Annotated in this window: 43 protein-coding genes (1 of these 43 cut by a window edge); 26 read left to right on the top strand and 17 right to left on the bottom strand. The window is 71.5% G+C overall.

Annotated features, from left to right (window positions below; all coding sequences use genetic code 11):
• Positions 1 to 150, top strand: the final stretch of a protein-coding gene (locus ACZ7H1_RS26330) for a polysaccharide deacetylase family protein (protein WP_470790233.1). It extends 765 nt beyond the left edge of the window; 150 of the gene's 915 nt are visible here — the last part of the coding sequence; its start codon lies beyond the left edge, outside the window; its stop codon occupies positions 148 to 150.
• 24 nt (positions 151 to 174) lie between these two features.
• On the opposite strand, the gene ACZ7H1_RS26325 is transcribed toward ACZ7H1_RS26330, so the two are convergent.
• Entirely contained in the window at positions 175 to 357 is a 183-nt protein-coding gene (locus ACZ7H1_RS26325) for a hypothetical protein (RefSeq protein WP_470790232.1), read from the bottom strand.
• 46 nt (positions 358 to 403) lie between these two features.
• On the bottom strand, positions 404 to 1,078 hold the full coding sequence (locus ACZ7H1_RS26320) for an AIM24 family protein (RefSeq protein ID WP_470790231.1): 675 nt from the start codon (positions 1,076 to 1,078) through the stop codon (positions 404 to 406).
• Positions 1,079 to 1,157: 79 nt separating this feature from the next.
• Here ACZ7H1_RS26320 and ACZ7H1_RS26315 point away from each other — a divergent pair, with 79 nt between their 5' ends.
• From ACZ7H1_RS26315 to ACZ7H1_RS26300, 4 genes are all read left to right on the top strand, one after another.
• Positions 1,158 to 1,865: an aminoacyl-tRNA hydrolase gene (locus ACZ7H1_RS26315; protein WP_470790230.1), complete on the top strand. Its 708-nt coding sequence runs from the start codon at positions 1,158 to 1,160 to the stop codon at positions 1,863 to 1,865.
• Between the two features lie 114 nt (positions 1,866 to 1,979).
• On the top strand, positions 1,980 to 3,326 hold the full coding sequence (locus ACZ7H1_RS26310) for an MbnB/TglH/ChrH family RiPP precursor modification enzyme (RefSeq protein WP_470790229.1): 1,347 nt from the start codon (positions 1,980 to 1,982) through the stop codon (positions 3,324 to 3,326).
• The gene (locus ACZ7H1_RS26305; protein ID WP_470790228.1) at positions 3,323 to 4,306 is read left to right on the top strand and encodes a TIGR04222 domain-containing membrane protein; all 984 of its coding nucleotides are present in this window, start codon (positions 3,323 to 3,325) and stop codon (positions 4,304 to 4,306) included. The genes ACZ7H1_RS26310 and ACZ7H1_RS26305 overlap by 4 nt, the downstream gene beginning before the upstream one ends.
• A gap of 183 nt (positions 4,307 to 4,489) precedes the next feature.
• A complete protein-coding gene (locus tag ACZ7H1_RS26300; protein WP_470790227.1) occupies positions 4,490 to 6,151 on the top strand; it encodes an alpha/beta hydrolase in 1,662 nt (553 codons plus the stop codon).
• 109 nt (positions 6,152 to 6,260) lie between these two features.
• On the opposite strand, the gene hemQ is transcribed toward ACZ7H1_RS26300, so the two are convergent.
• Positions 6,261 to 6,983: a hydrogen peroxide-dependent heme synthase gene (gene hemQ, locus ACZ7H1_RS26295; protein WP_470790226.1), complete on the bottom strand. Its 723-nt coding sequence runs from the start codon at positions 6,981 to 6,983 to the stop codon at positions 6,261 to 6,263.
• 4 nt (positions 6,984 to 6,987) lie between these two features.
• Positions 6,988 to 8,490: a protoporphyrinogen oxidase gene (gene hemG / locus ACZ7H1_RS26290; protein ID WP_470790225.1), complete on the bottom strand. Its 1,503-nt coding sequence runs from the start codon at positions 8,488 to 8,490 to the stop codon at positions 6,988 to 6,990.
• Between the two features lie 138 nt (positions 8,491 to 8,628).
• On the opposite strand from hemG, the gene ACZ7H1_RS26285 reads away from it, so the two are divergent.
• On the top strand, positions 8,629 to 9,735 hold the full coding sequence (locus ACZ7H1_RS26285) for a DUF4349 domain-containing protein (RefSeq protein ID WP_470790224.1): 1,107 nt from the start codon (positions 8,629 to 8,631) through the stop codon (positions 9,733 to 9,735).
• Between the two features lie 66 nt (positions 9,736 to 9,801).
• A complete protein-coding gene (locus ACZ7H1_RS26280) occupies positions 9,802 to 11,214 on the top strand; it encodes an FAD-dependent oxidoreductase (RefSeq protein ID WP_470790223.1) in 1,413 nt (470 codons plus the stop codon).
• Positions 11,215 to 11,427: 213 nt separating this feature from the next.
• On the opposite strand, the gene hemE is transcribed toward ACZ7H1_RS26280, so the two are convergent.
• Positions 11,428 to 12,492 (bottom strand): uroporphyrinogen decarboxylase, encoded by a 1,065-nt coding sequence (hemE, locus tag ACZ7H1_RS26275; RefSeq protein WP_470790222.1) that lies wholly within the window; start codon positions 12,490 to 12,492, stop codon positions 11,428 to 11,430.
• A gap of 91 nt (positions 12,493 to 12,583) precedes the next feature.
• Here hemE and ACZ7H1_RS26270 point away from each other — a divergent pair, with 91 nt between their 5' ends.
• The 13 genes from ACZ7H1_RS26270 (at position 12,584) to ACZ7H1_RS26210 (ending at position 29,381) form a co-directional block, all read left to right on the top strand.
• Positions 12,584 to 13,234, top strand: a complete 651-nt coding sequence (locus ACZ7H1_RS26270) for a DUF3000 domain-containing protein (RefSeq protein WP_470790221.1) — start codon at positions 12,584 to 12,586, stop codon at positions 13,232 to 13,234.
• A gap of 335 nt (positions 13,235 to 13,569) precedes the next feature.
• The gene (locus ACZ7H1_RS26265) at positions 13,570 to 14,232 is read left to right on the top strand and encodes a response regulator transcription factor (RefSeq protein WP_328968043.1); all 663 of its coding nucleotides are present in this window, start codon (positions 13,570 to 13,572) and stop codon (positions 14,230 to 14,232) included.
• A gap of 163 nt (positions 14,233 to 14,395) precedes the next feature.
• Positions 14,396 to 15,682 carry an HRDC domain-containing protein gene (locus tag ACZ7H1_RS26260; protein WP_470790220.1) on the top strand — a complete coding sequence of 429 codons (1,287 nt, stop codon included), beginning with the start codon at positions 14,396 to 14,398 and terminating at the stop codon, positions 15,680 to 15,682.
• A gap of 145 nt (positions 15,683 to 15,827) precedes the next feature.
• Positions 15,828 to 16,547, top strand: coding sequence for an ArsR/SmtB family transcription factor (locus tag ACZ7H1_RS26255; protein WP_470790219.1), 720 nt, complete (start codon positions 15,828 to 15,830; stop codon positions 16,545 to 16,547).
• A 112-nt stretch (positions 16,548 to 16,659) separates the two neighbouring features.
• Entirely contained in the window at positions 16,660 to 17,607 is a 948-nt protein-coding gene (locus tag ACZ7H1_RS26250; RefSeq protein WP_470790218.1) for a DMT family transporter, read from the top strand.
• Between the two features lie 135 nt (positions 17,608 to 17,742).
• Positions 17,743 to 18,969 (top strand): thiolase family protein, encoded by a 1,227-nt coding sequence (locus tag ACZ7H1_RS26245; RefSeq protein WP_470790217.1) that lies wholly within the window; start codon positions 17,743 to 17,745, stop codon positions 18,967 to 18,969.
• Positions 18,966 to 21,095: a 3-hydroxyacyl-CoA dehydrogenase NAD-binding domain-containing protein gene (locus tag ACZ7H1_RS26240; protein ID WP_470790216.1), complete on the top strand. Its 2,130-nt coding sequence runs from the start codon at positions 18,966 to 18,968 to the stop codon at positions 21,093 to 21,095. The genes ACZ7H1_RS26245 and ACZ7H1_RS26240 overlap by 4 nt, the downstream gene beginning before the upstream one ends.
• Positions 21,096 to 21,390: 295 nt before the next feature.
• Positions 21,391 to 22,254, top strand: a complete 864-nt coding sequence (locus ACZ7H1_RS26235) for a phage baseplate protein (RefSeq protein ID WP_470790215.1) — start codon at positions 21,391 to 21,393, stop codon at positions 22,252 to 22,254.
• A gap of 225 nt (positions 22,255 to 22,479) precedes the next feature.
• Complete coding sequence (locus ACZ7H1_RS26230) at positions 22,480 to 24,474, top strand: hypothetical protein (protein ID WP_470790214.1); 1,995 nt, start codon at positions 22,480 to 22,482, stop codon at positions 24,472 to 24,474.
• 73 nt (positions 24,475 to 24,547) lie between these two features.
• Complete coding sequence (locus tag ACZ7H1_RS26225; protein ID WP_470790213.1) at positions 24,548 to 26,050, top strand: SDR family NAD(P)-dependent oxidoreductase; 1,503 nt, start codon at positions 24,548 to 24,550, stop codon at positions 26,048 to 26,050.
• 79 nt (positions 26,051 to 26,129) lie between these two features.
• Positions 26,130 to 26,945, top strand: a complete 816-nt coding sequence (locus ACZ7H1_RS26220; RefSeq protein ID WP_470790212.1) for a rhamnogalacturonan acetylesterase — start codon at positions 26,130 to 26,132, stop codon at positions 26,943 to 26,945.
• Positions 26,942 to 27,751 carry an Ig-like domain-containing protein gene (locus ACZ7H1_RS26215; RefSeq protein WP_470790211.1) on the top strand — a complete coding sequence of 270 codons (810 nt, stop codon included), beginning with the start codon at positions 26,942 to 26,944 and terminating at the stop codon, positions 27,749 to 27,751. The genes ACZ7H1_RS26220 and ACZ7H1_RS26215 overlap by 4 nt, the downstream gene beginning before the upstream one ends.
• Positions 27,752 to 27,761: 10 nt before the next feature.
• Complete coding sequence (locus tag ACZ7H1_RS26210) at positions 27,762 to 29,381, top strand: glycosyltransferase family 2 protein (RefSeq protein ID WP_470790210.1); 1,620 nt, start codon at positions 27,762 to 27,764, stop codon at positions 29,379 to 29,381.
• Between the two features lie 138 nt (positions 29,382 to 29,519).
• Here the strand turns inward: ACZ7H1_RS26210 and ACZ7H1_RS26205 are convergent, their stop codons facing one another.
• The gene (locus ACZ7H1_RS26205; protein ID WP_470790209.1) at positions 29,520 to 30,668 is read right to left on the bottom strand and encodes a hypothetical protein; all 1,149 of its coding nucleotides are present in this window, start codon (positions 30,666 to 30,668) and stop codon (positions 29,520 to 29,522) included.
• 164 nt (positions 30,669 to 30,832) lie between these two features.
• Here ACZ7H1_RS26205 and ACZ7H1_RS26200 point away from each other — a divergent pair, with 164 nt between their 5' ends.
• Entirely contained in the window at positions 30,833 to 31,891 is a 1,059-nt protein-coding gene (locus ACZ7H1_RS26200) for an LCP family protein (protein ID WP_470790208.1), read from the top strand.
• Positions 31,892 to 31,996: 105 nt separating this feature from the next.
• Here ACZ7H1_RS26200 and ACZ7H1_RS26195 read toward each other — a convergent pair whose 3' ends face one another.
• From ACZ7H1_RS26195 to ACZ7H1_RS26170, 6 genes are all read right to left on the bottom strand, one after another.
• Positions 31,997 to 33,562, bottom strand: coding sequence for an amino acid permease (locus ACZ7H1_RS26195; protein WP_470790207.1), 1,566 nt, complete (start codon positions 33,560 to 33,562; stop codon positions 31,997 to 31,999).
• Between the two features lie 174 nt (positions 33,563 to 33,736).
• Positions 33,737 to 35,656 carry a 1-deoxy-D-xylulose-5-phosphate synthase gene (dxs, locus tag ACZ7H1_RS26190; RefSeq protein WP_470790206.1) on the bottom strand — a complete coding sequence of 640 codons (1,920 nt, stop codon included), beginning with the start codon at positions 35,654 to 35,656 and terminating at the stop codon, positions 33,737 to 33,739.
• A gap of 216 nt (positions 35,657 to 35,872) precedes the next feature.
• Positions 35,873 to 37,108, bottom strand: a complete 1,236-nt coding sequence (locus ACZ7H1_RS26185; protein ID WP_470790239.1) for a sugar ABC transporter permease — start codon at positions 37,106 to 37,108, stop codon at positions 35,873 to 35,875.
• 62 nt (positions 37,109 to 37,170) lie between these two features.
• Complete coding sequence (locus ACZ7H1_RS26180; protein ID WP_470790205.1) at positions 37,171 to 37,959, bottom strand: ATP-binding cassette domain-containing protein; 789 nt, start codon at positions 37,957 to 37,959, stop codon at positions 37,171 to 37,173.
• Between the two features lie 189 nt (positions 37,960 to 38,148).
• On the bottom strand, positions 38,149 to 39,267 hold the full coding sequence (locus ACZ7H1_RS26175) for a substrate-binding domain-containing protein (protein WP_470790204.1): 1,119 nt from the start codon (positions 39,265 to 39,267) through the stop codon (positions 38,149 to 38,151).
• A 117-nt stretch (positions 39,268 to 39,384) separates the two neighbouring features.
• Entirely contained in the window at positions 39,385 to 40,605 is a 1,221-nt protein-coding gene (locus ACZ7H1_RS26170) for an ROK family transcriptional regulator (RefSeq protein WP_470790203.1), read from the bottom strand.
• A gap of 574 nt (positions 40,606 to 41,179) precedes the next feature.
• Here ACZ7H1_RS26170 and mgtA point away from each other — a divergent pair.
• On the top strand, positions 41,180 to 43,900 hold the full coding sequence (gene mgtA / locus ACZ7H1_RS26165) for a magnesium-translocating P-type ATPase (protein WP_470790202.1): 2,721 nt from the start codon (positions 41,180 to 41,182) through the stop codon (positions 43,898 to 43,900).
• Between the two features lie 94 nt (positions 43,901 to 43,994).
• Here the strand turns inward: mgtA and ACZ7H1_RS26160 are convergent, their stop codons facing one another.
• The 5 genes from ACZ7H1_RS26160 to ACZ7H1_RS26140 all read right to left on the bottom strand — a co-directional run bounded on the left by ACZ7H1_RS26160 (position 43,995) and on the right by ACZ7H1_RS26140 (position 51,697).
• Positions 43,995 to 44,930, bottom strand: a complete 936-nt coding sequence (locus ACZ7H1_RS26160; RefSeq protein ID WP_470790201.1) for a carbohydrate ABC transporter permease — start codon at positions 44,928 to 44,930, stop codon at positions 43,995 to 43,997.
• A 13-nt stretch (positions 44,931 to 44,943) separates the two neighbouring features.
• Positions 44,944 to 45,888: a carbohydrate ABC transporter permease gene (locus tag ACZ7H1_RS26155; protein ID WP_470790200.1), complete on the bottom strand. Its 945-nt coding sequence runs from the start codon at positions 45,886 to 45,888 to the stop codon at positions 44,944 to 44,946.
• A 54-nt stretch (positions 45,889 to 45,942) separates the two neighbouring features.
• Positions 45,943 to 47,391, bottom strand: a complete 1,449-nt coding sequence (ngcE, locus tag ACZ7H1_RS26150) for an N-acetylglucosamine/diacetylchitobiose ABC transporter substrate-binding protein (RefSeq protein WP_470790238.1) — start codon at positions 47,389 to 47,391, stop codon at positions 45,943 to 45,945.
• Positions 47,392 to 47,701: 310 nt separating this feature from the next.
• The gene (gene acnA / locus ACZ7H1_RS26145; RefSeq protein WP_470790199.1) at positions 47,702 to 50,419 is read right to left on the bottom strand and encodes an aconitate hydratase AcnA; all 2,718 of its coding nucleotides are present in this window, start codon (positions 50,417 to 50,419) and stop codon (positions 47,702 to 47,704) included.
• 249 nt (positions 50,420 to 50,668) lie between these two features.
• Positions 50,669 to 51,697, bottom strand: a complete 1,029-nt coding sequence (locus ACZ7H1_RS26140) for a LacI family DNA-binding transcriptional regulator (protein WP_470790198.1) — start codon at positions 51,695 to 51,697, stop codon at positions 50,669 to 50,671.
• A 107-nt stretch (positions 51,698 to 51,804) separates the two neighbouring features.
• Between ACZ7H1_RS26140 and ACZ7H1_RS26135 the strand changes: the two genes are divergently transcribed.
• The 4 genes from ACZ7H1_RS26135 (at position 51,805) to ACZ7H1_RS26120 (ending at position 57,567) form a co-directional block, all read left to right on the top strand.
• A complete protein-coding gene (locus tag ACZ7H1_RS26135; protein ID WP_470790197.1) occupies positions 51,805 to 53,715 on the top strand; it encodes an amidohydrolase in 1,911 nt (636 codons plus the stop codon).
• 170 nt (positions 53,716 to 53,885) lie between these two features.
• A complete protein-coding gene (locus ACZ7H1_RS26130; protein ID WP_470790196.1) occupies positions 53,886 to 55,415 on the top strand; it encodes a helix-turn-helix domain-containing protein in 1,530 nt (509 codons plus the stop codon).
• Positions 55,416 to 55,628: 213 nt separating this feature from the next.
• Positions 55,629 to 56,087 carry a lamin tail domain-containing protein gene (locus ACZ7H1_RS26125; protein ID WP_470790195.1) on the top strand — a complete coding sequence of 153 codons (459 nt, stop codon included), beginning with the start codon at positions 55,629 to 55,631 and terminating at the stop codon, positions 56,085 to 56,087.
• A gap of 112 nt (positions 56,088 to 56,199) precedes the next feature.
• Positions 56,200 to 57,567 carry a cytochrome P450 gene (locus tag ACZ7H1_RS26120; RefSeq protein WP_470790194.1) on the top strand — a complete coding sequence of 456 codons (1,368 nt, stop codon included), beginning with the start codon at positions 56,200 to 56,202 and terminating at the stop codon, positions 57,565 to 57,567.
• Positions 57,568 to 57,671 lie beyond the last annotated feature (104 nt).

Genomic DNA, 57,671 nt, shown 5'->3' with positions numbered 1-57,671 from the left:
ATCGACGGGGTCCGGCCCGGCTCGGTCGTCGTCATGCACTGCACCCGCAGCGCCGCGCCGGTCACCGAGCAGGCGATCCGGCGGATCGTGCCGGAGCTGCGCAAGCGCGGCTACCGCTTCGTGAAGGTGTCCGAGCTCATCGGGAAGTGACGCCCGCGCGCCCCGCGGCCGGGCTCAGCCCGAGCACGCGGTGCGCTGGGCGTCCTGCCACTCGCACACCGGGCACAGCACCACGCCCGGGGTCGCCGTCCCGTATTCGGTGGGCTTCCCGCACTCCAGGCAGTCGGCGTACGGCGGTCCGTCCGCGGGCGCGGCGGGGGCGGCCGGGGCGGGACAGTACGACTGGTCTTCGTCCATGCGTACGAGCGTACTCAGGCCGCGGCGGCGGCCCGCACCGGTCGGTTCAGCTGGTCGCCGCCTTCTCGGTCAGCTCGCTCGGGCGGACGATGACGAAGCCCTCGCCCTGGAGCATCAGCTGTACGGCTTCCCCGGAGCCGCCGCGGAGCATCGAGCCCACCGACTGGGAGCGGTGCAGGCCGGTGGTGAGCTGGGCGCTCCAGCCGACGACCGCGTCGGTGTCGACGTACACGGGGAGCTGCGGGGTGACGGGGATGATGATCGGGTTGCCGTCACAGATCACGCCGAGCTTGCCGTGGCCCGTGAAGACGCTGTTGAAGAGCCCGCCGCCGGTCATGCCGGCGCCCTTGACCGTCTTTATCTCGTAGGAGAGCGTCGGGTCGAAGCACAGGACGTTGCGGCCGTTGATGGTGAGCGCGTCGCCGTGCTCGATGTCGATGATGAAGCAGTTGGCGGCCTCGTGGGCGAACCACGCCTCGCCCTGCCCGCGGACCGCCATCAGCGGCAGGCCCTCGCCGGTGACGGCGCGCTTGAGCATCCCGCCGATGCCCTGGCCCTTGCGTTCGAACTGCAGGCTGCCGCGGTACGCGATCATCGAGCCCTGGCGGGCCAGCATTTCACCGTTGACGGTGTATTTGACGGACTTGGCGTTCTGCAGGGTCATCCCCGGTGCGGTGGCCTGCTGGGCCAGGTTCTCGGAGGCAAAGAGGTCGCTCTTCATCCTGTGATCCTCGCCCGGGACGGGCGCCGCGGGCATCCTCCTGAAGTCTGAAGCTCGCTGCGCTGGCAGACTTGGCCGGATGAGCAGTCAGGACATGAGAGCCGGCTTCCGGGACGAGGCACCGCAGTTCGTCCTGCCGCTGGTGGTACGGATCGAGAAGACGGAACCGCCGGCGCGCACGGACGCCCTGGAGACCGCGGCGCGGGCGGTGCTGGTGCTGCTCGCCGACGAGCGGGCGCACGGCGAGGGCGAGTGGGCCGAGGCGGTGCGCAACTGGCAGGATGCGCGGATCCGCAAGGTGGTGCGGCGGGCGCGCGGCGCCGAGTGGCGCAAGGCGGGAACACTGCCGGGTGTCACCGTGCACGGTGACATGTCACAGGTGCGGGTGTTCCCTCCGGTCCCGCTGGACGGCTGGCCGAAGGAGCTGGCGAAGCTCCAGGTGTCCGGTACGGACCTCGACGACCCGGAGCCGGCCGGTCCGCCCGGGGACGGGGTCCCGGTCCTGTGGCTCAATCCGGACCTGGAGATGTCCGCGGGCAAGGCGATGGCCCAGGCCGGGCACGGCGCCCAGCTCGCGTGGTGGGAGCTGACCGGCGCCGAGCGCTCCCGCTGGCGGGAGTCCGGTTTCCGGCTGGCCGTGCGCACCGCCCCGCGCGAGCGGTGGGCGGAGCTTTCGGGCAGCGGCCTGCCGGTGGTGCGGGACGCCGGCTTCACGGAGATCGCACCCGGTTCCTGCACGGTGGTGGCCGACCACCCGGCGCTGCGCCGACGGCTGCGGGCGGCGTGATCCGCGCCGCCGCGGCGGAACCTCAAATGTTCCTCTGAACGTCCCCCTTCCTGGATTCACCGGGTGCCGGCGGGGTCATCACACCGGCACACGGAATCGGGGGAGGTACGACACATGAAGCCCATGGACCGCCTGGGGGTGGGGATCGGCTGGCGGCCGGAGATCGCGGAGGCGGTCGAGCGGCTGCCCGGCCTCGACTGGGTCGAGGCCGTGGCCGAGAACCTCTGCCCCGGCCATCTGCCCGAGTCCCTGCTGCGCCTGCGCGCGCGGGGCACGGTCGTCGTCCCGCACGGCGTCTCGCTCGGCCTCGGCGGCGCGGACCGGCCCGACCCGGCGCGCCTGGCGGACCTCGCCGAGCGCGCGGTGGCGCTGGACGCGCCGCTGGTCACGGAGCACATCGCGTTCGTCCGGGCGGGAGGGGAACTGACCGCCTCCTCCCGTCTGGAGGCCGGTCACCTGCTGCCGGTCCCGCGGACGCGGGACGCGCTGGACGTGCTGTGCGACAACGTCCGCATCGCCCAGGACGCCCTTCCGGTGCCGCTGGCGCTGGAGAACATCGCGGCGCTGGTCTGCTGGCCCGGCGAGGAGCTGACGGAGGGGCAGTTCCTCGCGGAGCTGGTGGAGCGCACCGGCGTACGGCTGCTCGTCGACGTGGCGAACCTGCACACGAACCGCGTGAACCGCGGGGAGGACCCGCTCGCCGTGCTGGACGCGCTGCCGCCGGACGCCCTGGCGTACGTCCACGTCGCCGGCGGCGTCGAGCGCAACGGCGTGTGGCACGACACCCACTCCCACCCGGTGCCGCGCGAGGTGCTGGACCTGCTGTCCGCGCTCGGGGAGCGGATGGATCCGCCGGGGGTGCTGCTGGAGCGCGACGACGCGTTCCCGCCGGAAGCGGAGCTGGCCGCCGAACTGACCGCGATCCGCGCCGCACTGCCCGCGGCCGCGCCCGCCGCCAGGCCCGCCGCCCCGCTCACCGCCGCCGCCCCCACGGCCCCGCTCACCGCCGACACCGGCACCGAGCCCGCCGCCGGCACCGGCACCGAGGCCGCGCGGGCCCGGCTCGGAGTGGCCCAGGCGGCCCTGCTCTCGGCGCTCGTCGCCGGGACCCCGGTCCCCGAGGGCTTCGACCCCCGGCGGGTAGGGGTCCAGGCCCGCGCGCTCGCCGCCAAGCGCGCCGAGGTGGTCGCCAAGGTCGCCCCCGAGCTGCCCGTCCTCCTGGGCGACGGCTACCGGGACGCCTTCCTCGGCTACGCCCGCACCCGCCCCCTCACCGGCGGCTACCGCCGCGACGCGCTCGACTTCGCCGAGCACCTGCTCGTCGGCGGCCTGCCGCAGGATCCCGCAGCCCGCCGTGACCTCACCCACTGGTGGCAGGACCGGACCGGCCCCAGACCGCCCGGACGCGTCCGCCGCATGCACCGCCGGGCCCGTACGCTCGTCGGGAGGTGGACGCGATGACCGTCCTCGCCGTGGTCCTGTGGGCGGCCATCGCCGCCTCGACCCTCGTCCTCGCGATCGGCATCACCCGGTCCCGGGCCGTCGCCGGCCCGCTCCCGCCGCTCCACGACCTGAGCGAGGCCGCCTTCCTCGCGGGCGGCCCGCGGCTGGTCGTCGACACCGCCATCGTCGGCCTCTGCTACGACGGCCGGATGATGATCGGAGGACCCGGCATCGTCCAGGTCCGCCCCGGCACCCACAACGCCGACCCCGCCGAGCGGGTCGTGCTCGGCGTGCACGCCGAGGGTCCGAACGGCTCCCTGGAGCTGCTGCGGAGCACCGCGATGGCACACCCGGTGATCCAGGAGACCGGCGACGTGCTGGCGGCCCGCGGGCTGCTGGCCGCACCCGGCAGCGGTGGCGCATGGAAGCGCCGCGCCACCGTGCAGCTGGTGGGATGCCTGCTGCTGCTCCCGCTGTCCTTCGCCGTGACGGTCGTACGGGCCGCCTCGGCGGGCCCGCTCCCGTCCTCGGCCCTGCTGTTCTTCTTCATGGTGGCGCCGGCCGGGTTCGCCGGGGCGTTGGCGGCCGCGCTGCTGCGCGCCGCGGCCGTACGGCGGATCACCCCGGCGGGCCGGCAGGCCCTGAACGCGTACCGCATCGCGCACATGAGCTCACCCGACCCGCGGGTGCAGGTCGCGCTGTTCGGCACCCGCCAGGTGCCGGACCCACTGCTGCGGGTGCATCGCGCGGGCCCTCCGTTGCCGGCCGCCGCGGCGGGCCCGGGCAGCCCGCCGCACCACTCCGACACGGCCGCGGCGGCCATGGTGGTGTGGTGCGCCACCAGCGACTCCGGACACAGCTGCGGCAGCGCGAGCTGCGGCGGGCCGTCGGGGTCGTCGGGCTGCGGCGGATCCTCGGGGTCGAGCTGCGGCAGCAGCTCGTCGGGATCCGGCTGCGGCAGCAGTTCCTCCGGGTCCGGCTGCGGCAGCAGCTCCTGATGCCGCAGCCGGACCCGGCGCACCCCGGCACCCGCCGCCGCGGTCCGTCCGGGGCAGGTCCGTACGGGCGACGGTCCGCGCGCAAAGGGGTCACCGGCCCCCGACACCCGCGGCCGTTCCTTTACATCACCTGACATTCACTCAAACATCCCTGTTCTCAGATGATCTGACGAGAGGCCGGGGATGCGGAAGCGCGAACGTCGCGGGGCCGGCGCCACGGCCCTGCCGGTGCCGGTGTCCCTGGCCCTGGTCCTCTCGCTGGCCCTCGCGCTCGGCGCCCCCGCCCGGGCGGCGGACGCCGCCGGCCCCGCCGGGCAGACCGCCGCGGAGCGGGCCGGCACCGAAGCGGCCGCCCGCCGGGCGGCCGCCGCCGGCCTCGTCTTCGGCTCCTGCCCCGCCTCCGAGGAGCTGCCCGCCCGGGTCCGCTGCGCGCTGCTGCGGGTGCCCCTCGACTACGCCGCCCCCGGCGGGCGGCAGATCACGCTGGCCGTCAGCCGGGTCCCGGCCACCGGACCGCGCTCCGGGCGGCAGGGCTCCCTCGTCTACAACCCGGGCGGCCCCGGGGGCTCCGGCATGTACTTCCCGGCCCTGGGCGGACTCCCGGCGTGGCGGCGCGTCGCGGCGGCCTACGACCTGGTCGGTTACGCCCCGCGCGGGGTCGGGCGGTCCGCGCCGCTGTCCTGCCAGGAGCCGGCCCGGTTCGCGAAGGCGCCCACCCAGGTCCAGACCCACCCGACCGCGGCGCACAAGAAGACGCGGATCACGGAGGCGCAGGCGTACGCCCGCGGCTGCGCCCGGCGCGCGGGCGCGGCCCTGCGCCACTACACGACGCTGAACAACGCCCGCGACCTCGACGTGCTGCGGGCCGCGCTGGGCGACCGGAAGCTGAACTTCGCGGGGGCGTCGTACGGCACGTACTTCGGTGCGGTGTACGCGACCCTCTTCCCCGGGCGGGTGCGGCGGATGGTCTTCGACTCGGCGGTCAACCCCGACCCGCGGCGGGTCTGGTACGGCAACAACCTCGACCAGTCGCTCGCCTTCGAGCGGCGCTGGCTGGACTTCCGTACCTGGGCGGCCCGGCACCACGCCTCCTACGGGCTGGGCACCACCGCGCGTGCCGTCCAGGGGAGTTACGAGAAGGTGCGGGCGGCCGTGGCGCGCAGGCCGGCCGGCGGGCTGGTCGGCACGGGCGAACTCCAGTCGGCTTACCTCACGACGGCGTACGACGACGACTCCTGGGCCCCGCGGGCCGCGGCGCTCGGCGCCTTCCTCCGCGGGAATCCGTTTCCGCTCGTCGCACAGGCCGCGCCGGACCCGGACACGGCGGCCGCGGACGAGAACGCGATGGCCGTCTACACGGCGGTGCTGTGCAACGACGCGCCCTGGCCGGCCGACTGGCGGACCTGGGACCGGGACAACACCGCCCTGGCGCGCCGGGCGCCGTTCGAGACCTGGGGCAACGTCTGGACGAACCTGCCGTGCGCCTCCTGGCCCGCCGGGCCCCGGCAGCGGCCGGTGGACGTCCGCACCCGGGCGGGGGCGCTCCCGCACACCCTGATCGTGGCGGCGGAACGCGACGCGGCGACCCCGTACGCCGGGGCGCTCGAACTGCAGCGGAGACTGCACGGCTCCGCGCTCGTCACCGAGGTGCGTGCGGGCGCCCACGGGGTCGCGGGCGGTCGGAACGCCTGTGTGGACCGGCACGTGGAGCGGTACCTGCTCACCGGTCACATTGCAGGGTGGCGTGTCACATGTGCGCCGCATCCGGAGCCCGCACCGGTGTCGCTGGACCACCGGGCGGCAGCACTCTCGCAGGGCAAGGGCGTGCTGCCGCCGGGCGTCTGAACTTCCGGGCGGGGTCCGGCTGCGTCGTTTCGGGGGCAGGGCCTCCCGATCCGCCGGAGGCCACCCCGTGTCACGAGTGGTCCTCCGGCCCGTCCCCCCAGGGGAGGTCTCAGGCGAGTCCTGCCACCAGGTCGGCGACGGACTTGCGGCGGCCGGTGAAGAAGGGGACCTCTTCCCGGACGTGCATGCGGGCCTCGGAGGCGCGCAGGTGGCGCATGAGGTCCACGATGCGGTGGAGCTCGTCCGCCTCGAAGGCGAGCAGCCACTCGTAGTCGCCGAGCGAGAAGGAGGCGACGGTGTTGGCGCGGACGTCCGGGAAGCCGCGGGCCATCTTGCCGTGGTCCGCGAGCATCCGGCGGCGGTCCTCGTCGGGGAGCAGGTACCAGTCGTACGAGCGCACGAACGGGTACACGCTGACGTAGTCGCGGGCCACCTCGTCGGCCAGGAAGGCCGGGATGTGGGACTTGTTGAACTCGGCGGGGCGGTGCAGGGCCATGTTGGACCACACCGGCTCCAGCGCGCGGCCCAGCTTGGTGCGGCGGAAGAGGTTGTAGGCGTCCTGCAGCTCGTCGGAGGTCTCCGCGTGCCACCAGATCATCACGTCGGCGTCGGCGCGCAGACCGGAGAGGTCGTACGTGCCGCGGACGGTGACGTCCTTGTCCGCGAGCCGGTCGAACAGCTCCTGCACCTCGTCGGCGTAGCCGGCGCGGACCGTGCCGTCGTCGGGGAGCACGTCGCGGAGCTTGAAGACAGACCACAGGGTGTAGCGGATGACCTCGTTGAGGTCCTTGGCCTTCTTCCCTGCGTTGGGGATCTTCTCAGGTGCAGTCATGTTCCTATTGTCCCGTGTCCGAATCCGTGCTCTTCGCCAGGGTGCCCAAGATCCCGTCCGCCGCGGTCCACGCGCTCCCGATCACGGCCGGGACACCCACGCCGTCGTAGAGTGCACCGCACACTTCGAGTCCCGGCAGAGCGGCCACGGCGGCCCGGATGCGGGCGACCCGGGCCAGGTGGCCGACCGGGTACTGGGGCAGTCCGCCGTCCCATCGGGTGACGGCGGAGGCGACCGGCCGGGCGGCCAGGCCCACGGCCTCGCCGAGGTCCTTGAGGGAGACCTCGACCAGCCCGGCGTCCTCCCGCTTCAGGTCGCCCTCGTCGCCGTGCCGCCCCACCGACGTGCGCAGCAGGAACAGCTCCGGGTCGTCCTGGCCGACCCAGCCCCACTTGTTGCTGGAGAAGGTGGACGCCTTGATGGTGCGCCCGTCCACGGGCGGTACGAGGAAGCCGCTGCCGGCGCCGGGAGCGGTGAGCGCGCCGGGCAGGCCGGAGCGCCGGAAGGCCATGGTGACCAGCGCCATCGAGGCGTACTCCACGGTCCGCAGCTCCGCGGCGGCGGCCGGGGCGGCCCCTGCCAGCAGCCGGGCGGCGGGCCCGGCGGGGGTGGCGAGCACCACGGCGTCGGCGTCCAGGACCTCGCCCGACCCGGTCACCGCCCGCCAGCCGTCCGCGGTCCGCAGCAGCTCGCGCACCTCGGTGCCGGTGCGCAGGTCGGCCCCGGCGGCGCGGCACGCCCCGGCCACGGCGAGCGGCAGCCGGCCGATGCCGCCGGCGATGCCCTGGAAGACGGGCCCGGCGGCCTGCGGGGCGGCGGCGGCCGCGCGCTGGATTTCGCGCACCCCCTCGCCGAGGGTGCGGTGGGTGCGGGCGGCCTCGAAGAGCCCGGGCACGGCGGCGCGCATCGAGATGCGGTAGGCGTCGCCGGCGTACACCCCGCCGAGCAGCGGTTCGACGAGCCGGTCGACGACCTCGCGGCCGAGGCGGGCGGCGACGTACTCGCCCACGGCGATGTCCTCGCCGACCTCGGTGGCGGGGAGTTCGGCGTCGCGGGCGGTGCGGCGCAGGCCTTCGTCCGTCAGGACACCGGAGGCGGCGAGCGGGCCGAGGTCGCCGGGGACGCCCATGACGTGTCCGGTGGGCATGGGGCGCAGCGCGCCGCGCGTCCACAGCGTGGCGGTGGCGGTGGCGGGCGGCTGGAGCGCGTCACCGAGGCCGACGGCGCGGGCGAGCGCGACGGCTTCGGGGCGGCGGGCGAGCAGGGACTCGGCGCCGAGGTCGACCGGGGCACCGGCGAGTTCACCGGCGTACAGCTTTCCGCCGAGGCGGCCCGAGGCCTCCAGCAGGGTCACCCGGGCGCCGGAGCCGAGCAGCCGGTGGGCGGCGGCGAGACCGGCGACGCCGCCGCCGATCACGAGCACGCGCCGGCCGCGGCCGCCCTGGCCGGCACCGCCGCTGCGGCCGTCCATGCCCGCCCGCTCCGCACTCGTGTCCGCTTCTCGCATGGGTTCATCGTCTCATTTCCCGTAACGAGGCCTGAACGTGACCGGTTCGGGACCGCAGGACGGCAACCCCGGGCGGGGGACGGCACGTCCAACCAGCACCAGCACGCATCGAGCACGAACACACCTCGGGGGCAGCCCATGCGAACAACGCGCACCACCCGGCCCACCGGCGAGCGCACCCTTCGGCAGAGCACCGCACGACGGCGTACGGCAACCGCCCTCGCGGGCCTGTCGCTCGCGGCGGCGCTCGCGCTCACCGGCTGCAGCGCCGGCTCGAACGACTTGTCGGGCAAGGCCGACGCGGGGGCGGCGGCGCCGGAGGCGGCCGACCAGGCCGACCGGGCCGGCGCCCCTGGGGCGAAGGGCTCGGCGGCCGTGGCGCCCGGCACGGCGGCCGCCAGGCCGCCGGCCGTACGCGCCCACATCATCCGGACGGCCTCGCTCGGGATCGAGGCGAAGAGCGCGCAGAGCGCGCTCGCGGCGGCGCGGCGGACGGCGGTGGACGCGGGCGGGTACGTGGGCAACGAGTCCACGCACCGGGACGGGGCCGGCGGCATGGTCTCGGAGCTGACCCTGCGGGTGCCGACCGAGCGCTTCGACGGCGTGCTGGGCTCGCTGGAGGGCAGCGGGAAGCTGCTGAACCGCAAGGTCGACGCGCAGGACGTCACCAAGCAGGTGGTGGACGTCGAGAGCCGGATCAAATCGCAGCAGGCCAGCGTGGTGCGGGTGCGGGAGATGATGGAGCGGGCCTCGGCGCTGAGCGATGTGGTCATGCTGGAAGGGGAACTGAGCAGGCGTCAGTCGGAGCTGGAGGCGCTGCTCGCGCAGCAGGAGTCGCTCAAGGACCGGACCGCGCTGGCGACGATCACCCTGTCGATCTCCGAGCCCGCACCGGTGGAGGTGGAGGAGAAGGAGGCCGAACCCGGCTTCACGGACGCGCTGTCGGGCGGCTGGTCGGTGCTCGTGGCCGTGGCGCGGTGGATCACGCTGGTGTTCGGCGCGCTGCTGCCGTTCCTCGTGACGGCCGGGCTGCTGCTGGTCCTGTGGGTTCCGGCCCGGCGGGTGTACCGCAGGCTGCGGCTGGCGAAGCAGGAGCCCGCGGTACGGGTGACCGGGCCGGACGCTGCCGCCGCTCCCGCTCCGCCGCAGGCGCCGGTGCCCGTCCAGGCGGGACCCCACGGCGCGTCCGGGGCTGCGCCCGACGCGGACGGCGAGGGCGCCCCCCGGGCCGTCCCCGGGGACTGAACCGCCGGACCGTCGTAGCTTGGGTCCCCCAGGAGTACGGCGGGCGGCGGAGGGACGGGACGGCGGATGGCAGCGGAACGACTGGTGGTCGTCGGGGGCGATGCGGCGGGCATGTCCGCCGCATCGCAGGCGCGGCGGCTCAAGGGGGCCGGTGAACTGGAGATCGTGGCATTTGAACGGTCACATTTCACCTCGTACTCCGCGTGCGGGATCCCGTACTGGATCGGCGGGGCGGTGCCCGCCCGGGACGACCTGATCGCCCGTACCCCCGAGGAGCACCGGGCCCGCGGGATCGACCTGCGGACCCGGACCGAGGTGGTGGAGCTGGACGTGCCGGGCGGTCGCGTCCGCGCCCGCGATCTGGACTCCGGTGCCGAGTCCTGGACGGGCTTCGACAAGCTGGTGCTGGCCACCGGCGCGCGCCCGGTGCGCCCCCGGCTCCCCGGGATCGGCGCGCGCGGCGTCCACGGGGTGCAGACCCTGGACGACGGGCAGGCCCTGCTGGAGACGCTGGAGACGGTGGAGAAACCGGAGGGCCGGGAGCGGCACGAGGGCCCGCGGCGCGCGGTCGTGGTCGGCGCCGGGTACATCGGCGTCGAGATGGCCGAGGCGCTCGTGGGCCGGGGCTACGAGGTCACCGTCCTGCACCGCGGCGAGCAGCCCATGGCGACCCTCGACCCGGACATGGGCGGCCTGGTGCACACCGCGATGAACGCGATGGGCATCCGGACCGTGGCCGGCGCCGAGGCGACGGGGATCCTGACCGACGACGCGGGCCGCGCGCGGGCCGTGACCACCGCGGACGGGCGGGAGTACCCGGCGGACGTGGTGGTCCTCGGCATCGGCGTCGAGCCGCGCACCGCGCTGGCCCGGGCCGCCGGGCTGCCGCTCGGCGACACGGGCGGCCTGCTGACCGACCTGTCGATGCGGGTACGGGGCCACGGGAACGTCTGGGCGGGCGGCGACTGCGTCGAGGTGCTGGACCTGGTCTCCGGACGCACGCGGCACATCCCGCTGGGCACCCACGCCAACAAGCACGGCCAGGTGATCGGTTCGGGGGTGGGCGGCGGCTACGCCACCTTCCCCGGGGTGGTGGGCACGGCCGTCAGCAAGGTCTGCGACCTGGAGATCGCGCGCACCGGGCTGCGGGAGAAGGACGCCCTGGCGGTCGGGCTGCGCTTCGTGACGGCCACGATCCGCTCGACGAACACCGCGGGCTACTACCCCGGCGCGGCGGAGATGACGGTCAAGATACTGGCCGAGCGGCGCACCGGGCGGCTGCTGGGCGTGCAGATCGTCGGCGGCCCGGGGTCGGCCAAGCGCGTGGACATCGCGGCGGTGGCGCTGACGGCGGGGATGACGGTGGAGCAGGTGGTGGCGCTGGACCTGGGCTACGCCCCGCCGTTCTCGCCGGTCTGGGACCCGGTCCTGGTCGCCGCCCGCAAGGCCGTGTCGGCGGTGCGGGCCGCGGGGGTCTGACCTCTGCGGGACCGTCCCCTGCCCGCCCTTCCCCCGTTCCCCGGGCTCCGACCGGACCGGGACCGGCGCTCCGCGCCGGTGCGCTCAAACGCCGCGCGGGCCGGAATTCGCTGCGCGAATCCGGCCTCGCCGGCGTTTGAGGCGCGGGGTCCGGGGCGGAGCCCCGGTTTCGGGAAGGGGCGGGGTGGGGGCGCCCCGCGGGGTCCCGGACCGCTAGCGCTGCGTCTTGGTGTGGACGTAGTCCACGAGGCGGGTCAGGGCCTCGGGGTCGGTGGTCGGCAGGACGCCGTGGCCGAGGTTGAAGACGTGGCCCTCCAGCCCGGCCGCGGCCGCGAGGACCTCGTCCGTCTTGGCCTCGACGGCCTCCCGGGTGGAGAAGAGCACGGCCGGGTCCAGGTTGCCCTGGAGCGCCTTGCCCGGGCCGACCCGGCGGGCGGCCTCGTCCAGCGGGATGCGCCAGTCGACGCCGACGACGTCCGCGCCCGCCTCGCCCATCAGGCCGAGCAGTTCGCCGGTGCCGACGCCGAAGTGGATGCGCGGGACGCCGTACGACGCGACGGACTCGAAGACCTTCGCGGACGCCGGCATCACCGAGCGGCGGTAGTCGGCCGGGGCGAGCGCGCCGACCCAGGAGTCGAAGAGCTGCACCGCGGAGACGCCAGCCTCGATCTGCACCTTGAGGAAGGCGGAGGTGATCTCGGCGAGGCGGTCCAGCAGGTCGGCCCACAGCTGCGGGTCGCCGTACATGAGCGCCTTGGTGTGCTCGTGGTTGCGCGACGGTCCGCCCTCGACGAGGTAGCTCGCGAGGGTGAAAGGCGCACCGGCGAAGCCGATCAACGGCGTGCCGCCGAGTTCACCCGTGAGCATGCCGATCGCCTCGGTGACGTACGAGACGTCCTCGGGGGTGAGGTCGCGCAGCTGTGCGAGGTCCTCGCGGCGGCGGATCGGCTGGGCGACGACCGGGCCGATGCCCGGCTTGATGTCCAGGTCGATGCCGATGGCCTTGAGCGGGACCACGATGTCGCTGAAGAAGATCGCCGCGTCGACGTTGTGGCGGCGCACGGGCTGCAGCGTGATCTCGGTGACCAGGTCGGGCCGCATGCAGGACTCCAGCATCGCGGTGCCCTCGCGGACCTTGCGGTACTCGGGGAGTGAGCGCCCCGCCTGGCGCATGAACCACACCGGCGTGTGCGGGACCGGCTCGCGCCGGCACGCCTTGAGGAAGGCGGAATCGTACGTCTGGCTCGGCTGGCCCTTGGGGCTGTCGTTGGCACTCACGACCCAAATCTTCGCACGTATGAAGAAGTGGCCGCCCCGGGCCGGGTGTCCCTGCGCTGAACGGGGCCTTCTTCCGCCTAGTCTTCCCCGCATGGCTGCGGCTCAGGGACGATTTTCAGATGGCGCTGACGGTACGGACAGCGTGAAGGAGAGCTCCGTCCCGCTCCCGTTCCGGCGGGCGGTCGACGGCTTGAGGAAAGCGCGCCTGCGCCCGGGGATCGAGATCGACCCCACCAGGCCGCCGCAGCGGCTCGCGCCGCACGCGTACGCGCTGGAGGCGGCGGTCGTGGAGGGCGAGGACGACCTCGCCGACGGCCGGCTCATCCTCCTGCACGACCCGGCCGGGCACGACGCCTGGCACGGCACTTTCCGGCTGGTGACGCTCGTACGGGCGGAACTGGAGCCGGAGATGGCCGCGGACCCCCTCCTGCCGGAGGTCTGCTGGTCGTGGCTGACGGGGGCGCTGGACGCACGCGGGCTGGCGTACGGCGAGGCGAGCGGGACCGTGACGCGGGCGAGCTCGCACTACTTCGGCGGGCTGTCGGAGCGCAGGCCGGCGACGCAGATCGAGATCCGCGCCTCCTGGACGCCGCGCGAGGGCACGGGCGGGGTCCCGGACACGGCGGCCCACCTGTCGGCGTGGTGCGAATTGCTGTGCCAGGTGGCGGGGCTGCCGCCGGCCGGGCCCGCGGACACGGCCGTGGTCTCCCTGCCACAGCGGCGCGGCCCGCACCACCCGTAGGGAAGGCTTCACGCAGACCGAGGCGGCCTCGCGCGGCCTCACGCGGACCCGGGCGGACGCCCACCGGATCACCCAGACCACCCGACATGTCGGAAATGGTCGGTGGCGGACCAATGAAGCCCGTAACGGAGCGTCAAAACGACACGACCGTTACGGGCTTCCGATCACCACCTGATCGATCGCGTGTCCGAATTGCCCGAATTGTTACTCACCAAATCGTGATCATTCCCTAAAGCCGGGTGGGTGACGTGCCGAAGGAGTCAGTGACCATCCGCACGGTTCGCACCGGCTTCTTCCCCGAGCCGGCCGTCCCGCCACTCCCCCAGGAGGCCTAGGTGTCCGTTCTTCTCGAGCAGCCCGCAAGCCTGGTCGCCTACCGCCCGAACAAGCCGACGGCCATGGTCGTCGTGGCCGACCCGCGCGTCCGTTCCACCGTGACCCGCCATCTGTGGGCCCTCGGAGTCCGTGACGTGATCGAGGCGTCGTCCATCGCGGAGGCCCGTCCCCGCGTCGGCAACCCGCGCGACATCTGCGTGGCCGACGTCCACCTGCCCGACGGTTCCGGTCTCACCCTGCTCTCCGAGACCAGGGCGGCGGGCTGGCCGAACGGCCTGGCCCTCTCCGCCGCCGACGACATCGGCGCGGTCCGCAACGCCCTCGCGGGCGGGGTCAAGGGCTACGTCGTCACCGGCACCCGCACCAACATCGGGCTGCCGAGCCGGCCCGGCGCCGCCCCCATCGGGTCGGCCGCCGCCCGTATGCACCGCCGCCCCCCGGGTGCCCCGAGCCACCCGGGCGGCTACCGGGAGCTCTCCGGCCGCGAGGTCGAGGTCCTGCGCCTCGTGGCCGAGGGCCAGTCCAACAAGGCCATCGGAGTCTCGATGGGCCTGTCCGCCCTCACCGTCAAGTCCCACCTCGCCCGGATCGCCCGCAAGCTGGGCACCGGGGACCGCGCCGGCATGGTGGCGGTCGCCCTGCGCACGGGGATCATCCACTGAACCGGGGACCTGCCTGAGCCGGGGCCCGGCCCCCGGCAGGGCAGGCCGGTCCGGCCCTCTCGAACGGCCGGAATACACACGGCGACAGCCGTACATACCGATCACGCCCGTCGACGGAACGTTCCGGCGACGGGCGCGTCGTTTGCACGGATACCCTTGACAGGTGACCGACGCCCAAGAGACCGCAGCAGAACTGCGCACCACCACCGGGGGCGGCCCCCCGGACGACGCCGTTGTTCAGTCCGACGGGCTGCCGATTCCGTTGCTCGAGCCCCGCGAGGGGATCCCCCCGGTGGTCGCCGACGAGGAAGCCCTCGCCCAGGTGATCGCGGCCTTCGCCGCGGGCACCGGACCCGTCGCCGTCGACGCCGAACGCGCCTCCGGCTACCGCTACGGCCAGCGCGCCTACCTGGTGCAGCTGCGCCGCGAAGGCGCCGGATCCGCTCTCGTCGACCCGGTCGGCTGCCCCGATCTGTCCGGACTGGGCGAGGCCCTGTCCGGCACCGAGTGGATTCTGCACGCCGCGACCCAGGACCTGCCGTGCCTGCGCGAAATAGGCATGGTTCCCACCTCCCTGTTCGACACCGAACTGGCGGGACGGCTGGCCGGCTTCCCGCGCGTCGGACTGGGCGCGATGGTCGAGAGCGTGCTCGGCTACGCCCTGGAGAAGGGCCACTCCGCCGTCGACTGGTCCACCCGTCCGCTGCCCGAGCCCTGGCTGCGCTACGCCGCGCTGGACGTCGAGCTGCTGGTGGACCTGCGCGACGCGCTGGAGAAGGAGCTGGACCGGCAGGGGAAGCTGGAGTGGGCCCGGCAGGAGTTCGACGCCATCGCCGCCGCCCCGCCCGCCCCGCCCCGCAAGGATCCGTGGCGCCGTACCTCCGGGATGCACAAGGTGCGCCGGCGCCGGCAGATGGCGGTCGTACGGGAACTGTGGACCGCGCGCGACCGCATCGCCCAGCGGCGTGACGTGTCACCCGGCAAGGTGCTCGGTGACGCGGCCATCGTGGAAGCCGCCCTGGCGCTCCCCCTGAACGTGCACGCCCTGTCCGCGCTCCCCGGCTACGGGCAGCGGGTGGGACGGCGCCAGCTGGACCAGTGGATGACCGCGATCGACCGGGCCAGGGCGCTGCCGGAGAACGAGCTGCCGCAGCCCGGCCAGACCCCGGCCGGGCCGCCGCCGCCGCGCTCCTGGGCGGACAAGGACCCGCTCGCCGCGGCCCGGCTGTCGGCGGCCCGCGCCGCCGTGTCCGCGCTCGCGGAGGACCTGCACCTGCCGCAGGAGAACCTGATCACGCCGGACACCGTCCGCCGGCTGTGCTGGGAGCCGCCCGCGCGGGTGGACCCGGACACCGTCACCGAGGCCCTGGTCTCGTACGGCGCCCGCCCGTGGCAGGTCGAGCAGGTCACCCCCGTGCTGGTGACGGCGCTGACGACCGCGTCCGCCTGACGCGACGCACACCCCGTGCCCCCGGCCCCGCGGCCGGGGGCACGCGCGTTCTCCCGTACGCCCGCACCCCCGGCCCCATCCGGGGCGGGGCAGCGCGGGGACGGTGCGGCGGGCGCCGAAGCATCCGTGGCACAGGATGGGTCTCATGAACGCTGCCGCCGCCACACGCCCCGGGCACCGGCTCGCCGCCTTCGCCGGGCTGCTCGCCGACGAGACCCGCGCCGCCTTCTGCCTGGCCCTGCTGGACGGCCGCGCCTGGACCGCCGGGGAGCTCGCCCGGTACGCCTCGGTCGCCGCCTCCACCGCCAGCGAGCACCTGAGCAAGCTCGTCGAGGGCGGGATCCTGACCGAGGAGCGCCAGGGCAGGCACCGGTACGTGCGGCTCGCCGGGCCGCGGGTCGCCCAGCTCGTGGAGGACCTCGCGGGGCACGCCGAGCCGCCGCAGCAGGCGCCCGGCAGCCTGCGCGAGGCGAGCGTGCGCAGCGCGCTGGCCCGCGGCCGCACCTGCTACGACCACCTCGCCGGGCGGCTCGGCATCGCGGTGACCGACGCGCTGACGGAGCGGGCGCTGCTGCGCCAGGACACCGGTTTCGCGCTGACGGACGCGGGGCTCGCGTGGTTCGGGGAGCAGGGCATCGCGCTGCCGCGCGGCGGGCGGCGGCCGCTGGCCCGCGGCTGTCTGGACTGGACCGAGCGGCGCCCGCACCTCGCGGGGGCGGCCGGGGCGGCGCTGTGCCGGCACGCGCTGGAGCGCGGATGGTGCGTGCGGATCGGGTCGGAGCGGGCGGTGAGGGTGACCCCCGAGGGCGAGCGCGCGCTGCACGGGCTGCTGGGCATCGATGCCGAACGCGCGATCCTCCGGTGAGAACAGGCGTGATCCGGTGAGATCCGGTGAGATCCGGTGAGATCCGGTGAGGGATATTGGGTGGGGGATATTTCGGTGGGGGCCGAACGGTCCCGGCCCTAACGTCGGACGCATGACCGCCCCCACTCCCGCTCCCGGCGGCGCCCCCGTCGCCCGGGGCTCCCGTGCTCCCCGCGGCTCCCGCGCCGCCGTGGCCGCCGCAGCCGTCACCGTCGTGCTGTGGGCCTCCGCATTCGTGTCGATCCGCAGCGCGGGCGCGGCGTACTCGCCCGGCGCCCTGGCCCTCGGCCGGCTCCTCACCGCCTCCCTCGCCCTCGGGGCGGTCTGCCTGGCGCGCCGCACCGGGCTCCCGCCGCGCGCCGCGTGGCCGGGGATCGCCGCCTCGGGGCTGCTGTGGTTCGGCGCCTACATGGTCCTGCTCAACTGGGGCGAGCGGGAGGTCGACGCCGGTACGGCCGCCATGGTCGTCAACGTCGGGCCGCTGCTCATCGCCCTGCTCGGGGCCCGGCTGCTCGGCGAGGGGCTGCCGCGCCCGCTGCTCGCCGGCATGGCGGTGTCGTTCGCCGGGGCGGTGGTCGTCGGGCTGTCCACCGCCCCCGCCTCCTCCGGGCCGGGGGGCGGCGTGCAGGCCTCGCCGCTGGGCGTGGTGCTCTGCCTGCTGGCCGCCGTTGCGTACGCCGGCGGGGTGGTCTGCCAGAAGCCGGCGCTGCGCCACGCCGGCGCGCTCCAGGTGACCGCGTACGGCTGCGCCGTCGGGACCGTCGCCTGCCTGCCCTTCGCCGGGCAGCTCGTGGAGGAGGCCGCGCGGGCTCCGCTGCCGGCGACGCTGAACATGGTCTACCTCGGCCTCTTCCCGACCGCGCTCGCCTTCACGACCTGGGCGTTCGCGCTGGCGCGCACCACGGCGGGCCGGATGGGCGCCACGACGTACGTGGTGCCGGCGCTGGTCGTGCTGATGTCCTGGGCGGTGCTGGACGAGGTGCCGGCCCTGCTGACGCTGGTCGGCGGGGCGGTGTGCCTGGCCGGAGTGGCCGTCTCGCGCCGGGGCTCCGGAGTGTGACCTTCACCGCTCCTCGGGGAGGGGGTGTGCACATTGGTTACCCGCAAGTAGCATGGTCGAGGTGAGCGCGCGCTCAGCAGGATGAGGCGCGACGCCGCGCAGCAGTGCCACCCCGCACCCTGGAGGAGAGCCATCGTGCCTCGTACCGTCAGGGACGTCGTCTTCGTCGACGGCGTCCGCACCCCGTTCGGCAAGGCGGGCCCGAAGGGCATCTACCACGAGACCCGTGCCGACGACCTCGTCGTGAAGGCGATCCGGGAGCTGCTGCGCCGCAACCCGGACCTCGACCCGAAGAAGATCGACGAGGTCGCGATCGCCGCCACCACGCAGATCGGCGACCAGGGTCTGACGCTCGGCCGCACGGCCGGGATCCTGGCCGGGCTGCCCCAGTCCGTGCCCGGCTACTCCATCGACCGCATGTGCGCCGGCGCGCTGACCGCCGTGACCGCGGTCGCGGGAGGCGTGGCCTTCGGTGCGTACGACGTCGCCCTCGCCGGCGGTGTCGAGCACATGGGCCGCCACCCCATGGGCGAGGGCGTGGACCCGAACCCGCGCTTCGTCTCGGAGAAGCTGGTCGACGAGTCCGCCCTGTTCATGGGCATGACCGCCGAGAACCTGCACGACCGGTACCCGACGATCACCAAGCAGCGCGCCGACGAGTACGCCGTGCGCTCTCAGGAGAAGGCCGCCAAGGCCTACGCCGACGGCAAGATCCAGCAGGACCTGGTCCCGATCTCGGTGCGCAACACCAACGAGGCCGCGGGCGAGACGGGCTGGGGCCTGGTCACCACCGACGAGCCGATGCGCCCGGGCACCACGCTGGAGAACCTGGCGAACCTGAAGACCCCGTTCCGTACGCACGGCCGGGTCACCGCGGGCAACGCCGCCGGTCTCAACGACGGTGCCACCGCCGCGATCATCGCGTCCGAGGACTTCGCCCGCGAGAACAACCTCCCGGTCAAGATGCGCCTCGTCTCGTACTCCTTCGCGGGTGTCGAGCCGGAGGTCATGGGCTACGGCCCGATCCCGGCCACGGAGAAGGCCCTGGCCCAGGCCGGCCTGACGATCGACGACATCGGTCTCTTCGAGGTCAACGAGGCCTTCGCCGTGCAGGTGCTGGCCTTCCTGGAGCACTACGGCATCGCCGACGACGACGCCCGCGTGAACCAGTACGGCGGCGCCATCGCCTTCGGTCACCCGCTGGCCTCCTCCGGCGTGCGCCTGATGACGCAGCTGGCCCGCCAGTTCGAGGAGCAGCCGCACGTCCGCTACGGCCTGACCACCATGTGCGTCGGCTTCGGCATGGGCGCCACGGTCATCTGGGAGAACCCGAACTTCAACGCCGAGGGAGACTCCAAGTGAGCACCACCGCTGAGCTCCTGAAGGGCGCGGCCGAGCTGTTCCCGGACGAGGTCGTCACGTCCGCGCACGTCCGCCACCTGGACCTGCCGTTCGGCGCCGGGCGCTTCGCGCTCATCACGCTGGACAACGGCTTCGACCACACCAAGCCGACCACCTTCGGCCCGCAGTCCCTCGCCAACCTGAACGCGGCGATCGACCAGGTCGAGCAGGAGGCCACCGCCGGCACCATCGTCGGCGCGGGCATCACCGGCAAGCCGTTCATCTTCGCGGTCGGCGCCGACCTCAAGGGTGTCGAGCTGCTGAAGAAGCACGACGAGGCGCTCGCCATCGGCAAGGGCGGCCACGACGTCTTCAAGCGCCTCTCCGCGCTGGCCGTCCCGACCTTCGCGTACTACAACGGTGCGGCGATGGGCGGCGGCGTCGAGGTCGGTCTGCACTGCAGCTACCGCACCGTCTCGAAGGCGATCCCGGCCTTCTCGCTGCCCGAGGTCTTCCTCGGCCTGGTTCCCGGCTGGGGCGGCTGCGCCATCCTGCCGAACCTGATCGGCGCCGAGCGCGCGGTCTCGGTCATCATCGAGAACTCGCTCAACCAGAACCGCCAGCTCAAGGGCAAGCAGGTCTTCGAGCTCGGCATCGCCGACGCGATCTTCGAGGGCGCGGACTTCCTGGAGCAGTCGCTCCTGTGGACCGCGAACGTCCTGAACGGCACCACCGAGGTCGTCCGTGCGGAGATCGACCGCGGCGAGGCCTGGGACGCGGCCGTCGCCAAGGGCCGCTTCATCGCGGACTCCAAGGTGCACGGCGCCGCTCCGGCCGCGTACCGGGCGCTGGACATCATCGCCGCGGCCAAGGACGGCGACCTCCAGGCCGGCTTCGACGCCGAGGACACGGCCCTGGCGGACCTCATCATGGGCGGCGAGCTGCGCTCCGGCATCTACGCCTTCAACCTGGTCCAGAAGCGCGCCAAGCGCCCGGCCGGCGCCCCGGACAAGTCCCTTGCCCGTCCGGTCACCAAGGTCGGCGTCGTCGGCGCGGGCCTGATGGCCTCGCAGCTGGCGCTGCTGTTCCTGCGCCGCCTGGAGGTGCCGGTGGTCCTCACCGACATCGACCAGGAGCGCGTGGACAAGGGTGTGGGCTACGTCCACGCCGAGATCCAGAAGCTGCTCGGCAAGGGCCGCATCAACCAGGACAAGGCCAACCGCCTGACCGCCCTGGTGACCGGTGTCCTGGACAAGGCCGCGGGCTTCGCGGACGCGGACTTCATCATCGAGGCCGTGTTCGAGGAGATGTCCGTCAAGCAGAAGGTGTTCGCGGAGGTCGAGGCGGTCGCCCCGGCGCACGCGATCCTCGCCACCAACACCTCTTCGCTGTCGGTGTCCGAGATGGCCTCGAAGCTCCAGCACCCGGAGCGCGTGGTCGGCTTCCACTTCTTCAACCCCGTCGCGATCCTCCCGCTGCTGGAGATCGTCCGCGGCGAGCAGACGGACGACGCCTCGCTGGCCACGGCCTTCGGCGTCGCCAAGAAGCTGAAGAAGACCGCGGTCCTCACCAAGGACGCCCCGGCGTTCGTCGTGAACCGCATCCTGACCCGCTTCATGGGCGAGATCCAGAACGTCATCGACGAGGGCACCCCGGTGGTCACGGCGGAGAAGGCCATCGAGCCGCTCGGCCTGCCGATGTCCCCGCTGGTCCTCCTGGAGCTCGTCGGCCCGGCCATCGGCCTGCACGTCTCCGAGACCCTGAACCGCGCCTTCCCGGAGCGCTTCACGGTCTCCCCCAACCTCGCGGCGGTCGTCAAGGCCGGCAAGCGCGGCTTCTACGTCTACGATTCCGGCAAGCCGGAGCTGGACCCCGAGGTCGCCGCCCTCCTGGTGCAGGGCGACAGCGTCCTGACCGAGGAGCAGGTCCGCGACCGCGTCCTGGACGCGGTGGCTCAGGAGATCGGCCTGATGCTGGAGGAGGGTGTCGTGGCCGAGGCCCAGGACATCGACCTCTGCCTCATCACGGGCGCCGGCTGGCCCTTCCACCTGGGCGGCATCACGCCGTACCTGGACCGCGAAGGCGTCTCGGAGCGCGTGAACGGCAAGCGCTTCCTGGCCCCGGGCCTCGCGAGCGTCCCGGCCTAGTCGCCACCGGCGGGTCCTGCCCGCCACGGCACGCACGACTGCTGCCCGCCCCCGTCACGGGGGCGGGCAGCAGTCGTTTGCGCGCGGATGACAGAATGCGCACATGAGTTCGCGCACATCTGCCACAGGAAATGCCCCCACGAGCCGCCGCACTTTCTTGTGGACAGGCGGCGCCGCGCTGGCGGGACTGGCCGGCGGCGGACTCATTTCCACGGCCCTCCGCGAGGAGGAAGAAGAAAAGCCCGAGGATTTCGGAAGCCGGGTCGGGGAATTCAATATCGCGCAGGATTCGGAATTGCTGCGACCCAGCTCGCTCTACAACAAAACCGGTCCGCAGTCCTTTGCATTCGACGACGTAAACGGATTCATATACACGCTCCAGCTCGTACAGGGCGGAATTCGACTGCCCGACGAATCGGACAAGCTCGGCACCGCCGCCCGCCGCCGGAATGGCGACATGTGCGTCACCCGGCTCGGCCCCACCGGGAAAATCCTCGGCTACATGTACCTGCGCGGATTCGGCCACGGAATATCCCTCGGCGTCGAGCCCGCCGGCCGCAAGACGTACCTGTGGGTCGAGGGCCGGGCCTCCGGCGCGAGCGGGTACGGGCGCTCGGTGACCCGGGTGCCGTTCCGCGACGGCGAGATGCTCGACAGCTCCGACCCCGCCGTGCGCCACCAGGAACCGCTCCCGGGCGCCGCGGCCACGCACCCCGCACTGGACCTCGAACAGGGCCGTGTGCTGGTCAGCCACCGCGAGGGCAGCGAACACCGCTACGCGATCTACCGGATGGACACGTTCCGCAAGGGCGGGCACGGGCCGCTGCACGAGTTCGCCGACGTGTGGCAGCGGGACGGCGAGTCCTTCCAGGGCTGCGCCCTGCACGGCGACTACGTCTACCAGCTGACCGGCAGCCCCTACACCGACGAGGAGGGCGAGAATCCGCCGTCCGACGGAGGCAATACGTACGTCTCGGCCATCGACGTGCGGACGGGGCGGCCGGCCGGGCGCCAGCTCGTGACGGCGGCGCCCGGCCTGGAGTTCCGGGAACCGGAGGGAATCGCGGTCAGCGTGACCGACCGGCCGCAGCTGTGCATCGGATTCTCCGTCAAGGCGGGCGACAGGCGAAAACTCACTGTGTATCGCTTCACACACTGAACGGCGGAACCGCCCGGCACCCATCGCCCCACCGTAGCCGGGCGGGCACGCAGCGTGACATTTGATTGCGCGCAGATCACATAACGGTCAGCCGTTGATTACCTGGCCCCGCCACGTTTGCCGGCCGTTTCCCCCCGGTCTATTCACCGGTTCAGCGGGGGCGACTTTGATGCCTATACTACTGCGGCACTTAACAAGATCCTTACAGCCAGGAGGCCACGCCGCATGGGCAGGCAAAGCCGTCAGGCAGCGCTCGGTGTTCTCATCACCTGCGCCCTGGTGCTCAGCTTCCTCGGCATGATGGCCGCGGTGGCCATCGCCTCACTTCCGATCTTCGTGTACTCGGCGGCGGTGAGCTACGGCGCCGACCTGATGCTGCACAGCGCGGAGTCCTCGACGCTGGACCGGCTGCGCGACTCGCGCTTCGGTCTGACGATGCGCTTCCTCATCCGGCAGTTCCTGCTGCTGGCCCTGTGCGGCTCGATCGCGGAGCTCGACTCCTTCGTCGCGAAGATGGCCTCGCTGGGCCTGCTGCTGCTGTTCGTACTGCAGCTGACGTACGGCGCCATCCTGAAGAAGGTCCGCAGCAAGCGCGCCGAGCTCCCGTTCACCACCCGCGGGCTCGACATGGAGCTGCTGGGCATCCGGCGCATGCCGCACCCGTTCCTCACGGACAAGCACGTCCGCAAGATGCTCCACCTGGACGTGCCGCTGGTCGGCGGCGCGCTGGGCACCATCGCCACGGACGACTGGCGCTTCGTGACCTTCGGGTCCATCGCCACGGTCTGGATCGCCTTCGTGGCCGTCCTTGTCCTGCTCCCCGGCGCGTGGAACGCCCTGCTGCTGCCCACCCCGGACGAGGCCCTCGACGAGCTCAACCGCCAGCTCGACGGATACCGCCCCCAGGTGGCCCTGTACTTCACCTTCGCCGCCGTCTCCCGGGACTTCATGTACCAGGTGAACATGTGGCTGGAGGCCCTGGAGGCGCTCGACCTGCGGCCCATCATCGTGCTGCGCGAGCGCGCCACCCTGCGGTACCTCGACGCGACCTCGGTGCCGGTCATCTGCGTGCCGAAGGCGGACAACCTCGCCCGGGTCGAGATGCCCGAGCTGCGCGTCGCCCTCTACCCCGGCAACGCCGGCAAGAACGTGCACATGCTCCAGCGCGCCGAGGTCAAGCACGTCTTCATCGGCCACGGCGACAGCGACAAGCTCGCCAGCAGCAACCGCGTCAGCAAGGTCTTCGACGAGATCTGGGTGGCCGGCCGGGCCGGCCGCGACCGCTACGAGCGCATCAAGCACGCCGTCACGCCCCGCCAGATCGTCGAGGTCGGCCGTCCCCAGCTGATGACCCTGCACCACTGGACGGGCAAGGTCGCGGGCAAGATCCCGACCGTCATCTACGCCCCCACCTGGGAGGGCTGGACCGACGACGCCTGCTACACCTCGGTCATCCCGGCGGGCGAGAAGCTGATCCGCACCCTGCTCGACCACGAGCAGGAGATCCGCATCATCTACAAGCCCCACCCGCTGACCGGCACCCGCTCCGCCGCGGCAGGCGCCGCGCACCGGCGCATCATCCAGCTCCTCGAAGAGGACAACACCGAACGTTTCGGGCGCAACCTCGCCGACTCGAAGACCGCGGCCCGCAAGCTGGCCCGGATCGACAAGCGGATCGCCGACCTGTCCGAGCGCGGCGTCCGGTCCAAGTACCCGGACCTCTCGGAAGAGGAGCGGACCGCCCGCATCCGCGGCAGCCGCAACCAGGCCGGCTCGCTCTACTGGGAATCGCTGCCCGACTCCGCGCACCACGTGGTGATCGAGCGCATTCCCGCCCTCTACGACTGCTTCAACCACTCCGATCTGCTCATCGGTGACATGTCGAGCGTCGTGTCCGACTTCGTCGCGACCCGGAAGCCGTACGCCATCTTCAACCTCGAAGGGCTGCCGGACACCGAATTCCGCAACGAACAGCGGACGGCGTACGCCTCGTACCTGCTCGACGGGGACTGCGGCGGACTCGATGCGGCCATCGACGCGATGCTCAAGCCTCAGAACGACGTCATGGCGCAGTACCGCGAACAGTTGAAGGAATATCTGCTCGGCAAGGATTACCCGCCGTCGACCGTCCGTTTCAACAACGCGGCGAACGACCTCTACCGGCGGGGACTGCAGGACTTTCCCATCGAGTATCCGGAGCAGCCGCGCCTCCCGGCGTGAGCCCTTCCGGCCGCTCCGGCCGCTCAACCGCTTTTTTGCGGTTTCCCTCATCTCTCTCAGGAAGCAGGAGACCTTGTCCCACAGTGCAACCCGACGCCGTACCGTCGCCGTCGTCCTCGCTGGTGGCACCGGGCAGCGCATCGGACTCGAGATCCCGAAGCAGCTTCTGAAGATCGCAGGAAAGCCGATCCTCGAGCACACGCTGCACATCTTCGAGCACGCCCCGGACATCGACGACGTCATCGTCCTGATGACGCCCGCCTACACCGGTGAGGCGGAGAAGATCGTCGCGCGCGCGGGCCTGACGAAGGTCTCCCGCGTGCTGGCCGGCGGCTCGACCCGCAGCGAGACCACCAACATCGCCATCCGCGCGATCGCCGACACGCTCGGGGAGGGCGAGGACTGCAACCTGCTGTTCCACGACGCCGTCCGCCCGCTGCTGTCCCAGCGCGTCGTCAAGGAGTGCGTCGAGGCCCTGGAGCGCTACCAGGCCGTCGACGTGGCGATCCCGTCCTCCGACACGGTGATCGTCACCCGCACCCACGGCGACGACGGCGAGTTCATCACCGAGGTCCCGGACCGCTCCCGGCTGCGCCGCGGCCAGACCCCGCAGGGCTTCTGGCTGTCCACGATCCGCCGCGCCTACGAGCTGGCGGCCGGCGACCCGGCGTTCCAGGCCACCGACGACTGCTCGGTCGTGGTGCGCTACCTGCCGGACGTGCCGGTGCACGTCGTCATGGGCGACGAGTACAACATGAAGGTCACCCAGCCCGTCGACGTCTTCATCGCCGACAAGCTGTTCCAGCTGGCCTCCTCCCTCGCCCCCGAGCACACCGGCGACGAGTTCTACCGCGAGCAGCTCGAGGGCAAGACCATGCTGGTCTTCGGCGGCTCGTACGGCATCGGCGCCGACATCGCGCGGATAGCCGAGGGCCACGGTGCCCGCGTCTACGCCCTCGGCCGGTCCACCACCGGCACCCACGTCCAGAACCCGGACCACGTCGACGAGGCCTTCGCCAAGGCGTACGCCGAGACCGGCCGGGTGGACTTCGTCGTCAACACCGCGGGCATCCTGCGCGTCGGCCGGCTCGCCGAGACCGACAACGACGCCATCCGCGAGGCGCTGGAGGTCAACTACCTCGCGCCCGTGAACATCGCGCGGTCGGCGTTCAAGTACCTGAGCGAGACCAAGGGCCAGCTGCTGCTCTTCACCTCCAGCAGCTACACCCGCGGGCGTGCGGACTACAGCCTGTACTCCTCCACCAAGGCGGCCATGGTCAACCTGACCCAGGCGCTCGCCGACGAGTGGGCCGGCGACCGGGTCCGCGTCAACTGCATCAACCCGGAGCGCACCGCCACCCCGATGCGGACCAAGGCGTTCGGCCAGGAGCCCGAGGGCTCGCTGCTGTCGTCCGAGTCGGTGGCGCGCAGCTCGCTGGACGTGCTGCTGTCCGAGATGACCGGGCACGTCATCGACGTCCGCCAGCAGGACCCCACCGCAGTCCCTGCCCAGCGGTCGGGCTTCGAGCAGGCCATCGCCTCCGTGCTGAGCCGCACGGAGCACCAGGAGCTGTAAGGCGCGTCGCCTGCGGGGGCCGGGGCCGTGCGCCCCGGCCCCCGCAGCGGCGAGTACCCAGCACAGGACAGGGAGAGGCATGACGTACGCACCCGAGCCCCCGTCGGGGCCGGCCAGGATCTTCGTGGCCGGGGACTCCACGGCAGTCACCCGGCCGGTGAGCCACCTGCCGATGGCGGGCTGGGCCCAGGCCCTGCCCCTGTTCCTCACCGACGCGGTGGAAGTGGTCAACTGCGCCCGCGCACGGGCCAGTTCCAAGAGCTTCCGGGAGCGCGGCCGGCTCCAGTGGATCCTGGAGAACATGTCCCCGGGCGACTACCTCGTCTTCGGCTTCGGCCAGATCGACTGGAAGCCGGACCCGGGCCTGCACACCAAGCCCTTCAGCACCTTCACGGAGCACATGCGGGCGTACGTCACCGGCGTCCGGGAGGCCCAGGGGCACCCGGTGATCCTGCTCCCCTTCGAGCGGCGGCGCATCGACCGGCACGGCAACGTCGCCCGGTTCCTGGGCGACTACCCGCTCGCCATGCGGCAGCTCGCGCGCGAGGAGCACGTGCCGGTGGTCGACCTGTACGGCCAGAGCCTCGCGTGGTGGGAGGAGCTCGGCCCGGAGAACTCCAAGCACGCCTTCACCTACCTGCGGCCGGGCGAGCCGCTCCAGGAGATCGTGCAGGACGCGGACAACGTCCACGTGCGCCCCGAGGGCGCGGTCGAGTGCGCCCGCTTCGTGGCCCGCAGCCTGCACGAGCAGCGCGTGATCCCGCCGCACTGGGTCAAGGACCTCGACCGCCGGCGCTTCTCGTACGACGAGCTCGGCTGGCTGGACGACGCCACCTTCGTCCAGCGCACCAAGTCCCGCGTGTCCGCCTTCCCCTCCCAGGAGTCCGGCGCATGAACCACCTGCTGTGCCGGGGCCAGGCCCTCGGCCTCGAACCGGAGCAGGGGGCGGCCTACGCCGCCCTGTACAGCTCGGCCGACCCGTGGCAGGGGGTGGTCCCCGGGGAGCAGATCCAGCTCGGGCTGTCCGTCGCCCCCGACGGCGGCGCCCCCCGCGGCTTCGCGTACCTGCTGGAGGCCTCCGTGGCCCGCGGCGCCGAAGTCCTCGCCGTCCAGGGCCTGGAGTACTTCCCCGAGCAGGGCTGGTACCGGGTCCGGGCGGGCCGCGGCGAGAGCGCGACCGGCATCATCGTCCTGCGCGTCAAGCAGCCGGGTGCCGCGCCGCGGCTGCGCCCGCAGATCGTGGTGGCCGTGCCGGACGCGACCGGCCGCAAGCTGATCCGTACGGGCAAGCTGTCCGACCAGGCACTGCCGGTGCGCACCCCGACGGCGCCCGGTCTGCGGATGGGCGTGGCACCGGGCACGCAGGGCACGGTCAACGTGCTCGCGGGCGCTCCCGCGGGCAGCAACGCCATCGCGGTGAGCCAGCCCCGGAACGGCTCGGCGCGGCTCTCGCCGGACGGCTGGGTCGCGTACACGCCCGCACCGGGGTTCACCGGCTACGACCGGTTCGAGTACACCGTGGGCACCCCGGAGGCCGCGAAGCTGACCGCTCCGGTCAACGTGCACGTGGGCGCGCCGGGCCAGATCCCGGGCGCCTTCCCGGAGCGGCCGTCCGCCGTGGAGTTCCGCCGCTGGGAGTGGCCGGAGCTCACCGGGGAGATGCCGTGGCCGCAGCCGTCCCCGCACCCGCAGAGCCGATGAGGGTCAGCCGATGATGAACAGCGCAGCCGTACGCCCCGGCGACATCAAGGACGTGACGGTCGTCGTCCGGGTGAGCAACCACGCCCAGGTGCTCGACGCCTGCCTGGCGTCGGTGCTGGACCAGTCGATCGGCCGGGACCGCTTCGAGGTGATCGCCGTCGACGACGGCTCCACCGACGACAGCGGTTCGCTGCTGGCGCGCGCCGCGCACGAGCACGCCGGGTTCCTGCGGGTGGGGGCGCAGCCCCGCGGGCTGAGCCCGGCCGCGGCCCGCAACTGGGCGCTGAGCCAGGTCTCCGGACGGTACGTCATATTCCTTGAGGGCTCCGACCGGCTGGCTCCGCAGGCGCTGGCGCGCATGGTGGGCGTCGCCGACCGCAACGAGGCCGACATCGTCCTGGGCAAGCTGGAGAGTTCGGGCCGGCACTCGGTGGCGACGTCGATGTTCCGGCGCAGCCAGGCGTTCACGGACCTGTACTCCTCGCGGGTCTACTGGTCGCTGACGCCCGACAAGCTGTTCCGCACGAGCCTGGTCCAGCGGGACGGGCTGCAGTTCCCCACCGACATGCTGATCGGCGAGGACCAGGTCTTCACCGCGGCCGCGTACATCGGTGCCGACAACATCTCCGTGATCGCCGACCACACGTGCGTGGTCAAGGGCCCCTCGTCGGCGGCGCGGGTGTCGCTGACGGAGCGGGTGGCGATGGCCGCCCGGATGATGGCGCTGGTCGGCGGGCGGCTGGCGGAGGGCGAGCGGCGGGACTGGCTGCTCTCGCGCCACCTGGAGGTCGAGCTGGGCAAGGCCACCGGTGCCGCGCTGCTGGCCTCGCAGGACCAGGCCGACCGGGAGCAGGCGATGTGGGCGGCGGCCGAGGTGCTGCGCGCCCATGCCACGCCGGGGGCCCTGGAGCTGCTGCCGCGACCGCTGGCGGTGCGGTTCGCGCTGCTGGCCGGGGGCCGGTTCGACGAGGCCGCCGGGATGGCGGCGTACGAGGCCGACAAGACGCGGCCGGCGGTGACGAAGACGGTGGAGAACGGCCGGGTCTACACGAACCTGCCGTACTTCCGGGACCCGCAGGTGGGCCTGCCGGACGAGCTGTACGACATCACACGTCAGATGACGGTGTCACACGAGCTGTCGAAGATGCAGTGGACCGGTCCGATGCTGCTGCTGGAGGGCTTCGCGTTCTTCGAGCAGCTGTCGACCCGGGACCGGGCCACGAAGGTGGTGCTGCGGGAGCGGGTGAGCGGCGCGGAGGAGCGGTTCTCGGTGACCGCCCGGCGCGACGAGACCCTGCTGAACGCGAAGGGGAAGCCGCGTGCGATGGGCCGCTTCTCGACGCGGGTCAACCTGCGGCAGACCTCCAGCGGATGGCCGGTGGCGCCGGGCGTGTGGGACCTGTTCCTGTCGGTGAGCTTCGAGGGCGTCACCCGGGAGGTCCGGCTGGGCCGCAAGACCGGCGCGGACGTGGACACCGTGGGCCGCCTGCCGGTGACGATCGGGCCGGACCCGCAGAACCAGGGCCTGGAACTGGTCGCAGCCCCCTGCTTCACGCCCGAGGGCGACCTGAGCATCGAGGTGGCGAGCCGGCTGCCGCTGCCGACGGCCCAGGGCGCCGGGCGGGGCTGACCCCGGGCACGGAACCCCGCATACGGCAGGACCCCGCGTACGGCCTTCCGTACGCGGGGTCCTGTCGTATGCCGGTCCTGACGTACGCGGGCCGACCTGACGCTGCCGGCGCCGGATCCGGCGGCGGGGCCGCGGGGTTCAGACCGCGCGGGTCCAGCCGCCGAAGGCCAGGCCGTCCTGGTTCGGGTCCTGGCGCGCGAGGACCAGGTCCCCCGCCGGGTCCAGCCCGGCCACCACGATGCGCCCCAGCCCGTCCACGGCCACCTGGAGGGCCCGGATGTCGCGGCCGCCGAGGGAGGCCCACCAGGCGCCGTAGCCCTCGTTCTCCGTGACGTACGCGGTCAGTTCGACGTCGCGGCCGGCTCCCGTCTGGGCCAGCACCGTGCAGTCGTAGCCGCCGATCGAGGTGCGTACGGCGCCCACCGGGCCGCGGCCGCCCGCGCCGCCCAGGGCCATCAGGCCGCCCTGCACGCCGGGCGACTGGGCGCGCCAGGCCACGAGCTGGCCGTCGCCGGGGTAGCGCCAGAAGTAGGTGGCCCGCCGCGGGCCGGTCTCCAGGGCCACCGGGGTGCCCGGGACCACCGGGGTGCCCACGCGGTCGCCGAGCTCGAAGCGGCCCTTGGCCACGCCCACCCAGCGGTCGACCTCGCCGCCGCTCTGCGCGAGGATCTCCAGGACCCCGCCCTCGGGCATGGCCGCGGCCATCTCGCCCTGGTAGGCGGCGGTGGTGACGCTCTTCCAGCCGCCCCAGGCGCCGTCGGCGTTGCGGCTGCGGCGCAGGATGCCGCTCTCCCGGAGGGAGACCAGGACGTGCACGCTGCCGGCCACGGGATTGACGACGATCAGGGGCGGTCCGACGAGGGGGTCGCCGACCGGTCCGCCGGGCAGACCGGGGGTGCCGAGGCTGAACCAGTCGGTCAGGCCGCGGCCCGTCTGGAACTGGGTGGCGAAGGCCATCTCCGGTATGCCGCCCTCGTCCTGGGGCGGGCGCCGCAGTGTCACGAAGTGGACATATCCCTCGCGGTTCTGGGCCATCGCGAGCGGGCCGCCGCACCAGCCGGGCACCGGCAGCGTCTCGGGGCCGCTCCAACGGCCGCCAGGGGACGTTCCCTCGGTCCAGCGCAGGAGTCCGCCCGGACCGGCTGCGTAGGCCGCCAGCAGGCCGTCACGGCCCCGGAAGAGCCAGCGCCCGGCCGGCGGCCGGGGCTGCGCGGACCCCGGTGCGTCGCCGGAACGGCCCTCAGGGCCGCCGGTGTCCGCGACTCTGCCGCCTCTGCCACGGATCACGACGCCTTCTGCCTTTCTGGAGACCAGACCCTCGCCTCTCGAACGCCTCGAAAGTCTGTCTATTATTCACACCATCCTCAGGCAGACGGCTGGGCAGGTTCACCTCAACCGCCCCCGTCCCTCGCACGCCACCCTAGCGTCCCGACGGAAGGGCTCGACGAGCTATGACCCCGCAGACCGGTACCTCCCGGCGGCGCCCGAAGAGCCGTGGTCGCCGCGCGCTGAAGATCGTGCTGCTGTCGCTCGCCGTACTCGTCCTCGCCCTGGTCGGCGGCGGCTGGTGGGCGTACAGCCACCTCAACGGCAACATCGACAGCGTCGACCTGGACAAGGCGATCGGGGACAACCGGCCGGAGAAGGTCGCGGCCGGGGCCCAGAACATCCTCGTGCTCGGCTCGGACTCGCGCAACGGCGCCAACGGCGAGCTGGACCACGGCGACGTCGGCGGCACCGCCCGCTCGGACACGGCCATGCTGATGCACATACCCGAGGGCCGTTCGAAGGTGACCGCGGTGAGCATCCCCCGCGACACCCTCGTGGACCGGCCCGAGTGCAAGAAGAAGGACGGCAGCACCGTCCCGTCGAAGAAGCGCGCGATGTTCAACGGCATCTACACGCTGGCCGGTCCGGCCTGTGTCGTGAACACCGTGGAGCAGATGTCGGACATCCGCATCGACCACTTCGTCGAGGTGGACTTCGCGGGCTTCAAGGGCCTGGTCGACGCGCTGGGCGGCGTTCACGTCACCATCGACGAGCCCATCAAGGGCGGCAAGGGCGGCCTCCAGCTGGATCCCGGCACCCACAAGCTCGACGGCACCGACTCGCTCAAGTTCGTCCGTACCCGCTACGGCTACAAGGACGGCAGCGACCTCGGCCGCATCGGCCTCCAGCAGCAGTTCATGCTCGCGATGCTGACCGAGATCAAGAAGCAGGACGCCTTCGGCAACCCGGCCCGCCTCTACAAGCTGGCCGACGCCGGTACGAAGTCCCTCACCACGGACTCCGACCTGGACTCGCTCACCGCGCTCGCCGACTTCGCCAAGAGCATGAAGGGCGTGGACGCGAACACCATGGAAACGATCATGCTCCCGGTGGCGTACGACAAGATCGACCCGAACCGCGTCGTCCCGGCCGAGCCGCAGGCCGGCCAGCTGTGGGAGGCGCTGCGCAACGACACGAAGGTCCCCGCGTCGGCCAAGAAGTCGCCGGCGAGCGGCGGCTGAGCGGCCGACAGGACGACAGTCGTCTGAACGCGTGAACGCACTCCGGCCCGGGCGCTCTGCCCGGGCCGGAGTGCGTTCACGTGCGCGCGCTCACTTGCGCCGCGCTCACTTGCGTACCGGGGGTCCCGGCGGAGCCGGTGGCGGGGGATGTGCGGCGGCACTGCGCTGCATGCCGAGCCGGCTGTGCCTGCGGCCGTACAGGTAGTAGACGAAGATGCCGACCACCATCCACACCGCGAACCGGAACCAGGTCTCCCCCGGCAGGTTGAGCATCAGCCAGACGGAGGCCGCGATCGACAGGATCGGGATGAACGGCACCCACGGGGTGCGGAAGGCCCGGTGCAGGTCGGGACGGGTCCGGCGGAGGATGATCACGCCGAGGGCGACCACCACGAAGGCGAACAGGGTGCCGATGTTCACCAGGGTCGCCAGCTCGTTGATGCTGGTGAACCCGGCGACCACGGCGATGACCACGCCGAGCAGGATCGTCGGCCGGTACGGGGTCTGGTACTTCGGGTGGGTGACCGAGAAGAACCGCGGCAGCAGGCCGTCCCGGCTCATCGCGAAGAACACCCTGGTCTGGCCCAGCAGCAGGATCATGCAGACCGTCGTGAGGCCCACCGCGGCGCCGAAGCTGATGGCGCCCGCGTACCAGGGGTGTCCTGCGGCCTTGAAGGCGTCGGCCAGCGGCGCGCTCACGGACATCTCCGAGTAGTGCTGCATGCCGGTGACCACCAGCGACACGGCCACGTAGAGCACGGTGCAGATCAGCAGCGAGCCCAGGATGCCGCGGGGCATGTCCTTCTGCGGGTTCTTGGTCTCCTCGGCGGCCGTGGCGACCACGTCGAAGCCGATGAAGGCGAAGAACACCACGGAAGCGGCCGTGAAGATGCCCATGATGCCGAAGTTGGTGGGCTCGTAGCCGAACAGCAGCTGGACGAGTGGCGCGTCCCAGCCGGAGCCGCCCTCCTGTGCCTGGGCGGGCGGGATGAACGGGTCGTAGTTGCTGCCGTTGATGAAGAACAGGCCCGCGATGATCACGATCAGCACCACGGTGACCTTGATGGCCACCACGAGCGCGGTGATGCGGGCGGACAGCTTCACACCGATGACCAGGATCGCCGTGAGCACCAGGACCAGCAGGAAGGCCAGCAGGTCGAAGGTGCCGCCCGCCACGTCGGGCCCCTGGAGCGCGGCGGGCAGATGGATGTCCGCGTTGTCCATGAGCGAGCGCACGTAGCCGGACCAGCCGACCGCCACCACCGCCGTACCCAGCGCGAACTCCAGCACGAGGTCCCAGCCGATGATCCAGGCGGGCAGCTCGCCGATGGAGGCGTAGCTGAAGGTGTACGCGGAACCCGCCACCGGGACGGTGGAGGCGAATTCGGCGTAGCAGAGGGCGGCCAGCGCGCAGACCACGCCGGCGGCGACGAAGGCGAGGGCCGTGGCCGGTCCGGCTGTCTCCTTCGCCACCTTGCCGGTGAGGACGAAGATGCCGGTGCCGATGATCACACCGACGCCGAAGACCGTCAGGTCCCAGGCAGAGAGGGATTTCCGTAGCGCATGCTCCGGTTCCTCGGTGTCGAGGATGGACTGCTCGACCGACTTGGTGCGGAAGGGGCCGTTGCCCCTGCCGGGGCCACCGGGCCCCAGATCCTGCTGTGTGCTCACCGAAGTACCTCCACGCGGTCGTGGATGTCACGGATCACGTTGCAATGTCACGTGCACGCGAATGGGCCGGGAGGGACCACCCCTCAAGGGTGACCCTCCCGGCCCGGGGCGTGCAACGCGAGGCGATCACCGCCGCGCGGCGGCGGGCCCCCTTCCGGGGGCCGCCGGGCGCCGTCAGTCGCGGGCGGCCTCGGCCGGCTCGCTGTCGAAACGTCCGTCCAGCCTGGCGACCAAACCGGTGACCTGACGCGCGATGTCGGGTGCCGTCAGGCCGATCTCGGCCATGATCTCCTTGCGCAGCGCGTGGTCGAGGAACCGCGGCGGGATGCCGAAGTCGCGCAGCGGCACGTCCACCCCCGCGTCCCGCAGCGCCTGTGAGACGGCGGAACCGACACCGCCGGCCCGGCTGTTGTCCTCGACGGTCACGACGACCCGGTGGCGCTCCGCGAGCGGGGCCAGGGCCTCGTCCACGGGCTTGACCCAACGGGGGTCGACCACGGTCGCGGAGATGCCCTGCTTGTCCAGCAGGTCGGCGATGTCCAGGCACATCGGGGCGAGCGCGCCGACCGAGACGATCAGCACGTCGGGGTTGAGCACCTCGGGGGCCGGGGCGCGCAGCAGGTCCATGCCGCCGATCTTGCCCAGGGCCGGGACGGCCGGGCCGACGACGCCCTTGGAGAAACGCACGACGGTCGGGGCGTCGTCCACCTCGACGGCCTCGCGCAGCTGGGCACGGAGCTGCTCGGCGTCGCGCGGGGCGGCGATCCGCAGGGTCGGCACGCACTGGAGCACGGACATGTCCCACATGCCGTTGTGCGAGGCGCCGTCGTCGCCGGTGACCCCGGCCCGGTCCAGGACGAAGGTGACCCCGCACTTGTGCAGGGCGACGTCCATCAGGACCTGGTCGAAGGCGCGGTTGAGGAAGGTCGCGTAGACCGCGAAGACCGGGTGCAGGCCGCCGGTGGCCAGGCCCGCCGCGGAGACCGCGCCGTGCTGCTCGGCGATGCCGACGTCGTAGATCCGGTCCGGGAACTCCTCGGCGAACTTGTTCAGCCCGACCGGGTGGAGCATGGCGGCGGTGATCGCGACCACGTCCGCGCGGTCGTGACCGATCTTGACCATCTCGTCGGCGAAGACCGAGGTCCAGCTCGCCGCCGCGGCCTTGACGGGCAGGCCCGTGTCGGGGTGGATCACGCCGACCGCGTGGAAGCGGTCCGCCTCGTGCTCCAGGGCCGGGGTGTAGCCGCGGCCCTTCTGGGTGAGGCAGTGCACGATGACCGGGCCGCGGAAGCGCTTCGCGCGCTGCAGGGCCGACTCCAGGGCCTCGATGTCGTGCCCGTCGATGGGGCCGACGTACTTCAGGCCCAGGTCCTCGAACATGCCCTGCGGCGCGATGAAGTCCTTGAGGCCCTTCTTGGCCCCGTGCAGGGTTTCGTAGAGCGGCTTCCCGACGACCGGGGTCCGCTCCAGGATGTCCTTGCCGCGGGCGAGGAAGCGCTCGTAGCCGTCGGTGGTGCGCAGGGTCGCCAGGTGGTCGGCGAGACCGCCGATGGTGGGACCGTACGAGCGCTCGTTGTCGTTGACGACGATGACGAGCGGACGGTCCTTGGCGGCGGCGATGTTGTTCAGCGCCTCCCAGGCCATGCCGCCGGTCAGCGCGCCGTCACCGATGACCGCGGCCACGTGGTGGTCGGACTTGCCGAGCACCTGGTTGGCCTTGGCCAGGCCGTCGGCCCAGCCGAGCACGGTGGAGGCGTGGGAGTTCTCGATCACGTCGTGCTCGGACTCGGCGCGCGAGGGGTAGCCGGAGAGGCCGCCCTTCGTGCGCAGCTTCGAGAAGTCCTGACGTCCGGTGAGGAGCTTGTGGACGTAGGCCTGGTGGCCGGTGTCGAAGAGGACCTTGTCCTTCGGCGATTCGAAGACCCGGTGCAGGGCGATGGTCAGCTCGACCACACCGAGGTTGGGGCCCAGGTGCCCGCCGGTCTTGGAGACCGCGTCGACGAGGAAGGACCTGATCTCTGCGGCCAGCTGGTTCAGCTGCTCCGGGCTGAGCCGGTCCAGATCGCGCGGTCCCTTGATGCGGGTCAGCAGCACCCGTGCCTCCTTGCAGTTGCTTGCTGGTCTGTCGAGTCTAATGTTCCGTCCGCGACGGACGTCATCGGGCGGTCCCGGCATGGTCACGCCTTTGTCATACCTGTACACATCGGCGCGATGTCACACATCACGTACGAGTGGACACACGCACATGTGCCCGGCGCCACACCAGGTGGCACCGGGCACAGGGCCGTACGACGGCCGGGACGCGCGCTGCTACGCGCGGCCCGCCGTCTTCTGCGTCTTGCGGGTGACCGAGTCGATCACCACGGTGGCCAGCAGCACCGCGCCCGTGATCATGTACTGGATCGGCGTGGCGATGCCTTCCAGGGCCAGACCGTACTGGATGGACGTGATGACCATGACACCGAGCAGGGCGTTCCAGGTCCGGCCGCGGCCGCCGAAGAGGCTGGTGCCGCCGATGACGGCTGCCGCGATGACGTTCATCAGCAGGTCGCCGGCGCCGGCGCTCTGGTTGGCGGCTGCGATCTTGGAGGCCCAGAAGAGGCCGCCGATCGCGGCGAAGGTGCCCGCGATGGAGAAGACCGCGATGCGCACGACGTCGACGTTGATGCCCGCGCGCCGCGAGGCCTCGACGCTGCCGCCGAGTGCGAACACCTTGCGGCCGAACGTCGTGCGGCGCAGCAGGAAGTCGGTGCCGACCAGGACGATCAGGAACAGCAGCATGGCCAGCGGCAGGCCCTTGTACTGGTTGAAGATCGCGGCGGCGCCGAAGGCGACCACGGCCAGCAGCCCGGTGCGAAGCGCGATCTCGCCGACCGGCCGGGAGGGCACGCCGGCGGCCGCACGGCGGCGCGCGTCGAAGAAGGCGCTCAGGAAGTACGCGACGACCGCGACCAGGGCCAGGCCGTAGGCGGCGGCGACGTCGGTGAAGTAGTACGTGGTGAGCTTGCCGACCACTCCCTCGGAGTCGAGGTTGATGGTGCCGTTGCTGCCGAGGAGCTGCAGCATGAAGCCGGACCAGAACAGCAGGCCGGACAGGGTGACGGCGAAGGCCGGTGCGCCGATCCTCGCGAAGAAGAATCCGTGGATGGCGCCGATGAGCGCGCCGCCGGCGACGGCGGCGAGCACGGCGAGCCACTCGTTGACACCGTGGGTGACGGCGAGGACGGCGACGATCGCGCCGGAGACGCCGCTGACGGAGCCGACCGAGAGGTCGATCTCGCCGAGCAGCAGCACGAAGATGATGCCGACGGCCATCATGCCGGTGGCGACCATCGTGACGGCGATGTTGCTGAGGTTCTCGGCCGACAGGAAGTTGGAGTTCAGGCTCTGGAAGACGACACAGATGATCACCAGGCCGATCACCACCGGCAGCGAGCCGAGGTCGCCGGCGCGCATCTTGCGCTTGAATTCGCCGGCGTAGCCGGCCAGACCCTGCTCGCGGACCAGCAGGCGGGGGTCGACGGCCGGCACCGCGGCGGCCGGGATCTCGTCCGCGGCGGTCTTGGGACCGGGTACTTCGTCGTCCAGGGCGGGCTTGTTCTCGGTGCTCACTTGCGAGCCTCCCCGGTACGCGCCGCACGGCGGGTCACGGCGTTGTCCGTGGCGCCCGTGATGGCGGAGATGATCTCTTCCTGCGAGGTGTCGGCGACTCTGAAGACGCCGTTGTTCCGGCCGAGGCGCAGTACGGCGACCCGGTCGGCCACTGCCTTCACATCGGCCATGTTGTGGCTGATGAGGATCACGGCGTGGCCACGCTCGCGCAGCCGCTCGACCAGGTCGAGGACCTGTGCGGTCTGCTCGACGCCGAGAGCGGCGGTGGGCTCGTCGAGGATGACGAGCTTGGGCTCGCCCAGCATGGAGCGGGCGATCGCCACGGTCTGGCGCTGCCCGCCCGAGAGCGAGGCGATGGGGATCCGGACACTGGGGATCCGGATGGACAGGGTGGTGAGGAGCTCGCGGGCGCGGCGCTCCATCTCCACCTCGTCGAGGACTCCGCGGCGGCGCAGTTCGCGGCCGAGGAAGAGGTTGCCGACGACGTCGATGTTGTCGCAGAGCGCGAGGTCCTGGTAGACGGTCGCGATGCCGAGGTTCTGGGCGTCGTGGGGTTTGTTGACCTGCACGGACCTGCCTTCCCACTCGATGACTCCGTCATCGATGGGGTGCACCCCGGCGATCGTCTTGACCAGCGTGGACTTGCCGGCGCCGTTGTCGCCGACCAGGGCGACCACCTCGCCGGCATGGATCTCGAGGTCTACGTCGGTGAGCGCCTGGACGGCGCCGAACCGCTTCGAGACGCCTCGCAACGCCAGCACGGGCGCAGCGGACACATGAACCATCTCCTTCGCCGCCTGACCGGCGGGGATGTCGTACACAGAGCAGGTTGGGGAGGAATCGTTTCTGCCCGGCGCCCCGCAGATGGCGGGGTAAGAAGGGGCGGGGCGCCGGACAGGATCCGGGGCGCCCGGACAGGCCGCGAGGGGCCTGCTCGGGCGAGGCGGCGAGGGCCGGGGCCCTGCCGGGGGGCCTTACTTCAGGCCGAGCTTGGCGCAGGCGGCGGCGTAGTCGCCGGCGCAGATCTCGTCGACGGTGTAGACGCCGTCCTTGACCACAGTGTCCTTGATGTTGGCCTTGGTGAGCGAGACCACCGGGACGAGGACGGACGGGACGGACTTGGTGGTGGGGCTGTCGACCTTGGACTTCGCGATCGAGTCGAGCTTCTCGCCCTTGGCCAGCGCGACGGCCATCTCGGCGGCGGCGTCGGCCTCCGGCGCGTACGGCTTGTAGACGCTCATGTACTGGTCGCCCGTGACGATGCGCTGCACACCGGCGAGCTCGGCGTCCTGGCCGGTGACCGGCGGGAGCGGGGTGACGCCCGCGGCCTTGAGGGCGGTGATGATGCCGCCCGCCATGCCGTCGTTGGCGGAGTAGACGCCGACGATCTTGTCCTTGCCGAGCGCGGAGATCGCCGCCTGCATGTTGGTGTTGGCGTTCTCCGGCTTCCACTCCTTGGTGTCGTACTCCTTGCCGACGGTGACCTTGCCGTCGAGCTCGGAGTGCGCACCCTTCTTGAACAGCGCGGCGTTCGGGTCGGTGACCGAGCCGTTCATCATGACGACCTGGCCGGACTTGGCCTTGTCGCCCAGGGCCTCCAGGAGCGCCTTGCCCTGGACCTTGCCGACCTCTTCGTTGTCGAAGGAGGTGTAGGCGTCGATCGGGCCCTCGGCCAGACGGTCGTAGGCGACGACCGGGATGCCGGCCTCCTTCGCCTTCTTCACCGAGCCGGCGATCGCCTTGGCGTCGACGGCATCGACGATCAGCACGTCCACCTTGTTGGTGATCATCGTGTCGACCTGCGAGTTCTGCGTGGTCGCATCCTGCTTGGCGTTGGCGTAGACGACCTTGCCCTCGCCGCCGGTCAGCTCCTTGACCTTCTTCTCGATGAGCGGCCGGTCGAACTTCTCGTACCGCGCGGTCTGGTTCTCGGGCAGAAGCAGACCCACCGTGATGGCGTTGCCCTTGCCGGCGGCGCTGGCGGTCTCGTTCGTCTTCTCGCCGGATTCCTTGGCACTGCCACAGGCGGCGAGGGACACGGCCATCGCGGTGGCCGCGACGGCTACGGCGGCACGACGGATTCGCGTGTTCATCTTGTGAACCTCCCTGACGAGGCCGCGTCCTTGCGGCCGAGGTGGACGTGAGTCAACTCGGCCGCAAGGTTGTCGTCAAGGAGTGAATCCTTAACGAGATGACAACGGTGCCATTCGTTATCTAGCTGAAGACAAGCCGACGGCTCCCAGCGAGCCGGCAGAACTGGCGGAACCGTTCAATACGGTCGAATCACCCATCTCCGAGAGTACGAGCGCCAGCGCCCCGAGCACCTCGGCGCGCCCGCCCAGGGCACCCGTTAGGACGGACAACTGCCGCGCTGCACTGGGAATCGCGTACCGCGACACCGAATCCCGGATGGGTGCGAGCACCAGTTCGCCGGCCTCGGCAAGGCTTCCGCCGAGCACCACGCGGCTGGGATTGAGCAGATTGCAGAGGTTGGCGACACCGCTGCCGATGTGCCGGCCCACGTCCGCGATCACGCGCCGGCACCCGGGGTCGCCCGCCCGGGCCAGCTCCACCACGCGCTCCATGGTCAGCTCGGGCCCGTGGCTGCTCTGCAGCAGCGGCAGCACGTACCGGGCCGCGGCGAAGGTCTCCAGGCAGCCGCGGTTGCCGCAGCGGCACACCGGCCCCGACTCGTCCAGGGTGATGTGCCCGATCTCCCCGGCCGTGCCGCCCGGGCCCCGGTAGATCTGCCCGTTGATCACCAGCCCGGCGCCGACGCCGCTCGCGACCTTGATGTACGCCAGGTCCTTGACCCCGCGCCCGCTGCCCCAGACCAGCTCCCCCAGCGCGCCGAGGTTGGCGTCGTTGTCCACGTACACCGGCACGCCCAGGCGCCGGGTGAGCTCCTGGCGCGGGTTGATCCCGGCCCAGCCCGGCAGGATCGCCGTGGAGCCGAGCGTCCCGGACTCGACGTCGATGGGGCCCGGTACGCCGAGCCCGACGCCGATGACCTTGTCCCGGCCGACCCCCGTGCTCTCGATCAGCCGTCCGACCAGCTCTTCCGCCCGGTCGAAGCCCTCCGCCCAGGAGGCGTCGACGTCGAGCGGCTCGGCTTCTTCGGCGAGCACCTGGTGGGCCAGGTTGCCCACGGCCACCCGCAGGTGCTCGTGCCCGAAGTCGACGCCTATCACGATGCCCGCGTCCCCGCTGAGCGACACCGCGCGGGCCCGGCGGCCGCCCGCCGAGGTGTCCGTGACCTCGACCGTGCCGCCGTCCTTCAGCTCACGGACGATGTTGGACACCGTGGCCGCCGACAGGCCGGTGGTACGCGCGATCTCCGCCTGGGTGAGCGAGCCCGCGAGCCGCACCGCCCGCACGACCCGCTCGAGATTGGCCCGATGCAGGGACGACTGCGATCCCGGAGTCTCCACGACTCATCCACTCCTGCCCATAAGCGACGGCCGGGCCGTCGCCCCCCGGCCGGGACCGCCGTCGCAGGCGATCCTCTGGATCCTGTCGACCGAGACCCCGGCGTCTCTCCAACTTGTGAACCCTAAGTCGAGCCTTTGGGTATCCACACGTCAAGAGGCTGACGCCGTCCGAATCGGCCACTATCGACTGTTACCGGCCATAAGTACGAGAGATCCGGCCGGTCCGTTCGTGTTACGGTCGCTGAGGCGCCGGTCCTCTGCGGCCTTCCGGCCGGACCGGGCGCCTGAACTGACCGTGCGAGGCGAGGAGGTGTTCGGGATGAGTCCCGACCGAAGTTCCTGCCGCGCACTCGTCGGCTGATCGCCTGTCGATCAGGTCCGGCGCACGTCACTTCTCGTACCTCTCATTTTCCTTCCGCATGCCCTGACGCGCTCCCACGCGCCCCGAAGGGCTGCGACACACCCATGCCGACCTGCGGCCGCGGCCTTCCGTGCCGCCCGCCGCCGGTCCATGACCACTCCGGGTGACCGCGCGGCTCCGTGCTGCCCGCTTCGCCCGGAGGGAGGCTTCTTCATGACCATGCTCACCCCCCGCACGCCTGTGAAGCTCGCACCGCCGGGCCGGGGCCGCCGCGAGCGCAAGGCCGCCGAGCTCCAGGCCCGTACCCGCACCGCCGCCGCGCAGCTCGCCGCCGTCAGCGCCGCCCCGGCCGTCAGCGTCCTCCAGGGAGTCGACTCCTCCCGCCTGGGCCTGACCCACGACGAGGCCGCGCTGCGCCTGGAGCGGCACGGCGCCAACGTGATCGCGCAGGAGCGCGCGCCGCGCTGGTACGTCCAGCTGGCGAAGGCCTACCGGAACCCGTTCATCCTGGTACTGGTGTTCCTCGCCGGCGTCATGTACTGGCAGGACCCCGGGGATCCGGGCGTCGTCATCCTCTCGGTGATGGTCGGGATCAGCGGCCTGCTGCGGTTCTGGCAGGAGTACCGCTCGGGGCGCGCGGCCGACGCCCTGAAGGAGCTGGTGACCACCACCTGCGCGGTGCAGCGCCGGGCGGGCACGGGCTCCGGCCCCACCACCTTCGAAGTGCCGATGGACCGGGTCGTCCCCGGTGACATCGTGAAGCTGGCGGCCGGCGACCTGATCCCCGCCGACCTGCGGCTGATCACCTCCAAGGACCTGATGGTCACCCAGGCGGCGCTGTCGGGCGAGTCGCTGCCCGTCGCCAAGGCCGACACCCGCTCCCGGGACCTCGGCCAGCAGGAGACCGCCGACCCGGTCGAGGCCGACAACCTCTGCCTGACCGGTACGTCGGTCACCTCCGGCACCGCCACCGGGGTGGTGGTGGCCACCGGCGCCGACACGTACTTCGGCTCGATGGCCGGCTCCCTCGTCGGCGAGCGCCCGCAGACCAACTTCGACGACGGCGTGCGCAGGGTCAGCTTCCTGCTGATCCGCTTCATGCTGGTGATGGTCCCGGTCGTGTTCGCGGTCAACGGCCTCACGAAGGGCGACTGGGACGAGGCGTTCCTCTTCGGCATCGCCGTCGCGGTGGGCCTGACCCCCGAGATGCTGCCGATGGTGGTCTCCGCCAACCTGGCCCGCGGCGCGGTCGCGATGTCGAAGCACAAGGTCGTCGTCAAGCGGCTGAACGCCATCCAGAACCTCGGCGCGATGGACGTGCTCTGTACGGACAAGACCGGCACCCTCACCGAGGACCGGATCGTCCTGGACCGCTACCTCGACGTGCACGGCAACGAGGACGGCGAGGTCCTGGAGTACGGCTACCTCAACGCGCACTTCCAGACCGGGCTGAAGAACCTGATGGACCAGGCGGTCATCGACCGCGTCAGCGAGGCCGAGGAGGTTGTCGTCGACGCACGGTTCTCGATGGTCGACGAGATCCCCTTCGACTTCGCCCGGCGCCGCATGTCGGTGGTCCTCAACCGCCAGGGGCCGGCCGGGGCGGCCGGCCGGCCCGAGCACGTCATGGTCACCAAGGGCGCGGTCGAAGAGGTGCTGGACCTGTGCACCCGCATGCGCGACGGCGGCGGGACCGTGGAGCTGACCGAGGCGCTGCGGCTGAAGGCCACCCGGATCGCGGAGGACAACAACCGCCGCGGCCTGCGGGTCCTGGCCGTCGCCACCCGCACCGTGGAGGCCCCGCGGGACACGTACACCGTCGCGGACGAGGACGGGCTGACGCTGGTCGGCTTCCTCGCCTTCCTCGACCCGCCGAAGGCCAGCGCGGCCGCGGCCCTGCGGGGCCTGGCGGACAAGGGCATCGCGGTCAAGGTGGTCACCGGGGACAACGACCTGGTGGCGGCCCGGGTCTGCGCGGACGTCGGCATCGAGGTCGGGCAGATGGTGCTCGGCTCCGAGACCGACCTCCTCGACGACTCGGGGCTGCGTGAACTGGCCGCGCGCACCACGGTGTTCGCGAAGGTCAACCCGGTGCAGAAGGCGCGCATCGTGCGGGCGCTCCAGGCGGGCGGGCACACGGTCGGCTTCCTCGGCGACGGCATCAACGACGCCGCGGCGCTGCGCGACGCCGACGTCGGCATCTCGGTGGACACCGCGGTGGACATCGCGAAGGAGTCGGCGGACATCATCCTGCTGGAGAAGGACCTGACCGTCCTGGAGCAGGGCGTGCTCCAGGGCCGGACCACGTTCGGCAACACCATCAAGTACATCAAGATGACCGCGTCGTCGAACTTCGGCAACGTCTTCTCGGTGCTGGTCGCCTCCGCGTTCATCCCCTTCCAGCCGATGCTCGCGATCATGCTGCTGGTGCAGAACCTCGTGTATGACATTGCACAGCTGGCCACGCCGTGGGACCGGATGGACGAGGAGTACCTGCGCAAGCCGCGGAACTGGGACGCCAGGGGGATCGGCCGGTTCATGGTGACCATCGGGCCCATCAGCTCGATCTTCGACATCGCCATGTTCCTGATCATGTGGAACGTGTTCGGCGCGAACAGCGAGGCCCACCAGGCGCTCTTCCAGTCCGGCTGGTTCATCGAGGGACTGCTGTCGCAGACCCTGATCGTCCACATGATCCGTACGCGCAAGATCCCGTTCGTCCAGTCCCGCGCCTCCTGGCCGGTCATGGTGATGACGGTCCTCGCCGTGCTGACCGGACTCTGGCTGCCGTTCTCGCCGCTGGCCGAGTCCCTGGGCTTCGTGGCGCTGCCCACCTCCTACTTCCCCTGGCTCATCGGCGTGCTCCTCGCCTACTGCACCCTCACCCAGCTGGTGAAGACGGCGTACATCCGCAGGTTCGGCACCTGGCTGTAGGGACCCGGGAGGGCGGTCTGCACTGCGCCGCCCTGCCGGCCGCCGGTTTCGGCGGCCGGGAGGGCGGCGGTGGTGCCGGGGCCGGACGAGCCGGCTACTTGAGCGTGGCCGACGTGAGACCCGCCTGGATCTGGCGCTGGAAGGACAGGTAGACCACCAGCATCGGGATCATCGCGATGGTGACGCCCGCGAAGAGCACGGGCAGGTCGGTCTCGTAGCCCATCTGGTACTGCAATTGCACCAGGCCCTGCGTGAGCATGTAGCGCTCGGGATCGGTGCTGTTCTGCGGCTGCATCAGCACGGCGGGCAGGATGTACTGGTTCCACTGGCCCAGCGTGTTGAATATCCCGACGCTGATCAGGCCGGGCTTGGCCATGGGCAGCATCACCTGGAAGAAGATCCGGGTGTGCGAGGCCCCGTCGATCACCGCCGCCTCGTGCACCGCCGTCGGCAGGGTGCGGAAGAACGAGTGCATGAAGAAGACCGTGAACGGCATCGAGTACGCGACGTACACGAGGATCAGGCCCTGGTACGTGTTCAGCATGTCGAAGCGCTTGACCATGAAGAAGAGCGGTACGAGCGCCAGGAAGACGGGGAACATCGCCCCGCTGACGAAGAAGTAGTACGTGAGCCGGTTGCCCTTGAAGGGGTAGCGGGCCAGGACGTACGCGGCCATCGACCCGAACAGCATCGTCAGCGGGACCGAGAACACCATCACGATCAGGGTGTTGGCGAAGTAGTCGCCGATGCCCTTGTCCCAGGCCCGCCCGAAGGCGTCGAAGTGCCAGTTGGAGGGCCAGCTGAGCGCCGACCCGCCGATCTGCGCGTCGGTCTTGAAGGAGCCGAGCGCCAGCCAGATCAGCGGCAGGACGATCAGTATGGCCCACACGGCGAGGAAGCCGTGGGAGAAGACGTTGAGGACCATCCCCTCGGAGCGGCGCTTCTCGCTCTCGCCGGTCCGCCCGGAGCCGCCGGCCCGCTCCGCGGCCGCCTCCCCGGGCGCCTTGATCACAGTGGACTCAGTGGTCATCAGGATCTCCCGCTCAGAACTCGATGCGCTCGCGGCGGGTGGCTCGCAGCGTGATGATGGAGAGGATCATGGTCAGGACGAGCATGACCACGCCCATGGCGCAGGCATAGCCGCTCTGGCCGAGGTACAGGAAGTTGCGCATCAGGACCGTCGCCATGACCTCGCTGTGGTGGTCGGGGCCGCCGCCGAACTGCCCCGAGGTCATGGTCGACACGAGGACGAACATGTCCATGGCCACGATGCCGAGGTAGACCGCAGAGGTCTGCACCGAGTCCCACAGCAGCGGCAGGGTGACCTTGAAGAACGTCTGGCCGCGGCCGGCGCCGTCGAGCAGCGCCGCCTCGTAGATGTCCTTCGGTACGGACTGCATGGCCGCCGAGAACAGCACGAGGTAGAAGCCCACGCCGTGCCACACCACGACCAGCAGCAGGCACCACAGCACGAAATTGGGCTCGTTGAGCCATTCGACGGGGGTCTGCGGGTCGACGAGGCCGAGCTTGATGAGCACGCCGTTGAGGAGCCCGCCCTCGTCGCTGCGGTACACGGCGCCGAAGAGCACCGCGAGGATGGTGAGGGACAGGACCTGCGGGAAGAAGTAGACGATCTTGTAGAAGCCGGATCCCCGCACGCCCTGGACCCCGCCCGCACCGCCCTTCCCGCCCGCGTTCACCATGAAGGCGAAGAACAGCGCGAGCAGGATGGTGATCACCGGGACGAACACCAGGAGCAGCAGGTTGTGCCAGATGGCGCTGAGGAAGACGTCGTCCTTCAGCAGGGCCTGGTAGTTCTCCACGCCGACGAAGTCGAACGTCGGTGACTGGCCTGTCCAGTTGGTGAAGGAGTAGCCGAATGTCTGCACATACGGCCAGATGACGAATGTCAGGTACAGCGCGAGCGGTACGAAGAGGAACCCGGCGATGAAGCCGGCCCGCCCTCTGCTCTTGGCTACGTGGCTCATGGTGTCCGTCCCTGGTGTTCCCGGGCTTGGCGGTGGCGGCGCGGGCCTGCCGCGTCAGTCGCGGCGGTTGTTCTTGGCGTTGGGGTCCTTGGCCGCCTTGTCGACCGCGGCCTGCGCCCGCTTGATCCATTCCTTCGGCTGGATGCGCTTGGCCATCAGCTCGTTCGAGGCGTTCTGGATGTCCAGGTCCATCTGGCTGTACCAGTCCGGGTAGCGGTAGTTGAAGGTGTTCTCGCCGGCCGCCTTCAGCGCCTCCACGGCCGACTTCGTGCCGGGCCGCAGCTGGACGTTCGGGTCCACGCCGTCCTTGACGATGGTCAGCGAGTTCGCCTGCTGCGCGAAGAGGGTGGACCACTCGCGGGAGAGCATCGAACGGATGAACTCCAGGCCGCCGGCCTTGTTCGCGGCCTTCTCCGGGACGATGAAGGGCTCGCCTGCGCCGGCCCGGATCGCCTCGAGCGGCAGCTTGCTGCCCGGCAGCAGCGGCATCGGCAGGAAGCGCATGTCGAAGTCCGCGGGGGTCTGCTTGAGCTGCTCGTTCTCCAACCAGGAGCCGCAGGTGATGAAGGCGGCCTTGTACTGGTTCCAGCGCGTCTGGGAGTCGGTGTGCGTCAGGCCGTTCGTGCCCGGCATGAGCAGGCCCTTCTCGACGACCTCGTAGACCGCCTCGACGGCCTCCAGGGCGACCGGGTTGCCCGCGAAGGCGTTCGGCTCCAGGTGGTCGATCGCCTTCATGGCATCGAGACCGCCCTTCTTGGCGATCAGGTCCATGATGGCGACGTTGATGTAGTACGGGAACTTGCCCTGGTGGGCGAGGCCGCCCAGCCCGGCCGCCTTGGCCTTCGCACAGACGTCCAGGAACTCCGCCCAGGTCTTCGGCGGGGCCCAGCCCTTCTCCTTGAAGAGCTTGCCCGAGTACCACAGGCCCCAGACCGTGTACACGTAGTTGACCGAGACGAACTTGCCGCCCTGCGTGCCCTGTTCGACCGTGCCGGGGATCAGCATGTCCCGGACCTTCTTGGTCGGGTCGTCCAGCGAGGGGGCGTCGAGCACCGGGGTCAGGTCGGCGAGCTGGCCGCCCTTGAAGAGCACGTCCAGCTTGATCTGCTGGGCGCCCGAGTCGTCGATGACGTCCGGCGGGTTGCCGCCGTTGAAGCGCGGCTGGAGCTTGGCGGTGATCTCCTGGGTGCCGAGGTGGGAGGAGGTGGTGCCCCACTTCTTGTCGAACGCCGCCTCCCAGGCCTTCGCGTAGTCGTCGCCGTAGCCGCCCTTGAAGACGACGACGTCGAGCTTGCTGCCCTTGGCGACGCCGAACGGGTTGTTCTTGTCCGCCTTGGCCGTGGCGGTGGCCTTCGGCTGCTCCTCGCCGCCGCCGGAGGCGCACGCGGACAGGAAGCTCATCGTCGGCACCGTGATGAGGCCGAGTGCCGCGGAGCGCTTGATCAGGTCGCGGCGGCCGACGCCTTCACCGGTGCGCTCGCCGTGGGCGGAGGTGGATCCCATGCTCATGTCCTCGCCTTCGTCAGGAGTGTGAAGGAGGCCGGAAATCACGGCAGTTGCCGTGCATGCGGACATCGCCGCAGGTCTCCTGCCGTCCCCCCGTCCGGGGCCGCTCGTACCGCGGCGGTCCGGACGGGCACAGGTATAGTCCACTTCCGCTCGGCTGAGCAAGATCGTGCACAAGGATGACCCCGGGCTTTTCCGAGTTGAGACCTGTCCGTCACACGGGATGCCTACCCCGGAAAGCGGAAGGGCCGTACCCCCATAACGGGGATACGGCCCTTTGGTGCCGATGTGCGGCGGATCAGTCGGGTCAGCCGCGGATGAGGTTCCGCAGGACGTACTGCATGATGCCGCCGTTGCGGTAGTAGTCCGCCTCACCGGGGGTGTCGATGCGGACGACCGCGTCGAACTCCACACCGGTGTCGGTGGTGACCTTGACCGTGCGCGGGGTGGTGCCGTTGTTCAGCTCCTCCACACCGGTGAAGGAGAAGGTCTCCTCGCCGGTGAGGCCCAGGGAGGCGGCCGTGGCGCCCTCGGGGAACTGGAGCGGGAGAACGCCCATGCCGATCAGGTTCGAGCGGTGGATGCGCTCGTAGGACTCGGCGATGACGGCCTTGACGCCGAGCAGCGCGGTGCCCTTGGCGGCCCAGTCGCGGGACGAGCCCGAGCCGTACTCCTTGCCCGCCAGGATGACCAGCGGGATGCCGGCGGCCTGGTAGTTCTGGGAGGCGTCGTAGATGAAGGAGACCGGGGCACCCTCGACGGTGAAGTCGCGGGTGAAGCCGCCCTCGGTGCCCGGCGCGATCTGGTTGCGCAGGCGGATGTTCGCGAAGGTACCGCGGATCATGACCTCGTGGTTGCCGCGGCGGGAACCGTACGAGTTGAAGTCGCGGCGCTCGACGCCGTGCTCGGTGAGGTACTTGCCGGCCGGGGTGTCGGCCTTGATCGCACCGGCCGGGGAGATGTGGTCGGTGGTGACCGAGTCGCCCAGCTTCGCCAGCACGCGGGCGCCGGCGATGTCGGAGACCGGGGTGGTCTCCATGGTCATGCCCTCGAAGTAGGGGGGCTTGCGGACGTAGGTGGACTGCGGGTCCCACTCGAACGTGTTGCCGGTCGGGATCGGCAGCGCCTGCCACTGCGCGTCGCCCGCGAAAACGTCCTGGTAGGACTTGTTGAACATGTCCTCGCCGATGGCGTTGGCCACGACGTCGTTGACCTCGGCCTCGGAGGGCCAGATGTCCTTGAGGAAGACCGCGTTGCCGTCGGTGTCGGTGCCGATGGCGTCCTTGGTGATGTCCACCTTCATGGAGCCCGCGATGGCGTACGCGACGACCAGCGGCGGGGAGGCCAGGTAGTTCATCTTGACGTCGGGGTTGATCCGGCCCTCGAAGTTGCGGTTGCCGGAGAGCACCGAGGTGACCGCGAGGTCGTGCTCGTTGATCGCCTTCGAGACCTCTTCGTCCAGCGGACCCGAGTTGCCGATGCAGGTGGTGCAGCCGTACCCGACGAGGTTGAAGCCCATCTTGTCGAGGTACGGGGTCAGGCCGGCCTTGTCGAAGTAGTCGGTGACGACCTTCGAGCCCGGGGCCAGGGTGGTCTTGACCCACGGCTTGCGGGTCAGGCCCTTCTCGACCGCCTTCTTGGCCACGAGCGCCGCGGCGACCATGACGTAGGGGTTCGAGGTGTTGGTGCAGGAGGTGATCGCGGCGACGGTGACGGCGCCGTGGTCGATCTCGAACGAGGTGCCGTCGGCCAGGGTGACCGGGGTGGGCTTCGACGGGGCGCCGTTCGGGTGGTTCGCCGGGGCGTCGGAGGCCGGGAAGGACTCCTTGCCCGCCTCGTCCACGTCGTCGACGTAGTTGCGCACGTCCTGCGCGAACTGCTCGGCGGCGTTGGCGAGGACGATGCGGTCCTGCGGGCGCTTCGGGCCGGCGATGGAGGGGACGACCGTGGAGAGGTCGAGCTCCAGCTTCTCGGAGAAGTCCGGCTCGGCGGCCGGGTCCAGCCACAGGCCCTGCTCCTTGGCGTACGCCTCGACGAGCGCGACCTGCTGCTCGGAGCGGCCGGTGAGCTTGAGGTACTTCAGCGTCTCGCCGTCGATCGGGAAGATCGCGGCGGTGGAGCCGAACTCGGGCGACATGTTGCCGATGGTGGCGCGGTTCGCGAGCGAGGTGGCGGCGACGCCCTCACCGTAGAACTCGACGAACTTGCCGACGACGCCGTGCTTGCGCAGCATCTCGGTGATCGTGAGCACCAGGTCGGTGGCGGTGGTGCCGGTGGGGAGCTCGCCGGTCAGCTTGAAGCCGACGACGCGCGGGATGAGCATGGAGACCGGCTGGCCGAGCATCGCGGCCTCGGCCTCGATGCCGCCGACGCCCCAGCCCAGCACACCGAGGCCGTTGACCATGGTGGTGTGGGAGTCGGTGCCGACGAGGGTGTCGGGGTAGGCCTGCCCATTGCGGACCATGACCGTACGCGCCAGGTGCTCGATGTTGACCTGGTGGACGATGCCGGTGCCCGGGGGGACGACCTTGAACTCGTCGAAGGCGGTCTGGCCCCAGCGCAGGAACTGGTAGCGCTCCTTGTTGCGGCCGTACTCCAGCTCGACGTTCTGGAGGAACGCGTCCGGGGTGCCGAACTTGTCCGCGATGACGGAGTGGTCGATGACCAGCTCGGCCGGGGCGAGCGGGTTGATCTTCGACGGGTCGCCGCCGAGCTCCTTGACGGCCTCACGCATGGTGGCGAGGTCCACGACGCAGGGCACGCCGGTGAAGTCCTGCATGATCACGCGGGCCGGCGTGAACTGGATCTCCTGGCTGGGCTGGGCCTGGGAGTCCCAGTTGCCGAGCGCCCGGATGTGGTCGGCGGTGATGTTCGCGCCGTCCTCGGTACGGAGCAGGTTCTCCAGCAGCACCTTCAGGCTGTAGGGCAGACGGGCGGAGCCCTCCACCTTGTCCAGCTTGAAGATCTCGTACGACTCGTCGCCCACCTGCAGCGTGCTGCGGGCGTCGAAGCTGTTCGCCGACACGACAGTCTCCTTCATGCATGAATTCGCGCGTTCTACCGCAATCCTGCCGCGTGGCACTCTGGCCCATCCGCTAAGGTAGGGCTAAGTTAGGTAACCCTTACCAGCGGCGCGGGCTGCGGGACGCCCTCGGCAGATATCTCGATGTCGAGATAACTCTAGTGCATCGTCGCGCCAGGGTCATGCGCGGCGTGGGTCACATTGCCGTGTGATCGGTGACATTGCCGTGTGGCCGTACCGCCGGACCGTCCGTCAGGGTCGCCGGTGAGGACTCCCGCTGCGCCGGGGCCGGGACGAGGCACGCACCCTCAGGGCCGCCGGGACGGTGAGCTGACCGGGGACGGCCCCGGCGGGATCCTCCACCAGTGCGACCAGTGCGGCGACGGCCGCCTCCGCGATCGCCTCCGGCATCAGGCTCACCGTACTGACCGCCGGTGCGGCCTCCGCGTACGCCGGGTCCTCGCTCGTGCAGACGAGCAGCAGGTCCCCGGGGACGCTCAGGCCGTGGCGGGCGGCGGCGGCCAGCACCTGACGGCCGCCCGGATCGTATACGCAGTGCACGGCGTCCGGCCGCTCCCCGGCCGGCGCGCCGAACGCCCCGTCGAAGGCACGGCCCTGCTCGTCATCCGGGGTGAACGGGACCAGCAGCGGGACCCGGCCGCGCTCCGCGCACCAGTCCTCGTAGGCGGCGGTGACGGCGGCCGTGTAGTGCTCGCGGCCGAACCCGGCGTGCAGCGCCGGGCGGCGCGCACCGGCCCGGTCGAGGTGGTCGAGCACCTCACGGACGGCGGCCGCGTGGTCGTTGTCCACCCACACGTCCCCCGGCAGCGCCTCGGTGGGGCGGCCGTCGAACACGAGCGGCATGCCCCGGGCCCGCAGCGCCCGGAGCACCGGGTCGTCCGCCGGGCTGTCGAGCAGCAGCATGCCGTCGACGTTCAGCGTGTGCCACAGGACTTCGGCGCAGCGGTCGGCGGGCAGGGTGGTGAGGGCGTAACCCCGGGCGTGGGACGCGGAGGTGGCGGCGGTGATGAGCCGGGCGAAGTAGGCCACGCCGGCGAAGTCCCAGGCGTGGCCGGCATACGTGGTGACGGCGAGTCCCAGGCTGCGCGTACGGGGGCCGCGGCCCGCGCCGTAGCCGAGGCGGGCGGCGACCTCGCGGACCCGGCGGCGGGTGCCCTCGCCGATCCGGCCGGTGCCGTTGAGGGCGTGCGAGACCGTCGCGGTGGACACCTCGGCGGCTCGCGCGATGTCGGCGATGGTCGGACCGGGCACGCCGGTCATCGTACGGACCGGGGTGCGGAATCCGTCGCGGGGGCCGGGTTCTGGTTAAGGGGTTAATCACCGACAGTCCTGGCCACAGCACACACATGGAGTGGTTGGGAGTGGTCATGAACTCGTCTCTGTCCCGCCGGGGCCTGCTCGCCGCGGGTGCGGCCGGTCTCGTCGGCGCGGCCGCCGGGAGCGGCGCCGCGTCGGCCGTCCCGTCCCCGGCCGGCGCCCCCGCGTCCGCCCGTACCTCGGCCGCGCTGATCATCCACAACGCCCGGGTGTTCACGGGCCTGCCGGGCGCCCGGCCCGCGGAGGCGGTGGCCGTCGGCCGGGACGGCCGTGTCCTGGCCACCGGGACGGGCGCGGCGGTGCGGCGGCTGATCGGCCGGGACACCGAGGTGGTCAACGCGCGGGGCAACACCGTGATGAGCGGGATCCACGACGGCCACGTGCACCCGCTGGGTGCGGGGGACCGTTCGCTGCGGCCCTCGCTGGACGGCGCCGAGACCACGGTGGCCGAACTGCAGGAGGTGCTGAAGGGGTTCCTCGCGGACACCGGGGGCGCCGGGGAGGAGCCGGACGGCTGGCTGGTGGTGGAGGACTGGAACCCGGTCGGCCTGCTGCCCGCCGGCACCGCCCCGCACCACGTGATGCTGGACGCGCTGCCGACCCGGCGGCCGGTGGTCCTGGTGGGCGGGGACGGCCACAACCTGTGGGCCAACCGGCGGGCGCTGGAGATCGCGGGCATCACCGCGGCCACCCCGGATCCGGTGGGCGGCCGGATCGTCAAGGGGCCGGACGGGAAGCCGACGGGTGTCCTCAAGGACGACGCCCAGGGGCTGCTGACCCGGCACGTCCCGCAGCCGACGCAGCGCCGGCTGGTCGAGGCGTGCGCGAAGGTGCTGGCCGAGGCCGCCGCGTCCGGGGTCACGACGATGATGGACGCGCTCGTCGGGCGCCACGAACTGGAGCTCTACGGGGCACTGTCGAAGGCGGGGCGGCTGCCCCAGCGGATCGTGCCGGCGATCCGGCTCTCCGCGGAGCAGGCGAAGGACCCGGCGGGCGCGCTGGCGTACGCGCGGGGGCTGCGCAAGGAGTTCGGGGGCGTGCGCGGGCTGCGCTTCGGCATGGTGAAGGTGTTCCTCGACGGGGTCATCGAGTACCCGGCGCAGACCGCCGCGCTGCTCCGGCCTTATCTGGACGGACACGGCAAGCCCACCGAAAACCGGGGTGAACTGTACGTTTCCGGGCGCGCCTACGGGCGGTTGACAGCGGCGTTCAACCGGGCCGGCTGGCAGATGCACGCGCACGGGCTGGGCGACCGGGCGGTGCGGGCGGCGCTGGACGGGTACGCGTATGCGCGCAATGTCACAGGTCACCGTGATGCGCGCAATGCCATAGCGCACCTCCAGCTCGTCGACCCGGCCGATTTGCGGCGGTTCGCGCAGCTCGGGGTCGCCGCCTGCATGCAGCTCCAGTGGGCCGCCGAGGACACGTGGACGATGGACGCACTGCTCCCGTACATCGGCCCGCAGCGGCACCGCTGGATGTACCCGGCGCGCAGCCTGGAGAAGGCGGGCGCCCGCCTGTCGGGCGGCTCCGACTGGCCGGTGGACGCCCTCCAGGTGTGGAACCAGATCCGCACCGCCGTCGACCGCAAGGGCATGGACGGCGAAGGCGACCTGTACCGCGAGCTGGAGGGCCTGAGCCGGGCGTCGGCCCTGCGGATGCACACCCTGGGCACCGCCTGGCAGCTGCGCCAGGACGGGCTGACCGGCACGGTGGAGAAGGGGAAGGCGGCGGATCTGGTGCTGCTGGACCGGGATGTGACGCGCTGCCCGGTCAAGGACATCAGCGGGACCCGGGTGGAGCTGACCCTGGTCGGCGGCCGGGCCGTGCACGACGTCCACTCGGCCGCCGGCCGCGCGGCCGCGGCCCGGCTGGCCCGCGCGGCGGCCGGCCCGCGGCCCGCGTCGTACGCCGCGGTCCACGGCGGCCGCCACCGCGCCTGCGGGTGCCAGAACGGCTGACCCGCGGACCGGGGGCCGGCCGCCCGCGCGGGACGACGGCGCCTGAGCCCCCTTCAGGCGCCGTCCGGGGGCGGGTGGCACGGGTGACACACGGCTGCCGTACCCGGACGCCACACCCGGATGCCACACCCGAGGACAGCTCCATCTCATATCTGAGATACCGTGCACCCATGGCAGACGACTACCTCGTACGCATCGGCAAGCTCATCCGTGACGCCCGGCAGCACCGCGGCTGGACACAGAGTCAGCTTGCCGATGCGCTCGGCACCAGCCAGAGCGCCGTGAACCGGATCGAACGCGGCAACCAGAACATCAGCCTTGAGATGATCGCCCGAATCGGCGAAGCTCTCGACAGCGAGATCGTCTCGCTGGGCTACGCGGGTCCGATGCACCTGCGCGTGGTCGGCGGTCGCCGCCTGTCCGGCGCCATCGACGTCAAGACCAGCAAGAACGCCTGTGTCGCACTGCTGTGCGCCTCGCTCCTCAACAAGGGCCGCACCGTCCTGCGGCGCGTCGCCCGGATCGAGGAGGTCTACCGCCTCCTCGAGGTCCTCAACTCCATCGGCGTCCGCAGCCGCTGGATCAACGGCGGGGTCGACCTCGAACTCGTCCCGCCGGCCCGCCTCGACATGGACGCCATCGACGCCGACGCCGCCCGCCGCACCCGCAGCATCATCATGTTCCTCGGCCCGCTGCTCCACCGCATGGACCGCTTCAAGCTGCCGTACGCGGGCGGCTGTGACCTCGGCACCCGCACCATCGAGCCGCACATGATCGCGCTGCGCCGCTTCGGCCTCGACATCACCGCCACCGAAGGCCTGTACCACGCACAGGTCGAGGCCGGGGTCGCGCCCGAGCGCCCGATCGTGCTGACCGAGCGCGGGGACACCGTCACGGAGAACGCGCTGCTGGCCGCCGCACGGCACGACGGCGTGACCGTCATCCGCAACGCCTCCTCCAACTACATGGTCCAGGACCTGTGCTTCTTCCTGGAGGCGCTGGGCGTCAGGGTCGAGGGCATCGGCACCACGACGCTGACCGTTCACGGTGTACCGAACATCGACGTGGACGTGGACTACTCCCCCTCCGAGGACCCGGTCGAGGCGATGAGCCTGCTCGCCGCCGCCGTGGTCACGGAGTCGGAGCTCACCATCCGCCGGGTCCCGATCGAGTTCATGGAGATCGAGCTCGCGGTCCTGGAGGAGATGGGCCTCGACCACGACCGCTCCACGGAGTACACGGCGGACAACGGCCGCACCCGCCTGGTCGACCTGACGGTCCGCCCCTCGAAGCTCGAGGCGCCGATCGACAAGATCCACCCGATGCCGTTCCCCGGCCTGAACATCGACAACGTCCCGTTCTTCGCGGCGATCGCGGCCGTGGCCCAGGGCCAGACCCTGATCCACGACTGGGTCTACGACAACCGTGCGATCTACCTCACGGACCTCAACCGCCTCGGCGGCCGCCTCCAGCTCCTGGACCCGCACCGGGTCCTGGTCGAGGGCCCGACCCGCTGGCGCGCGGCGGAGATGATGTGCCCGCCGGCCCTGCGCCCGGCCGTGGTCGTCCTGCTCGCGATGATGGCTGCGGAGGGCACGTCGGTGCTGCGCAACGTCTACGTGATCAACCGCGGCTACGAGGAGCTGGCCGAGCGCCTCAACTCGGTGGGCGCGCAGATCGAGATCTTCCGCGACATCTGACCCACCCCCGGACGCTCAGGCGTTCGACCGAAGGCCCCGCCCCGAATGTCCGGGTGCGGGGCCTTTGGCGTGTGTCACGGCGGGCCGTACCGGCCAAGGAGCGAGAAGCCGGCGGCATATTCCGCCTATCGGCCCGTACATCACATCAACACCTTGTATATCTATAGCGCCGCAGCCGACCGGCGCGGCGACCCAGGGAGGGGACCCCCTTAGATGAAGAAGACCGCCACGTTCGTCGCAGCCGCAGCCGTGGCCGCAGCGGCGCTCGCCGCCCCGCAGGCCACCGCCGCCGCCCACCAGGGCGGCCTGCACTTCGGCGCGCTGCAGTTCGACGGCCCCGGCGCCGACCTGCCCCGCACCAACGCGAAGCTGAACGCGGAGTACGTCGACCTGCACAACAACTCCCGCTCCGCGGTCAAGCTCACCAACTACACGGTGAAGACCGGTTCCGGTTTCGTGTACAAGTTCGGCAGCTTCACCCTCGGCGCCGGCAAGACGGTCCGGCTGCACAACGGCCAGGGCGGCAACACCGCCAAGCACGTGTACCGGAAGAAGAACAACTTCTGGTTCAACAACAACCGCGGCTCGGTGAGCCTGCTCGCCCCCAACGGGGTCAAGAAGGACTCCTGCGCGTGGACCGAGCGCCACGGCACGTGGGTGAACTGCCACTGACGCTCCAAGTGACGTACCGTACGGGCGAATTCCGGCCAGACACCCGGCCGGGGCTCGCCCGCGCGGGACCGGGGCAGCAGAATCGGGCGCAGTGACCAACAAAGGGGGCTGCGTGGCAGGCATCGGTACGAAATTCCCGGGTCCGGCGGGAGTTCCCCTGCTCGGGTCGCTCTTCGACCTGCGGAGCGACTCGCTGCAGACGTTCGTCCGCGCACAGCGCGAACACGGCGACGTGGTACGCCTCTTCGCCGGTCCTCCGGGCGTGCGCTCCGAGCTGTACTGCGTCTTCTCGGCGGAGGGCGCACAGCAGGTTCTGGCCAGCCAGGCCTCCAACTTCCGCAAAGACAACGTGATTTACCAGGAGATCCGGGAAAACTTCGGCAACGGTCTCCTGACGAGCCAGGACGAGGTCTACCTGCGGCAGCGGCGGCTCGTGCAGCCGCTGTTCACGAAGCGGCGGGTCGACGGCTACGCGGATGCCATTGCCCGGGAGGCGGAGAAGGTGGCCGCCGACTGGCGGGGCGTCCCGGAAGGCGTCGTCGACGTCGGCCACGAGATGATGCGGCTGGCTCTGCGGGCCGTCTCGCGGATCCTCTTCGGCGCCGACGCGGACAGCACCATCGACGTGGTGAACCGCTGCTTCCCGGTGATGTCGGAGTACGCGATCCGCCGGGGCTACACCCCCGTCAACGTGCCGCGCAACTGGCCGACCCCCGGCAACCGGCGGGCGGCTGCCGCCACCGCCGAGATCTACGCGGTGTGCGACGAGATCATCACGAGGCGGGGCGCGGCCGACAGGGACGACGAGGACCTCCTGACCCTGCTCGCCGCCGCGCGCAGCGCCGACGACAGCGCCTTCGAGGCCAACGAGCTCCGCGACCAAGTCCTGATCTTCCTTCTCGCGGGGCACGAAACCACCGCCACTTCGCTCGCCTTCACCCTCCACCTGCTGGGCCGCCACCCCGAGCAGCAGGACCTGGTCCGGGCCGAGATCTCCGAGGTACTGGGCGACCGTACGCCCGAGGCCGCCGACCTCGCCCGGCTGCCGTACCTCACGCAGGCCCTCAAGGAGTCGATGCGGCTCTACCCGCCGGCGCCCGCCCTCGGCCGCCGGGCCGTGGAGGCCACCGAGATCGGCGGGCACGTCATCCCGGCGGGTGCGGACGTGATCCTCGCGCCGTGGGTGACGCACCGGCACCCGGACTACTGGCCCGATGCCGAGCGGTTCGACCCGCAGCGCTTCACTCCCGAGGCCGAGGCGGGCCGCCCGCGGTACGCCTGGTTCCCGTTCGGCGGCGGTCCGCGGGCCTGCATGGGCCAGCACTTCGCGATGCTCGAATCGGTCATCGCGCTGTCGATGCTGCTGCGGGCCTACGAGTTCGAGGCGGTCAGCCACGACGTCCCCGTCACGGCGGGCATCACCCTCTCCCCGCTGGCTCCGGCCCTGTGCCGGATCCGCGGGCTGGGCGGCGCGCGCTGACGCTCGGCGGCGACGCGCGGACACGGTGCCGGGGGGGGGGGGGGGGGGGGGGAGAGGGGGGGAGGGGGGGGAGGGGGGGGGGAGGGGAGGAAGGGGAGGCCGCG

It is taken from the genome of Streptomyces sp. NPDC037401 (genome assembly GCF_055602345.1).
This window is presented reverse-complemented; position numbering and strand designations above follow the sequence as displayed.

What these genes read in the sequence shown, in the direction of transcription:
- ACZ7H1_RS26325 (WP_470790232.1), bottom strand. Translation starts at nt 357, where the DNA reads ATGGACGAAGACCAGTCGTACTGTCCCGCCCCGGCCGCCCCCGCCGCG.
- ACZ7H1_RS26320 (WP_470790231.1), bottom strand. Translation starts at nt 1,078, where the DNA reads ATGAAGAGCGACCTCTTTGCCTCCGAGAACCTGGCCCAGCAGGCCACC.
- ACZ7H1_RS26315 (WP_470790230.1), top strand. Translation starts at nt 1,158, where the DNA reads ATGAGCAGTCAGGACATGAGAGCCGGCTTCCGGGACGAGGCACCGCAG.
- ACZ7H1_RS26310 (WP_470790229.1), top strand. Translation starts at nt 1,980, where the DNA reads ATGAAGCCCATGGACCGCCTGGGGGTGGGGATCGGCTGGCGGCCGGAG.
- ACZ7H1_RS26305 (WP_470790228.1), top strand. Translation starts at nt 3,323, where the DNA reads ATGACCGTCCTCGCCGTGGTCCTGTGGGCGGCCATCGCCGCCTCGACC.
- ACZ7H1_RS26300 (WP_470790227.1), top strand. Translation starts at nt 4,490, where the DNA reads ATGCGGAAGCGCGAACGTCGCGGGGCCGGCGCCACGGCCCTGCCGGTG.
- hemQ (WP_470790226.1), bottom strand. Translation starts at nt 6,983, where the DNA reads ATGACTGCACCTGAGAAGATCCCCAACGCAGGGAAGAAGGCCAAGGAC.
- hemG (WP_470790225.1), bottom strand. Translation starts at nt 8,490, where the DNA reads ATGCGAGAAGCGGACACGAGTGCGGAGCGGGCGGGCATGGACGGCCGC.
- ACZ7H1_RS26285 (WP_470790224.1), top strand. Translation starts at nt 8,629, where the DNA reads ATGCGAACAACGCGCACCACCCGGCCCACCGGCGAGCGCACCCTTCGG.
- ACZ7H1_RS26280 (WP_470790223.1), top strand. Translation starts at nt 9,802, where the DNA reads ATGGCAGCGGAACGACTGGTGGTCGTCGGGGGCGATGCGGCGGGCATG.
- ACZ7H1_RS26270 (WP_470790221.1), top strand. Translation starts at nt 12,584, where the DNA reads ATGGCTGCGGCTCAGGGACGATTTTCAGATGGCGCTGACGGTACGGAC.
- ACZ7H1_RS26255 (WP_470790219.1), top strand. Translation starts at nt 15,828, where the DNA reads ATGAACGCTGCCGCCGCCACACGCCCCGGGCACCGGCTCGCCGCCTTC.
- ACZ7H1_RS26250 (WP_470790218.1), top strand. Translation starts at nt 16,660, where the DNA reads ATGACCGCCCCCACTCCCGCTCCCGGCGGCGCCCCCGTCGCCCGGGGC.
- ACZ7H1_RS26230 (WP_470790214.1), top strand. Translation starts at nt 22,480, where the DNA reads ATGGGCAGGCAAAGCCGTCAGGCAGCGCTCGGTGTTCTCATCACCTGC.
- ACZ7H1_RS26220 (WP_470790212.1), top strand. Translation starts at nt 26,130, where the DNA reads ATGACGTACGCACCCGAGCCCCCGTCGGGGCCGGCCAGGATCTTCGTG.
- ACZ7H1_RS26215 (WP_470790211.1), top strand. Translation starts at nt 26,942, where the DNA reads ATGAACCACCTGCTGTGCCGGGGCCAGGCCCTCGGCCTCGAACCGGAG.
- ACZ7H1_RS26210 (WP_470790210.1), top strand. Translation starts at nt 27,762, where the DNA reads ATGATGAACAGCGCAGCCGTACGCCCCGGCGACATCAAGGACGTGACG.
- ACZ7H1_RS26200 (WP_470790208.1), top strand. Translation starts at nt 30,833, where the DNA reads ATGACCCCGCAGACCGGTACCTCCCGGCGGCGCCCGAAGAGCCGTGGT.
- ACZ7H1_RS26180 (WP_470790205.1), bottom strand. Translation starts at nt 37,959, where the DNA reads ATGGTTCATGTGTCCGCTGCGCCCGTGCTGGCGTTGCGAGGCGTCTCG.
- ACZ7H1_RS26175 (WP_470790204.1), bottom strand. Translation starts at nt 39,267, where the DNA reads ATGAACACGCGAATCCGTCGTGCCGCCGTAGCCGTCGCGGCCACCGCG.
- mgtA (WP_470790202.1), top strand. Translation starts at nt 41,180, where the DNA reads ATGACCATGCTCACCCCCCGCACGCCTGTGAAGCTCGCACCGCCGGGC.
- ACZ7H1_RS26160 (WP_470790201.1), bottom strand. Translation starts at nt 44,930, where the DNA reads ATGACCACTGAGTCCACTGTGATCAAGGCGCCCGGGGAGGCGGCCGCG.
- ACZ7H1_RS26155 (WP_470790200.1), bottom strand. Translation starts at nt 45,888, where the DNA reads ATGAGCCACGTAGCCAAGAGCAGAGGGCGGGCCGGCTTCATCGCCGGG.
- ngcE (WP_470790238.1), bottom strand. Translation starts at nt 47,391, where the DNA reads ATGGGATCCACCTCCGCCCACGGCGAGCGCACCGGTGAAGGCGTCGGC.
- ACZ7H1_RS26140 (WP_470790198.1), bottom strand. Translation starts at nt 51,697, where the DNA reads ATGACCGGCGTGCCCGGTCCGACCATCGCCGACATCGCGCGAGCCGCC.
- ACZ7H1_RS26135 (WP_470790197.1), top strand. Translation starts at nt 51,805, where the DNA reads ATGAACTCGTCTCTGTCCCGCCGGGGCCTGCTCGCCGCGGGTGCGGCC.
- ACZ7H1_RS26130 (WP_470790196.1), top strand. Translation starts at nt 53,886, where the DNA reads ATGGCAGACGACTACCTCGTACGCATCGGCAAGCTCATCCGTGACGCC.
- ACZ7H1_RS26125 (WP_470790195.1), top strand. Translation starts at nt 55,629, where the DNA reads ATGAAGAAGACCGCCACGTTCGTCGCAGCCGCAGCCGTGGCCGCAGCG.